Raw genomic sequence first — 57,542 nt, 5'->3', positions numbered from 1 at the left:
AATTATCGATTTGACTATTTCATTTGAACAATGACGAAGCAAAGAATACCATGCAATAATGGCACCTTTATCAATAAATGACTCAGGCTTAGATAAGCTATTCCAACTCAACCGTTCTGCTTGACTCCTAAGCATTTCATAGGGATCAAAAACATAATTCATTGTACTAAAATGCTTGTTTTTTTTGGTCTTTAATATTTTATTCACCATATCTCCTTGGTTTCAGTTTTACTTTATGCTGTTCGTGACTTCGGCATATATCTAATAGCGCCATCAATTCTGTGATTATGTTATCCTTAGTCATTAGTTTTTTAATAAGCATTGCATCTACCTCAAGTAAATAATCCGAAGTCACGGCTACTTTGTCAAAATAACCATTCAGTGCCTGAAAAACCTCTTTAGGATATAAATAAGAAGAGTGGTATACCGATTGAATAACAAAGAGATTGACATCATCCAGTGCTTCTGGCGCAGGCAATTGATTACAGTAGCCATGCCAATCGCTGATCGCTCGAAGAAATTGCCCATGGAGGTGTCTGGCAAAATTTTGTTGATTTCTACCTGCTGTTTGCACAGACCTAATTCTGAAAACCCTTGGCCGCTTTTGGTCTAGTCTCCCAGCAGATTTAATATCCCTAACTCGTCGTAACCGCGAGCTTTTTTCGCGTAACTTCTTTGCAGACTCAGCAGGTGAAACGCGTTGAACATTTCTTGGCTGTATGAAAGAAATTTGAGGTATAAGCATGTACTAATAATGCGAGCGACAAACGCTCGCACCTCCTCAATTAACGGTTAGTCACAAGTGAAGTTCCCTGAATGGCTTCTTTCATCTTGAGTAATTGCATTAACTCATTACCCAAACTATCAATGAACTGTGTCATATGCTCGTCATATTTCTGTTTGAGTTCTTTTGTTGATTGCGTCTCATCTTGGCGTCTGACTTTATCAGCATTTTGGATTTCGTTAATATCGCCAACCATTTTCCTGGACATATCAGCCATCTGGGAAACTGTATTATATTTAGCGGTACGTTGCTGCTGTAGCGATGCAGTGAAATTATTCAGCTCTTGTGGGGAAAGATTAGCCACTTTAGCCCCACTACCACCGCCTAGCTTCGACAAATGCTTATCTTCTAGTGGCTTACACTGACCTGTTCGAAATGCAGATACCGTCTGTATCCCCATAGAAACCACAGAAGAAGCCAAGTTAATACCAAACTTAAGCTGAGCAGAATCTTTTTTATCCACAGCCAGCATTTTTGCCAGATCCGCAGTAGCCATCGCCTCATCGATTCGATTAGATAATAGCTGCGAGCGCAATTTTTGCGATGATTCAATGATCATATTTAAAAGGCTCATTAACTGGCTCATGCTGACGGTTCCTAACTCAGCCTGTTTGTTTAAGGTCACCGTTTGCTGCTTAGTTACCGTTAGGCCCTCGATACTGGCCTGTAATGTCTTATTTTCTGATACAGAGTTCTGCGGCTCGTCAAACATAGATACAGTGACGGGTAAATTACTCATTTGTATTGTCGTCATAACATTCGCTTTCCTATTTACAAATGGATACTAAGCATGTTTTTATTAAATTGACGTTCATCATTTTTAATACTGAAAAGCGCTTCAAACGATTTAGTCACGGCCTGCATTGCAGTATTTAGCAAAACTTGCAATTGCTGAAAACGTGTTTCTAATTCTTCCTGATTAGCTTTGGAAATATCAAGATCCTTAGTTATTGATGCAGAATTGATAGCATAACCAGTACTAACTACGGAAGTGATATCAGATGAAACAGATGTCGCCTGGCCAATTCTTGCTGCCGTTAATTGGCCTCCTTTTGAAAATTCTTGAATTTTCGAAATTAAAGGCTCCAGCAACTTTAATGCTTTATTAATAATACTATGAGTTTTTTGTGAAATAGTGCTAAATGCCTTGAAAGATTTGAGGGCGGTTATGGTTTTCTCAACAACACTGGCAATTTTAGTCGCCGCACTAGCGGCAACTTTACTTGCAGCAGCCATTATATTCCCCGGATTAAAGCTCAGTACTGCGCCCACAACGGCAATGATGACTTGCAGTGAGATATCTATCCATTTGCGGATTTTCTCATCCACACCACAAGCTTCAAGGATCTTACTCACAACTTTGGGTATTACCATAGCTGCTACCATGGTTGCTATCATCACCGCTGCCATAACTGGATTAAATGGAGCCATAATGATAGCGGCAACAAACCCAAGAGCCATACCAAGTTTACTCCAAAAACTTTTCTTTTTTTCAGCTGCAGCCTGTTTTTCAAGTTGCTCCATTCGCTCATTTAATTGAGCTATTTGTGCATCTTTCAGCGTTGCAATCAGCATTTTTTTTGCTTCTGAATTTTCTTTCGCCGTGCCAGACATCCCATTGGCTAATATCTTTGCAGCCTCGGTTAGCATTCGCCATAAGTCATTTTCGGAGATAGCACTGCCAGGAAGAGGTTGTCCTGGAGAAGTAGTAGGTTGTAAACTTTTTTTCTCAGTGTTTTGCAACTCAGGCTGTTGCTCTTCATTTTCTGCTGTACGGATATAATCCGTATTAGAAATAATACCGATACTAATCATTTAATTTCCATTATCGCTAGATAAATAGAGTCCTAGCTCAGTTAAAAGATATAAAGATCTCTGATATTGAGAATGACTCTGAAGGTATAAATACAGGTCAAATATTACGTGCTATTGCTAGCCGCTCATCATTACATATCTGAACCCAATATTTTAGCGTTTGCTGAATCATTTTAATCTGATCGCCAATACGGTTAATTTCCTCTAGTTCTTCTTTGGTTAATTCTCTAGCCGGATAGAATTTATATAACGCTGTCAGGTCATCCATATCAATCCCTATACCCAACCAGTCGAGACGCCCATCAGGCAACATTCGCCATTGATTATTTGGATCAGAAACAAGCACTTCTAATGCAGGACTGAAATACTTACCTCCTTCTATTCCGAATTCGATTAAAATAAATTTATCCAGCTCAGCTAAATTTGCTGTTAGGACTAAGTTAATCTGTTCCTGAGTCATGCTTTGTTTATTAAGCAAAGAACTTAAGATAAACAATCTAGTCATAGGGCTAATTTCTTCCGCCCTAATTCCAACCCCAGGTTGAATCCACCATCCCGTATCGTCATTCCATCCATTGATGATTTGATCGGACAACGCCTTTTTGCCCCCCGCGGAATCAAGCGTTAACAGAATCTCGCCAAGAAATGAATCTTTAGGGATATTGCCTTGACTTTTCATTCCGTCATAAAGTGTAGCCGTAGCCTTAGCAAGTACCTCTGCAGTATAACCTTCATGGACACCATGACTGCCACTGCCCGTACTTTCAAGAATATGGCTAATACCTTCTTTACTTGATTTATACCAATCTTCAAGCCCATATTCCTGTGCATTGCAGACAGCTTCAAGAATTGCCAGCTGGAATAAATCTTCTAATCTCGTGGGCTTTACTCCGCCATCCTGAATACCTTTCAGCATGACCATTAAACTGGATCTAAACATATCTACACCACCATTAGTCCAGCCATAGATTTGTTCTAGTCTTTTACCATAAATACCGATACTATCTTCTAATATTTTCGCTATAGCTTGCTCGGAATTGACACCTAACATAGCTAATACAACCTGTTTTTGTTGCATGCTTATCATAGCCAAGGTTGATGCAGATAAATTGCTATCGTTTTCTTTCGTATTTAAAGCTTGGTCAATATTTTCAAGCCATTCTCTCGAATGGCTAATAATTAGAATTTCATTCTTTATCTGCTGTTTTTGTGGTAAATAAATAGCATCTTTTTTTAATTGCTCAGATTCAGTTGACACTCTGCTAAACGGTGACAAAGCATTTATCATAATACTAATTACCTCTTTTCATCTAAATATACGGACTGAGTTGTTGTTTTAAAAACTGGTAGCGTTGGTAATAAAAACCACTCAAGTTATTATTTTTTACAATCATTAACACTATGCTGGATTTCGTATATTCTTTTAATTTATAGTGACATAAAGAAATGTTAATAAATACTTCATCCAAATCACAGGTAGGATAAGTTTTCATTACATTAAGTATATCTAAACTTTTTTTGAAATCATTTTTTTCCAAATAAATCGCCGCCAGACATCCAGGACCTCTATGATCATAAGGGCAGAGAGCAGAGTAAGAGATAAATATTGCCTCAGCTTCTTTTAACTGCATTGAAGAATAAAATCTAACACCCAAACTGTATATTGATTTAAGTTGAGTTATTGTGATTTTTTTTGATTTAGACAATGCATCTAGCTCCTCTCTTATATGATCTCCATTAAGCTGGCTCAAGAAACATTCGAAATCGTCATTTTCATCTTTTATAATTGGTTTGTTATTCATATAAATTAGTTACTTTATCGTTTGTGCAATAGATTAATAAAAATGGGTTGTAAATATTCAGGATGTTCAACTTTAATTTGTTCGTTGGATAAATCGACCCTGAGTCGCAGGGCATAGACTATTGCCAACCTACGATCAATAGCACTCAATAAAAAAAGACCTAATTGTAATGATGTATACCCATTAGGAATTTCTTTAAAAAAAGCAGCATCAGACCATAAATAATGAATTTGCAGCAATTTATTCCTGTAAGTCAACAAATTTAGCTTATCTTCATTTAACTTTGCTCTCTGATATTTGGTTATCAGTGACATTATTTCAATCGCCTGAGTAACCCTTGCCTTAGAGTAAGAGAACCCTGTAGTTATTTCTTCATCAGTGAGAGTAGTCAATACGCTAAATATTTCCTCATCTATAAAACCATTTTTCAGATGATGATGCAGAAATTTATTATAATACCTTTTAGCTTTATTCATCTGCGATCGTCTGCACCAAATATTCAACAGTGAGTGTATCTTTCTCTGAAATAATTCCTTTCAAAAATTTCTCTATGCTATTTTTAGTAACAGAATCTATCTCATTCAAACTAATAAGGAGAACGGAAACCCTTTTGTTCTCAGCACCTGAAACCATCACATTTGATCGTAAAACATCTGGTATAACATTTAATTTATTATATATCTCACGGCCCTCGAGTAGATTACCTTTAATGGTTTCCAATTTGCTTAAGCTAGCGAACTTCGATTCAAGTAAATCATTAAGATCCTCCACTTCAAAGTAAAAATTATACTTTGACAGTAAGGTTCTTGCTTGCATAACTTGGGATGTCTCTACATGCACTGAATATCCATTTTTTGTAAAGACCAATTCAGCATTAATCTTAGTTCGACTTAATAGAACTAAAACTTTATTAGCAATATCAGCCGACTCAAAAGTAGCTACAGAAATACTTTTGCTATCTTGGCATCCCGTAAGTAGAAAAGCAGTAAGTGCGAAGATAATGCCTCGATAATTAATCATTATTGTGCTTTCATAACATCGTTGATCGCTGATACCGATTTAGAGGCAATTTTTGTTACTATTTCCTGATGCATCGTAAACTTAAACATCGCCTGTTGAAGTGAGAGTGTATCGATCACAGTAATATTACCTCCTTTAGAATTAACATCATTCAAAACCTCCATAATTTCTTTGAAACCTTCACCAATATTATTGACAGTATTTTCTAGTATTGAAACTTGGCTATTTTCAATACCAGTAACTGCGAAATCATTCATTTTACCTACGTCCTTAAATACATTTTTCCAAACATAAATTTAGCAGTATGCGGGAATTTGAAAAGTGAAATTTCCAGAATTAATATAGATATTTACACGATTAAGTCTAAATCACTTTAAGTATTATTCGATTATATAAAAAGGTAAGGAAAAACATAAGTTATTCAAAAATAGATTTTTGGTAGTCCCCCGAACAAGCACTTTATCCATAAGTGCAATTTTTATCGTAATCAAATTCGAGAATATTTTTATGAAAAAAACAGACGTATTGACACTCAAATCATGGTAATTATGAAACAGGCTGAATCCGGAACACCTACCTCTGAACTCTATCAGAAGTACGGTATTTAACAGAAAGGTGGTGTTGTGTCACTCAGGACCTCGGTTGACATTTGATCTTACATACCCAATTTAGTTTTTAGCACTTCGTAAGGTGTTTTTCCACCATGTGCTGAATGGGGGCGATGACAGTTATAAAATGCCTCCCATTCCGCTAGTTTTTCATGGAGGTCGATATCATCCGTATAATCGATAAGCTGATAAAATTCCTGTTTGTCGGTCAGATGAGAACGTTCTACTTTTCCATTTAATCTTGGTGTCGCTGGTTTGATATAAACATGCTCCATACCTAACTCATGCACATGCCAGTTAAATTTCGCCTGGAACTCATGACCATTGTCTGTCCTGATGGTTTTTATTCGGAAAGGAAATTTATTCACAACGTAATCAATAAAATTAATCGCATTGGCTTGATTATGCCGCTCATAAATTTTTAAGGCTCGTATCCGGGTCGCATCATCAATTGCGGTATATTGAAAACGCTTAATCCGTTGACCATTAGGATTATTAAAAAACAAGAACTTAACATCAACCTGCACATGATGCCCAGGAACCTGTTTCTCATAGCGTTTGAACAACGGCTTAGAGCGTTGTCGTTGATTTTGTGGGAGTTGATTTAGTCTGTTTCGAAGAAGCACGTAATAACAGCCAGAGCGCGATACCTTGATATTATGAAACCGTAACAAGTACCACGATATTCTCTGAGGTCCAAAATGATAAGTTGTGCGCAAGTAAATAATTTGCTCCTCAATGTGCTTTGCCACACGTCGAGTAGGATTTTCTGGGCAAGGTTTATGATTGATTAACCCTTGTTCTCCATAGCGCTCATAGGCTTTTTTCCATGTGTAATAAGTTTGCCTGCTAATACTAAAATGTCGGCAGGTTTTTGCGACATTTTTGGTGTTATTTGCATAGTTTAAGACTTTTGTTTTGTGCGTTATATCTCGCTTTGCTTTAGCATTCATCATATCCAGACCTCCTCCTATAGTTAGAAAACACTAACTGTCCACCGAGGTCCAGACTTTCATACTTCTCAATTGATGATGGCAGGTCACTGCCTATATAATTCTTTCAAAGTAAGTTCCTATTTTTAATAGCGAAAGTATACCTATCGTTATTACAGATGATAATAAAGAAGAAAAAATTGAGACATACACTAACGTTAAGTTCGTAGTACAATTTCTTCCCCAGAAAGAAAGTGTCAATTTATCATCTAAACCATCAGGAATGGTATCTAGTTTTCCACTCTGGTCACTAGCGGTTTCTCTATACACACCACCCAATAAATTTTCTTTGAAACTCCAATTATCCGGTCCCTCTGTAAAAATAAATAGGTATCCCTCTTTCGGTACAGTTTTTATCTCACAATTCAAGCTATCGAATGTTGACAGTAATTTTCGAAGATTTGAAACAGCTTTAGTTAGCGATGTTTCATTAACAATCAGCTTTCCCCACACAGCATCATGAATCTGCCCCTTAGTGATGACTTCATTGGGATTATTACAAAAAAGCTCCATGAGGCTCGCCTCACGGCTACCCAAGATTACTTCTTTATCTGCCGAGGAAATATTACATTTAAGATTATTAAAAATCACATTTTTGCCAATAATATAGTCTTTCAATTTAGAATTGCCTCTCAAATCTGCTTCAGATTTACACCCCATCATACTTATTTAAAACCTGATTATGTATTGCAGCTAACCAGGAATAAGTAAAATAGACAGAACATTTCTCAACTCGTAATTTAAGCTTTATTTTGATAAAAGTGCATCAAACACCACTTGATTCGTCTGCCACTATAGTCAACTATCGAGACAACAAAAGAAAGTTATGCCAAAAAAAATATAACATATAGTTTTTTATTTAAAAAAAATGTAAAAAACAGATTAAAATAACAAAAAGGTCCAGAAGCCGACTCTTTCATAGTAATTCTCTCTGCTGTAAACCAATCAGATCGCCATTTCTAATTATTTTCCTAAAAAAATTTAAACGCTAATAAATGCTAGTTTGAGGGTTGGAAAACTGTATTAATGATGAGATCAATATTTAGCGAGGGTTTAATCCATAGAATCAAATATGTGATAGTAGGTTTTTCATACAATAAATTGCTTGAGAGGATTTAATTATAAGCTATCACCGCAGCTCTTCACGCACAAATATAATACTAGCGATGGTACGTTTGACTAATAGTACCAAATCTTCGTTATCTAGTAAGATCGATATTAACACCCAGTTTACACAACTTTTTACACATGCGGCAACTGCTGTAAGTAACATCCATTTCAGGATGAGTATGTTTAGCCGCCGCAGCCAACGTTGAAAACCCAATATTCATGGCTACGGCAGCATATAGAATATAATAGTGGTACTGAGGAATATTTAGGTTTAATTCACTAGTACGTTTTTTACATCCTATATCGTTAATATTGCTAACAAGAGGTTTGATCTTACTGAGAAACCAGCCAAATTCTATTACTGACAGATAGCATTATTTAATATAAATTTATCTATACATTAGAATACATCAGTAACTAGAACCGTTAAATATCAACTATTAATAAGTTCAGAAAGTTTATTAAATGACACCATTGTGTCTAAAAGATTATCCTCCAAGTTTTTATCTTTGCGATCAAGGTAGACCAAGGAAATAAATTTATCTTTATTTACATTCATAATAAATTCATTATTTTTTATGAAAAACTCTATTATTTCAGATGACTTAATTTTTATGGTTCTGATATCTTTAATTGGTATTTCGACAAATATTAGCAATAAATCTTCATTCTCAGATGTTATATATATGTCTGCACCTCCCTCTAGCTCGATACACACAGGTTCATTCCCATTGAGTCGCGACAACATGATTGCATCTAAACCCAACTTATTAATTAATGTTTGTGAAATAATAGTTCGAAAGTTTTTCAACATTTTTTCCTCAACCACATTATATTATTGATAATATTTATAGAACATGAAACAACGATTGAAATTGTTCATAAATATCTTTCCCTACATTGGTCAGAAGAACAAAAAGAACAATCAACTTTGCAGTTAATGGTAATCCTGGATCTTGGACACTAAATATTGTTTGTAATAATCCGACAGCTACTCCAGTAATAACAAAGCAAATAGAAAATATGAAAATTCCATCTTTCAATATACTCAAGCACAGTGCGGTAACATCAAGAGCGCTCATCCTCTCACTCCTTATCGAACGATATAATATCGCCGTTCAACTTAAATATATAGTGAAAACCTTTGAAAAAAACACGATAATTGCGAGCCGTACGGTTATGGTAAAGTATACCTGCAAGTGAATTGCTCGTATTCATCGGAAAGTATTTTCTCGCTACTTTCATAAAAATAGTTGTTGAAGTAGAATGCTCATTAACGTCAAAAATAAAATTACTCAACTGAAGTGGGTTAAGTTTGAACATACTTCTCTCCACATTTACAGTAATTGAATTATATATATTGATTATTTTTTCACTATAACCCTGCCATTCCCTACCGCCTACTAATCGGTATTTATTGAATGGGAACAATAATATTGTATCCATATCGTCACCCAAGGAAATAAGGCGGGATAACAATAGAACTGAGTCTGATTTTCTTATGGTAAAATGCTCAGAATTGATTTCACTTAAATTGTAATTCACAGGTACTTCGGACTTAATTTCATCCTTTATTGAAAGATCTCTAATAATATTATTTAACTTGGATCTATCAATAATCTCTTGCATAGAAAATTCACTTCTAGCTTTCACTTTAACACTTTCATTACCAATTACTATGCCCGAGTCAAAACATAAAGATGAAGAGTGTAATGCAGAACAAAACATAACGTCATTCAAATCTACTCTTTTCATTCTTTTCTTTTTATATTTTTTTATCGATGAAATATCTCTGACTACTTTAACTATTTTTTTAACTTTCATTTCTTCATTTATTAGATCATTAAACTCATCATCGCCACTTTCTGAATTAGCAGATGTAGGTTCAATCATACTTGCTGGTTCTATTTTCATTACAAACCTCTCAACCCAATTGCTGTATTAATTCAGATAGTATATCTTTTCGTTTCTCTAACCTCCTTTTTTCCAATTCAGTATTATCTATATCTATTTCAACCTGATCTAACTCTTGCTTTATGATCGACACGTCAAAAACTAGCGACTCTATTAGTGATTTAATATTCTCTCTTCGTATAAAAAAAACTTTTATTGCATCTCTCTCATTTTCAACACCTAAGTTCTTTAATCTATTTTGTGCCTTCTCTACGTCATTCCAATACTCAGATATTTTTTTTTGCAGTGACTCAAGCTGTTTATTAAGTTTTTTTAGTTTACGTTGCTGCTTACCTATACCAATATCAATTATATTAATAATTTGACAAAATTCTTTCCATACTTTTGAGGGTTTCTTCATATTCAATCCCATCGTAACCCTGCTTTAAAAATTTCATTATTTCAGGATAAAGTTCTATTGCGTTATCGGTCAATAAATCGTTACCCTTTTCATACTCCCCTACGCGAATCAATAGCTCCACGTCGAAATAACGATATACCATATCTTTAATCTGTTCGGACATTTGAACATAACGTTTATCCTGAATCTTATTCTGTAATCGACTTTTACTTTTTAGCACATCTATTGCTGGATATCTTCCCGTGGATGCAATCATGGTAGAATAAACCAAATGCCCATCAATCAGAGATTTAACTTCATGTGCGATAGGGTCGCTATCGATATCAGCTTCAATTAAAACGGTAAAAATGCCGGTAACTGAGCCATAAATAGAGTTACCGCAACTTTCGACTAATCGTGACAGTGCAAGAGAAACTCCGATAGGAATACCTCCTTGGATAGGAGTACCATCCAACATTGCCTGTGCTCTGCCAAAGCGCGTTAAAGAATCAAAATAGAGCACAACCTTTTTCCCTTGCTCCATAAAATGCCGTGCAATAGAAACAGCAACCAAGCCAGAACGAACTTTCTCAAGCGGATTAGCTTCTGATGTCGAAACTATGGTTATCGCTTTTTTGATAACCTCAGGCCCAATCTCCCCTTCCAAAAACTCTACGACTTCACGCGCCCTCTCACCGATCATGGCAAAGATGACGACATCTGCATCCATATTATTGGCCATAATAGAAACTGTCGTCGTTTTACCTGCGCCTGCAGGTGCAAATAAGCCTATACGTTGCCCTTCTCCAATAGTAAAGAGGCCATCAATAATTTTAAGCTTAGTAGGAAATACGGTTTCAATTGGTGCTCTATTTTTCAATGGAATAGGCTCTATTACAATAGGCAGGTCAAAGTAATCTTTCCCAGTGTTTAGATAACTATCACCATACAGAGACTCACCGTAACAGTTAATAACCTTGCCTATTAATGCATCCTCATTCATTGGAAAACAAAATCGACGCGACGGCATTTCAACTTTACCATTACGCTTTACGGTACCAGGTTGTAAAAGTTTTATTTCTACTTGCCCCCCAGTAATTTTCATAATTTCGCCACGTATAAGCTCACCATCAACAGTATGAACGAGACATTCTTGACCTAAAAATGTATCAATATCGATATTACAGATAACCATATCCTGATAAGACTCTTTCACTTTAAAAAATCTTTTCAACATTACTCTATGACCTGGAATGAAACGGCAATATAACGTTTGAATTTACGTTTTGTCGATTTGGTGCTTTTGAAAACTTCACCTATCAATGGAATACTTGATAAAACGGGCACTCCCGATTCGGATGATTCGGTTTCTGTATTATCAAAACCACCTAAAACAATCGTCTCATTTGGCTTAATGTATGCTTCCGAAGATAGTGATTGGGAACTAACTCTCGGTGGAGTTGATACACCACTCTGTTTATTATTATTTCCATCACCCTCGAAGTGTTCCTCTACATATTCAAGTTTTGCCTGGACTCCGCCATTAGGCAGTACGCGTCCGGTCACATAAAGGCTATTATCAGCCTCAATTTTAAGACTTTCTACCTCTTTATTAGAAACCAGATTCACCGTTATTGTATCTTTCTTACCAAAATGTCCTTGGTGGTTTTCCAATATAAGCAGGTTGGTAGAATAGACACTCCGGGCCAAGCCATTACTATACATAGCTTGAAAATTATTTAAAAAATCTTTCGTTGCCGAATACGGCAACGTTAGAATGTCATAGAGTCCCTTGGAACCATTTAGTAATGTATTGTTTGCGCCAAAACTTTCTGTCCTATCCGCCGCGACGTCATACACTTTTAAAGAAAACATCAATTGCTTACCTTTTACATCAATCATAGTCCCAATGCGTTTTGCAAGCGTAATCTCGTCCGGTGTGCCACGTATCAATAAAGCATTAGTACCAGGAATAGCCTGTACTTTTGATGTTTTTTCTGCCTCGTCTAATTTTTGCTTATCTCCTCCATTTAACTTCACCTTATAGGCACGCTCCTGCATTTCACCATCAGCGACATTTTCAAACTGCCCCATATTTGATAGGGCACCAGAGATCAATGAAGCAGCACCAGGGAAGTTAACCTGACCATCAAATGTATTTATATTACGATCTATCACCGATAAATAATCAAACTCAATCCTGGCGATTTCCAGATCATTCCCATTCTCTAAAAATTCATTACTGTCTGCCATATTAGAATACGACAATACATCATTAATGAAATTACGTGGCCCGGAAAATATCAGTGAGTTCCCCCTCTCTATTAATTTCATCTTTAATGTACTATTGGTTTGAATGGCATACTCAAGCTCCATTAATAATATTTCGGGGGCGATATTTTTGGGTTTGTAAGTGTAATTAATATACTGCTGCCCTGTCTGAACATTTATTGTTCCTCCGTAAATATACCAGTCAAAATCATAGACATCAGAAAGTTTAGCCAATAAAACTTGCCCTTCGCCACTCAATACTTGTGTTAGTGGTTGTCGGCTCGTTTTCTCATCCAGTGAATCGACAAGTTTTAATTGCTCATCCTTAGCTATAGCTATTAAAGCCTCTTTGAGGCTCATTTCATTTTTCTTTAGCATAACTTGCGCATTAACTGTAACGCCAAATAGCAATAATATTAAAAAAAATATAACATTACTCTTCATCCATTATTTCCTTAAAAAAATCTTGATGTTTCTTCATAAGTTCAATTGTATTATTTACAACCATATATCCAATTATCACATCAAGCGCAGTGTTATCATTAGCACTTCCATCAAAATTTTCTTTTATTATTACACTGCTTAATTTCTCTTCCTGATCCATTTTTGATATTATTTCATTAAATTCTGATGATTCACTCAATGTAGTAAGATGAACTGTTGGCATTGATATTTTATTCACTGATAGCCCCTGTCATTTTTTGGAAAAGATAAAGCTGATCGTTAAAAAACCATGTATTTAACAGGATAATTACGAGCATTGCTTTTAAGTTCGCGGTTACAAATGTTGATAAAGAGGATTTTTTGAAAAACAAGTCAACCATAGCTACACTAATAGAAATAGATATAATTGCAATTATATACTTACTTGCCACTATTACTGTCATTTTTAGATAATTAACAATTAAAAAATAAATTTGCTTAAGTTCACTTTTAGGATTATCCCCTAAAACAATACTGACATCACCATTTAACAAGTTGATAATAGGTATAAATAATGAACCGTTATTTAAAGCATAAATTACGAATAATAAACCACTGATCCTTGCTAAGGCCTCAGTTTCCTCAGTAAAACGTTTATCCTGAACTGATTGCTCATTAAGTAATAAAAGTTGTTGAATAATACTACCAACCATACTACCCAGCCAAAATGGAACTGATGAAAATAATGCCAACATTGTTGCCCCTATAATCCAACGATAATCAGGCTCATCGACTTCATCAAGATAAGTGACATAAATTGCAAAAAAAATTGATATAGCTATAATTGTTATATTATCCAGAAACAATCTAGTTGGATTATATATCTTGAGAAAGATAAAAAATGCTGCATAGCTTAGCCAGCTTGGGAAAATAAATGCTTCCATCATCCGTCAAATGTATTGAACAATATTGTCCAACCGTCAGAAAAATAAAATACAGCCAATTTTATCGGCGTAGAAATTACTGTAGGCGATAGCATACTCATACCTACACCACTAAGTATGACAGCAATCAGAAAGTCAATACTGACAAAGATCATATAGAGTTTAACCCCCAACTCAAATCCTTTATATAAATCTAGTATTAATCCACCTAATAAAGGCTTTAATACATTACCATTACCATTACCATTACCATTACCATTACCATTACCGTCATTAAAATTGATAGGAAGAGAAAATAGGCTTTCTAATTCTACAGATTTACGTTCTGCTCTCGCAACCATTTCAGGGAAATACTCATCAATTCTCGAGACCAAATAATACATAGTAATATTACTATCCATATCTCTATTATCAATTCTAGGACCTCTTATAGGATCAATAATTGGAATTGATTTATCATACGTCTCAGTAAAATAAGGTTTTATCCTTTCCAATCCTGGCTCTACATCTCCCCAAATGCTATTTAATGCCAAAAGTGCAGCTAATAGATTAACAACTATAGATGGCGGTATTTGCTGTGTTCCCATCGCATTTTTCAAAATATTTAGCACGATATTGTATTTAACAAATCCTGAAAAACAAATAAAAAATACAGCAGATAACAGCACCAAGCAAAGTAACATAACCAAGTTAACGCCTGAATATGCATTCTCTGGGTTCAACAAACTAACCATTAAGGACTCTTTCTATAATTAAAATATATTTATTAACTGCATTTTTAAATACTTACTGTTAGATATTACGTGCTGCTGCTACGATATTATCCTTTACAGCTTTTAGTGTTGATGTTCCCGTTTGAGCTGCAATACTCTGGTCTGACATGAGTCGTTGTAATTTTAGTGAGTCGGAAGAAGAAAGATTTAATGTACCTTCTTCATTAGTCTTTTCGACTAGGAATTTCTCGATATCTGCATCAGCTTTCTGAATAAAGCCTTCAAATGCAGAACCAACATCATTTGTCGTCAAACGGCCAGCTTGAGTTTCAGTGATACTAATAGTCATAAATCATCTCATTCTAAATGGTTACAAAATTTCGCGTTTATGATCCATATAATGAACGTACTAAATAGCGAAATATAATATATTACAGAAACTGTACATCCCTGTATCTAATATATAATTTATACAAACTACTATTGAACTTCTAGTGAAAAAATAAGATTCGTTTTTTTTCTGATTTTATCTGAGCAATCAGGGGTAATCATGGACACCAGTCCCTAAATATAAACCTCAACTCACCTTTGTCTACTAACTAAGAATTAAAGTTCATCGGCTAGTATTGGATCAATATCCATATATAACAATAAGTTACAAACCACATATGTTATGACGACCGTTACCATTCACAAAAAATAAAATTAATTTATTTTTAGGTGTTTTTATCTACCGATCTGTACATCATCAGAAATAATGTGCTGCTATAGCTCTAAGCAAGGCTTGTCTAGCAATCTCAACTCCCGAACTTAATAGCCAAGTCAATACGCGAATTGTACATCTTCCCAGATCAAATAAATCGACTATTTTAGTCATTCATCGCTGATATGAGTTTATTGCTTAGCGACTCTCAAGCTATTGAAAATAGAGACACCTCGCTCAGCCAGATATCAATCGGCGGGTAAGATTTAATCACTTCGAATCTCTACCTGATTTAGAAGTAACAACGATGGAACAAATCCATATTCATGATAAAATAAAGAGCAATTATATACACTCGGCAACATATGCCGACACAAACTGGATAGTATTCCCTGATGATTTTAATGCATACCTTACGTCATCATCAACATGCCACCCTGGAAATCCATATAACATATTGATTTCTATTTTTTATTTAAAATAATCATTGGTGAGTGGATGAGATTGAGTTGGTTTAGTCTATTTTTGTTGGCCACAATCGCCACAGGATGTACGACGTCATTTCATACTGAAGAGAGTTTATTGGTTGATACTGATTTCGACAGAATCAGCCGCACGGCAAAAAGTTGTGTGACAGAACTTTCCAGAATGTCTGCCAGAAATGATGATAAACATATTCTTACTTTTGCCTTCTATGTCAGTTCCCAAACGATTCCTGTAGTTAAGAGTGACTATACTCAGTCTGTAAAAATAGCCATCCCCTATCTTATTACTGATTCTTTTGACAACGGAAAGCCAGGGAGCGCCTGGAGAAATTGTATGCAGAAACATCAGGCATTAGTCACCCAAATAAAATATCAATAAATTTAATACTACGCGCTCAATCTTGTTAGCATTTAGATGTCACATTTATCAAATCTTACAATTTTATACAAAAATCGTGTATTGGAGCTATTCCAGACCAGAGGCCTGTTTTTAGGCTGGGAAAGTCTACCTTAAGGAGAAAAATAAATAAGTCAGCGTAACTATATTTTCTTGGAAAAGAAATGTAGGACTACATCGTTATTGTAACCATCAACATCAATGAGCCTGTCTATAATTTTGTGTATCCTTTTTTTGCGTACAAGTCTGGTGCCTGGAACTCAAAAGTGTTCAATATCAATTTCTTACATCCACGAGCTTTGGCCTCATCTTCTGCCATAATAATCAATCGATCGCCGATCCCTCTGCCCCTCATACTTTTATCGACCCAAAAATAGTTGATCATCAGCACCCCCTGTAAGTATCCCCGTAATGTCACCTAAAATTTTACCTGTATCATTTTTATAAAATACGCAAAGTTCCTTCGTATCATCTGGCATAATTTTATTATTATATTCAACTATCTTACTCATAATGAGTTCTTTGTCTGTATCTGTAGGAAGTTCAGTGACAAAAAAATTCATAACCTAATCCTCATTTTTATACTGCTAATTCGTAAATTGATATTGGTAACATTAGCGGCATAAACTGACCTGCCCCCAGGATTAGATACAACCTTCAGTTAGTAATGTCGGTTGGTTTTTCTTCATATTTCCCGTTTCGCCAGCCAGCTGCAAATTCAGCTGGAGTCTGGTAATTCAGCGATGAATGAGGACGGCACTCGTTATAATCTTGTCGCCAGTTATTAATGATTTTCCTGGCGTGAACAATATCGCTGAACCAGTGCTCATTCAGGCATTCATCGCGAAAGCGTCCGTTAAAACTCTCAATAAATCCGTTCTGGGTCGGCTTGCCCGGCTGGATAAGCCGCAGCTCCACGTCATGCTCAAAGGCCCATTGATCCAATGCGCGGCAGGTAAATTCCGGCCCCTGATCGGTTCTTATCGTCGCCGGATAGCCGCGAAACAGCGCAATGCTGTCCAGAATACGCGTGACCTGCACGCCTGAAATCCCGAAAGCGGCGGTAATCGTCAGGCACTCTTTCGTGAAATCATCCACGCAGGTCAGACACTTGATCCTGCGACCGGTGGCCAGTGCGTCCATGACGAAATCCATCGACCAAGTCAGGTTCGGCGCATCTGGGCGCAGAAGGGGAAACCGCTCGGTCGCCAGCCCTTTACGACGTCGTCTGCGTTTTACGCTCAGGCCGTTAAGGTGGTAAATGCGGTATACCCGCTTGTGATTGACGTGAACGCCCTCCCGACGCAGTAACTGCCAGATGCGCCGGTAACCAAAACGCCTGCGTTCAAGCGCCAGTTCAGTGATGCGCCCTGATAAATGCGCATCCGACGCCGGACGCTGCGCTTCATAGCGGCAGGTCGACAGGGACAAACCTGTTAGCCTGCAGGCACGACGTTGCGACAGACCGGTCGCACCACACATCAACTCCACGGCTTCCCGCTTCTGGTCTGTCGTCAGTACTTTCGCCCAAGAGCCACCTGAAGCGCCTCCTTATCGAGCATGGCTTCGGCGAGCAGCTTCTTGAGTCTGGCGTTCTCTTCCTCAAGCGACTTCAGGCGCTTAACCTCAGGCACTTCCATACCGCCATACTTCTTACGCCATGTGTAAAACGTGGCATCGGAAATGGCGTGCTTGCGGCAGAGTTCACGGGCAGATACCCCGGCTTCAGCCTCGCGGAGAATACTGATGATCTGTTGGTCGGAAAAACGCTTCTTCATGGGGATGTCCTCACGTTGCAGATGAAGACATTAATAACATCGGGGTGTACTAATCAACGGGGAGCAGGTCAAAACCATCATAGGACTCAGGGATATTCTGGGTAAAATCTCCTAATAACTTTAAGCTAAAGATGGCAGTGCTATTAATGTTATTTCTGTTTCGTTCCACGTTCTGCAAGACCTGACAGCAGAACCTGATTTATTTCAGAACAAAACAACGTTACCCGATAGTGGTAGAGTGAATCTAAGGTATCCTGACTATCCACATTGACGTTGGTGCGCACAGCAGAATACTCGGCAGCATTGTGCATTAAGTCATCAAAATGCTGTTGGTAAATTCCATATTGCTCGGCATCAATCTTTTGTAACGCTTCCAGTTGCCGTTGGCAAAGTCCAATTTTTTTAGCTTCATCTGCAGCAGATAATTTCACAGCATCGCTATGACCACTATTGGGTTTAACCGGCTGAGATCCTGCTTTGGTTTGATAGGTACCCATCTGGCATCCGCTCAACAGCAGGCAGATCGTTAATATAAAGGGTGTCAATTTCATCATTTCTCTCGTTTTATTTCTAATTTTTCGTGTTGTGCTAGTGCCAGCTCTTTACCTAGAACCTACGATTTCATCGTTATTCAAATACAACTCACAAATGATAAGGGTGAAATATTCAAAATGATAATTACATCTCAATTTGCTATTTTTATAGTTTATAAAACTAAAAAATACACATAATCTACATCATACCACTTAGAGTGTAGGTTGAATGACAATTTTTCAGCGTAATACTCCACTAACAGAAAGTGCCTCGCAGTGACATGCTGTTAACGTTGGGGCATTGCAAATCAACATGATACACAACACTGTCCTCAGGTAAACACTCTGACTGCCATGCATTTAGTATTGTCCACTCCCGTTATCTGAGACAAACCTGATTAGAGTTTTCTAGCTGTTTTCGGTATGTCTCCGGGTGTAGTGGATCAATCATTCAGGCCCCCTCGAAATCCTGTTAATGTTAAAACAGTGAACGTGAGGTAATTCATGATCAAAACTCGTCGGACTAAACGCACATTTTCCCCAGAGTTCAAACTCGAAGCTATTGAGCAGGTTGTTAAATACCAGCGCGATGCCCGGGAAGTCGCTCAGGCACTCGAACTCAATCCTGACCATCTGCGTAAATGGATACGGTTGTATAAGCAGGAACTTCAGGGTATGGAGCCCGTTGGCCATGCTATTACACCTGAACAACCCGAAACTCAGCAGCTTAAAGCGCAGATAAAGCGTCTGAGATGGAAAAAGAAATACTAAAGCAGGCTGCCGTGCTGATGAGCGAAGCCCCGGAAAGTTATCGCGCTAATCACATGGCTGAAAGCAAAGTGACCAATACTGGTTCTTTGTCATTTATTCGGTGTTCACCGTAGCGCTTATTACGCGCAGGTGAAGAGCCCCATTGATATGCAAAGAATTGAATCACGTAGTCGAGCAATCAGCCAGATGCTGCGCCAGAGTGGCGTTGATACCGGCCCGGCTGATGCAGGAATGTGGACTGACAAGCCGTCAACCCGTTAAACATCGCTATCGGGTAAACGAAGACAATAATCCGGCATTGCCAAATTGATTGAATCGGCAATTTAACCCCGTTGCGCCAAACCGTGTCTGGTGCGGCGACATCAGCTTTATTCGCCTGCAGAAAAAATGGTGCTATCTCGCGCTTGTCGTTGATTTATATTCACGCCGGATTATCGGTTCAGCCCTCTCATTAACAGCCGATGCTGATTTGGTGTGCAGGGCTTTACGTCATGCTTTGGAAACACGGCCGCGTGATGGTCGTTTGTTGTTTCATTCAGATCAAGGAGTTCAATATAAAAGTAATAAATACAGAAAGTTACTGTGGCCTTATGGGGTAATGCAAAGTATAAGTCGCAGGGGAAATTGTCTGGATAATTCGCCGATGGAAAGAGTCTTTCGTAGCCTTAAAAGTGAATGGCTTCCCAAAGGCGGTTATGGTGATTTTAGCCATGCAGTCCGCGACATAAACCAATGGATAAATGGTTATTACAATGTGCACCGCCCTCATACGAACAATGCTGGTTTATCGCCTTGCTTGCATGAAGAAAAGTGGAAACAGGTTATTCCGGTGTCCTGATTTTGTGATCCACAACACACCGACAGAAAGGGACTGAATCTGCCGCACATAAAGATGGTGGAAGGCGGTATACCATATCAAAAGTAAGTTTAGAGTAGCCTGTGCCTCATGAAAAATCACGAAAAAAAATTCATCAGCCTGCGCTTATTTATTCACCCCAACCTGAGCTCGTGGTTTCATAAAAAACCATAAAAATAATTACCGATTTGCGTTAATTTATACAGGCTGAACTTGGGATTAACCTAATTTAAATTAAAAGGATGAACTTATGATTGGAGTACCTACTAGTTCCCCCCTCTCCAGGGTGACAAATATTAACATGGGGAGTAATGTTGATGATGATAATAAAACTGAGCATTTGCGGGGTTCTGTGAGTGCTGTACGTCAAGCTGACACGGAACCACTAATGAGAGGGGATGAGTTATATAAGTTGGCCAAGCTTACTGAACAGCAAAGATGTGATAAAGGAGTCTTTTATTTTTATCCGAAAAGCAACTTTACGAAAAACATCTGTATTCTACTGGGTGGGATCACAATAGGATCCATAGTAACTGGCGTTATCAATCACTTTCGACTACGTTCTCAGGAGAACAGTCAAAGCGGGCCTGACACAAACTATAACAATTCATTGGTGCCTTACAGTCAAGCCCTACGCGATTCAAATGGAACTGCGCCGATACAAGACCTTGGGAAGTCTGATTGCCCTCCTACTTATTGCCCTCCTAATAATTGTGATCCGTTATTCGGAGAAAAAATCAGTTTTGATATCAACAAAAAGGTTATGCATATATCCATCCGTAATCCGGGAGATGAACTAAAAGTATTAGATGATTTATGTTATGAGATTAGTCATGCACGCAAAAAATTAAATGATTTCCTCCCAAATACTTCATTAATAAAGAGTGATGAAAAATTTTACGAACTTTCAAGTAAGCAATGGGAGGGTATTCGTAATAGTCTGGGGGATGAAGATGGAACTGTTGAACGTCACCGCGACACTATATTTAAACGTGATGCTCCTATAGCCAGAGATTATTTTAATACCTGTAATGAACGAGTAGGTGAATATGTGGGCAAAGACCAAATGGACAAGCTCCTTCAAATACCAATGGATCTGCCTAGAATAATTGAAATGGTAGGTGACCTTAAGAAGGTAGACCTTCGTGCATGTAGAAATAAGTTTGACCTAGATGAATTAACAAACGAAGTCAATAAAATAACTCTTAGAATGCCAACCTCTGCTACAAGTGAAGAGTTATATGTCACGCCCCATGAAATAGAATATTTGTCTAACATTTTTAAATTAATTGCAGAGAACAAAGACACTTACGTGCACGATCCATCTATAGAGTCTAAAGTTTCTGACTCACGCAAAGAATACCAAGCTCAGCTTGAAGCACTCGATAATTTATTTGTCGCATATGAACCGATTAAAAACGGAGACAGTGCATATCTTAAACTAGATGATTGGAGACTCGTAGTTCGCACTTTAACTGATATGCTTCGCTTGGAAAGCTTAACTCTTGGTGCGGAAGTTAATAAATTAACTCTGAACCTTGTAGATAAAATGGGAGGAATAGCGAAAAGCTTTGGTGAAAATAATACTGTTAAAAACTTTAGATTTAGTGACTCAAAAGGCTTAATTACTCTTAACAAAATCATTAATGACTCACGCCTGAATACTTCAATTAATAACATAATGGAAAGAACCAATGATCCTTTTATTTCTCCACCTCTAATTTCAGGAAAAGAAGCGAACGAAATATGCAAGAGATTGATGGAACTTCCCCCGTACTGCGTTACTAATGAGTATATTAATATCTGTCCTGAGAGTTAAGGTTGCGATATTTTTCCAGGTTATGCCATTTCGTGGTAATGACCTGGATCTTTCGATATTGGAATGATATTGTGTAATTTTCTGTTAATGAGATGGTCATCTCACATCCAGTGAGTAATAGATTGTCCACTCACCCCTAAAATGAGACAGCTATAATTAGATTTTCTGCCTCAACATTTGCTGAGGTCAAAATGAAAAAAGCACTGTTTAATGAAACTGACTTGTCCTAATATAGGTTGACACTATTCATCATTATAACGCCCGATGAACTTCATCGGGCGTTTTGTATTTTAACGACAGATGCGGTCGCCGGGAATTGTAGGTTTCCACCGACTCCCTGACCATCTTTCTTGCCAGCACGATATCTTCTGGCTTAATCAGCAGATATTCCATTTTTAATATCCCATTGACCGGCTCCGCCAGCGCATTCTGATAACTGTTCAGGTGTGAGGGGTATTTTGGGCATATTAACTCCGCATTTTCTTGCAGGAGAGGGGGAGCGCCAGTCGAGTTGACCGTATTTGCGTAGCCACGCCATGGCGGTGTGGCTACCTTAGTGGTCTAGCGCCTGACGGTAGGTCATTTCACCTTTTTCGACCTGTTCGACAACAGCCAATTTAAAGGATAGAGGATAATCGCGTTGCGTGCGTTTAACATATTGGTTCATCACATTTTCCTCAGTGTGCGAGTTAAATGTGTCAACGCTATTTAGGACGTATCACTATTTTAAATCTGTAATTTTTCTTAGCTCTATTTTATTTTGCATTAATTCATTATTATTAGTAATGATTTCTTCATTCAGATCATGTCCCTTTTGTGATGATTTTTCTATGATTTCCATATAGTGGTCTTTAGACATGATATTTTTATCAGCAAAAACATTCTCCATCTTTGAATTAATCTCATTTTTTTGTTCAGAAGCGAGCTGAGCTATTTCCTTAAGTGCAGAGATGAATTTTACGCCATCCTCGCTGGGTACAATTTCATTTACCTTTACATATTGACGACGTCCAAAGTCTTGAACTTTATTGGCCATGCCATATTGTTGCAACATTTCAGATGATGTGTGTTTACGCAGTGCTGATACATTTATTGAATGACTGCCTATGCCTTTTTCAGTGTAAATATCCCCCTCTTTGACAGCTTTTATAATATTATCTATCTGAAGCTGGGATAGCTTCCCCTGAGACAAAACAGATATTTTTTTCTCTAACTTTGTAAACTTTGGTTGATTTGCCTGTTTTACTTGCGAAGAAATAGAAGGTCCGTACTTAGCACGTATCCCTGCTTCTACTTGAGATACCTCTTCCCTTTTCGCCCAGAGCGTGGTTATTCTACCGTCAACTTTATCTTTTTTTTCATTCAAGCTTTCCAACTTATTTTCTATTCCTTCTATTTTCGATTCTAAGTTAGCAGCTTTACTTTTATTTATATTATCTTTTTCTACAATTTTATTTTCCCCAATTATAAAAGCATTAATAGACTCGGTTTTCTTACCTTTCATCTTTGAGTTATGTGTTTCCAACCTATTGACTAGTTTTTTTTACACTCGCCAAACCACCTAACTTATTAATTGTTTTAACTAATGCATCTTGGTTGATATTTTCTACATTCATCACTGCTTTGGCAAATTCAGTAATATCTTTCTTTGTCAATTTTTTCTACTTGTTTTCTATGAAATCATTCAAAGATGTGGCTATATTAAAATTTACATTCATATTTACTTCCTCTGGTTTACGTTATTTATTTCAAAAAACCATTTTAATGGTACAGCAGCAATACACTAGTTTCACGTGAAAAATTATGAATAAAATTTCCGTATAAAAATAGTGTGCCAATTGAAATTAGCATCCAAAAATCTCATGTATTAATAATGTATTATCGACACATAAATTAGCAAAAAGTCAATAACTTCATATAATATGGGGTACACAACCTATATTGGGTGGACTACCGACATTTGGTGGACTACCGATAATGCCTAACATACTTAATATCCTTGGCTAATACGCACGAAAGCCGACGAACACGGAATAATTATAATTGACAGTACTCTGTAACGGTATTCAGTCTATTAGTTTTATTTTTCCCACGCACACGAGAGAGAAGTGCTTGCTTCGTTTATCATGGACCCATAGCATTGGGCGATATTACCGAGCGATAATACGAAGATTCCTTTTATTCATGATTTTCAAGTGGAGGGTAGGTATCAGCAAAACGTACCCGCGATGCGAGCGGCGGTGACAAATCTCATGATTGGGTTCCCCATTTATCGAGCTGGAAAGGTAATCCCCCCGAAAAATCGGTGTGTTTATAAGTAGAATTTTCTCGTAATCTGAACAGGGGAGATTTCTATGAAAAAATCACGTTTTACCGACAGCCAAATCATGTCCATTCTTAAGCAAGCTGAGGCCGGAACACCGGTCGCTGAATTGTGCCATGAGCATGGCATAAGCAATGCCAGTTTTTACAAGTGGCGTTCACGCTTTGACGGGATGGACGCCTCTATGATGACCCGACTTAAAGAACTGGAAGATGAAAATCGGCGTCTGAAAAAAATGTATGCCAAAGAAAGAATTAAAGTAAAAATTATTCAGGATGCTATGTCAAAAAAGTGGTGAGGCCATCTCAGCGCCGACAGATGGCCAAACATGCCGTTAGCACCCAACAGATCAGAACCCGCCTGGCCTGTCAGATTTTTCCGTTAGCGAAAGAAGAGACTGAAGAGCGATAAGCCAAGAGCGCTTGCTGTGCCAGAATGTAGCAACGAATGCTGGTCAATGGACTTCATGCATGCTCAGCTTTCAGATGGCCATTCAGTACGACTTTTGAACATTATTGATGACTTCAACCGCGAACCCCTGGTAATAGAAGTGGACTCCTCGCTACCAGCCTGCTGGGTAAAACGCACACTCGAGCAGCTCATTGAATGGCGAGGGACACCGGCCACAATCAGATTGTGACTGTAGTCCCTCCGGTTTCACACGCTAATTTTATTTAATTCTCTCTATTCCGCAAAGACCTCTTCCAGCGCTTGTCTGATACTGTTTATATCTCCCTCAACATATTCCAGAGTAACCGCAACACTTGAATGTCCTAATAAGGCTTGAACAGATTTCAGATTACGATCCGGTGATTTCATCATCTCAGTGGCAATGGTATGCCTAAATCGGTGCGGGCTTATCGTGCAATGGCATTTGACAGAAAGCCGGCGAAAAAATGCACGTAGCGGTGGGTAATCCATATTATCAGTCACAACGTCTTTTCTGCCATTGAATCGGCTGACATTAAATAGCTGATCTTCCTGATTGGCCCTCCTGGCCACTGCAGCAACCAACAATTGTTCTAACCTTGGCCGTAGGACTCCTGCAATGGGTACCCGATGTTCTTTATGATTTTTTGATCCCTCGACCCGCAGACTGATCCAGTGTTCTTCGAGATTGACGTCTCCAAGCCGTATATGCAAAAGCTGGTTTTGCCGCATTCCGGTATAACGCAAGGTATCAACCACTGTCAGCCAAAACCATGCTGGCCTCAATGCACATCGAGATTTTTCTATTATTCCGATAGTTTCCTCCCTTTCTCTGGCTTCCATTAGCAGATATATCCTTTTAATTTCAGATTGAGTTAGCGTTTTTTTACGTTTTACATCGGGTCTGGCGATAACGCCATTAAATGGATTTTCTTTTAGTGACACAAAATCATGTAAAAGCGCATGATTAAAAATAGCTCTCATATGCGCAACTTTATTGTTCCAGGTGATTGATGAGAGTCCCTGCTCATTCAAAACATACTGTCGCCAGTTCAGAACAGTTAGCCTGTTCACTTCACTGGGTAACAGATTATCTCCGGTATAACGTCTAAAGGAATTGATTACCTTGCGATAACTCCACTCCGTGGCAGGCCTCAATGACTTACTAAAAAAATAGTCTTGAAGAATATCGTCATAATTAGCCTGATCCATTTCTATCTCCATATAGATTTTTAAATACCTTATTAGATATCTATTTATTAGGTAACAGCCACAGACTGTCCGAGGGCGCCGTCCCTTTGGTAAAAATAAGCGTGAGTGGGATCTTATAACCATACATTTTAATAAATTGGCCATCCCTCTTTTCATTTTCATATTTACGGTAAATATAAATACCGTTACCGTTGTGAGAATAATGGCAGTTTAGTGCTTCAAAGTTCTTCTGAATATCATCCTTACCACTTTCAGCATTTGGCTCTGCGGCTAAATAACGATAAAAACAGTCCGGTGTCTGAACAAAAACATATTGTTTTATGATATGTACCAGACTGTCCTGGGCGTTAACGGTGAGCCGACCATCGGTCAGAGAAGAAACTAGCCAATGCCAGAATGACTCATCCGGTATTTCAGCGTTAGCCAGCTCTTCACTTTGAGGCTTGGCTGGTCGGCTGTTAGTAGGGCTGCCCGATGTCAGAATGGCTGATGCTGATACCACAGTAAACGTGGGAGATTGGAGGCCGCATTTTTGCCGGGCCTCGTTGACAGCAGCATGGAGTGTGCCACCCGCCGACTTATTTCCGGACAAATAGACTAACAATTTTTTTGTTACCTCCGGCCAGCGAGATAGCCAGCACAAGCCCTGCTCAGGAAGCAGTCGGTAAGCAACCATTGCCGCCTTAAGTGCAGCCTCAGGAGTCGCTGGTGTGAACCTGACGCGCCAGCATGTTGAAGGCGCGGTCAGCCCAAAATACCAACGCGAGCCATTCTGATGGAAAACCGTCATTTCATCCAACACACTCAGGTTATGCAGCAATGCCGTCCAAAATATTGCCGTACACCAAGCTGAACTTTGTTCTGCCTGATCTTCTGGTGCCGCTCCCTGGGGTAACATCCAACCTCGGGATAACCGCACTGCGCAAACAGCCACGTCCAGCGCCTCATCAAGCATTCCGCCTTCCCGCGCATAAGGGCCACTTTGTGCTGCTGGCAACTGTTGTATCCTGACGGCCAACTCCCTGATCGGCGCCAACCAGAACACCTCCCAAACCTGTCGCGAAAACGGGCTATTTTCCCAGAGTTGTTGTAGTGCTCGCTTGCAGTTTTCTGTTGAAAGAAGCACCTCCGCACTCTGTGGGTCAAACCAGCCATCAGTGTCAGAGCTACACGTGACTTCAGCCAGTAATACCTTGTTCCTTATCAGATTTAATTTATCTATAGCCCATTTCAGCATTAGCGCTCCCTTGTTAATCATCAGGTAAACGCCCATCACATTATGATTTACCCGCCAGCAGACAAGGCAAAACTCACTACCCATTTCAAAGATAAAACTCTTGATCTATTATTCAGTTGCGGTTGAAGAATTTCCTCAAGATTTTGACGCATCATTATGTATCAATGCAGTTTTTGTCCGACAGAGAGCGTGGAGATGAAAACAAATTCGGCAGTCATGGTATTAATCGTTACTGGATGGCTGGCGCTTTGTGCTGTTATCACTACTGTCATCACATCATCTCTTATCGCACCAGAAAATCTGTTTATTCAGCTCGCCCTATTTCTTTCCCCGTTACTGCTGAAACCCCTATCCTGTTTAATATTTCGATTCAGAAAATCGCTATTTGTACTCAAGAAAAAATCGGATCAAATTTGGCTACACCTCAATCCCTGGGCCTGCACTGGCCAGCCAGGTATCAGGGAGATCACCCAGTTTTGGCTCGCACTGATCACCACACTAAAATCCTCTGTTGCGCACTCATCCCAGTCCATCATCATGTCCTCACACCTTCTGAGTTCAAAACGTATTGCCAGACTACGGCGACAATTCCCTGCCGAATATTATCGCTTTCATTCCATCAAAAGACCCATCGGGCGAATGGAAAGCATCGGTTTACAGTTAGAGATTTTAATCAAAGAATGGCGATGGTTTACGCCTGTCACGCAAGGGGCTGTCGTGGTGATACGCAGACGAAAAAGCGATGTATTTGGCGAGGGAAAAACACCCTGAATGAGGCGTTTCCCCCATTCAGGATGATGAGTTAAAGATGGGATGCTATCCCATTGATGTGATATGCAAATGTTATTTCAAGTATGGCATTAACTTAATACCGCACTGACTCAGTGCAACACTTGCTGTCCATTAATCGCGATTTCTTCGACTTTCAGATGAGGCATAAATGGCCCTGATCCATATTCTCCGCTGTCTACATGGTCACCGCGATCATAACAATCGTAGCCACGGATACCATTGACCGGTTCCTGATACCAATGGCGGATCTCACAGCCAAATACAGCTGAAAGTTCCCCCATCAATTCACCCGACGGCGGATAGGACGGAGAGTCAAAATCCAATCGCAGGCTGTTTATTCGGCTACGTTGCCAGATAACGTTATGACCTGATGGCCATATCATTCCATACAAGTGACTATAGAGACTATGGGTTGTCGATATCCCAGCCAGTAATGGGCTGTTACCGTTGAGCTCCGTAGCCAAATACGTCGGGATAATCATCTGCATGTCGCAATGACAGGCATGTTCCTGCATTATCCCCAGCTTTTCCCAACAATCAGCACCATTGATATGAGATGACCAACAGGCCACACCAAACCAATCTGGATACTGCCGAGCCATCAGTTGCGTCATTATCTGGCGCGCGCCCTCGGGAATTGTCTCCCATTTAACGGACGCGATACCTGATTGCAAGTAGATCCGGTCAACCTGGCGGATGGTGTCTCCATCCAACACTGCATCTTTCAATAACAAATCCAGCCAGTGCTGAAATGCTAGGTTACTCGCCACTGCAGAACCTAAACCATGAGAGACAAGGCGCGGGAAGGGTGAATATTCCATGCTTTTTGTCGGTTTCAATAACCCCGCACAACCTGCCAGAAACAACCTGATACTCTGCTGGATTGCATGGCGGTACAGCGGGGCTTCCTCACCGGTTGCCCACTGCTGCATGATGTCAACGAACACGGAACGGCCGGTGACTTCCAGTCGGTTTTTACACCATTCAAACATAGTTGCTACTCCTCTTTTGGTCATAAAAAAGAGGGCACCTCCCCAAAGGGGATGAGGCCCCCGATGGGTTTAGTTACTGATGAAGGATAGTTAGCCAAAGCTAAGGCTGACGGATAATGTCTAAGGTCGCACCTGCCTCAACGGCGGTAATCAGTTCATCAGCGGCATTCAAATAAGGTGAATTCTGCTGAAAAGAATTGCCATTAAGACGTGCTAAGTGATATTTATCCACCAGACTGTTAATCGCCTCAAACGGACGTATACCCGCTGTAGATAGTGCTACTACGCAAGCTTCCTCACAAAAATCAGTATCATTCAGAGTTAAACCGAAGTACCTATTAAGCAGTGCGGATACCGTTAACTGCCAGAATTGTTGTTCCTGATTCATATCGAAATCTCCATTATGGTATTTTCTCGGCCGTCGGTTCCTGTCTGTAGGGTTAACAAAAACTCAGCCGCCTGACGTGCTTGTCGGCAAGCACGGAACAGCGCCTTTTTGTCTTTTTTGAGTCTTTTCAGCCAACCGTCGATATAACTCTCGTGTTGCACCTCGCCATAAATACCCAGTTCCGCGCAGAGAAAAGCACTCCCCAGTTCGGCAATCAGTTCCTCAAAAGCATAAATGGGATCGCCAAAGGTGCGGGTTGATGAGGTTATTCCCTCACGGTTTAGGCGCTTCTGATGACCACTGGCATGGATAAGTTCATGTAGCAGCGTGGACCAGTAATCTGCTTCGCTAAAAAACTGCCCTGCCAGCGGCATGATAATTTCGTCAGTTAATGGTCGGTAAAATGCCCGACTCTGTCTTCTTGGGGTGGTTTTTACGCCACTGCTATTGAGTATTTCCAATACCCGAATCATCAACGGTGCACTTAGGATCTCATTGTCATGCTGATGTCGAGCCGGTTGAGGCGCCATACATTCAGGCAGGCCTTCACACTGTTCGATGTTAAACAACTGCAAGGATTTCATCATCGTGAGATGCTCAATCTGCGGTTTTCCTTGATCGTCAAACAGCTTGTTACCGTCCATATCTTCAACCTGCTTTTCAAACGGCTTGAAAATAACGGCAAGATGACTGGATTCACCTTTTTTCACCCGACCGCCAGCTTGCTGAGCTTGCTTAAACGTCAGCCACCGGTCAGAGCTAAAACCAGACTCTTCACTGGCCATCCATAACAATGGGATATTCACCCCGCTATATGGGCGGCCTGTTGCAGCATTGGTCGGCAGCGAACTACCAACAGGTCTCCCCACCAAGCGCCAGGGTTTACGCCAGGGAACAGTGCCCTTTTCCAGCGCAGCGATAATTTTGTCGGTGACTTGCTGATAGAGATCAACTCGTTTTTGAGCCTTACGGCGCGGGGTAGATTTCTTCATGGGATGAACCTCAAAAAAAGGCGCAGCCCAGCCAGTGGCGGAGTGCGCCACGGGTGGATAAATGGGATCAAGATCCCTGATGGGTAACTCATTAAATGACGATGATTGTCATAAGGTAGAATCGAACGTGGGTGTAACCGTGCAGTAAAGTGAGCCTTAACCCGAAGGTCTCTGTTTGCAAAGGTTGACAGATTTGGCTTAACCGCCCGAAAGCGCCATCTCTCAGGTTATGATGGCATTGGCAGGTAATTACCCGAAGGCGTTCCTCTCGAATCACCGGAACATTGGCAGTTGTCAAAGACAACGTATAGCCCATAAATCGTACATAAATGCAGCAATTCAGGCAAGTGCATCTGCTACAGAATTTTTGTCATAGTCACAACACTGTTACCAGGCAACCTTGGAATACGTTCTTCTTACCAGAAACAGTAAAACAGTCAGACCGTATTTTTATTCAGTAGCCACTCTATTATAAATACGCGCAACATACTGGCCGCGCCCATCACCGTGTCCTAAATCCATTGAAACTAAAGCCTCGGCCTCTTTCTGACTAAACCCCTTATTTCTATGGTGTGCCACAGCATCTCTGGAATAAGCATAACGTAAACTATGAGGGGCATACTGACCAACAAGCCCCGCAGCTCTGACGATATTACGATAATGTTCAATCGCCAGATGAATACCCGCCTTATTAAGCAGTTTCCCATTATTCTCATCAGAGATTTTAATAGCACTATCGATAGCTCGCCTCAATTCATCGTTGTTAATTATTGTCGTATCTCTCGGCCTGCCACCTTTAGTACCAAAAACTACACGTATTTTTTCTTGTTGATTAATAATCGCTTTTTTCCATGTCTTTAATGATTTAACCGACTGAATAGCTTCCTCAGTACGCAAGCCAAGTTGTCGGGATAATTCCATTGCAGCAGCGGCTCCCTTATCAATCTCACGAACTTTATCCAGAATACGTTCATAAATGTCTGCCGGGAGCGCGACTTTGGTGCCGTCTCGACTTGCGCCTGAAATACCCAGCGCCTCATTACTCAGTTTTTCGTGGGTCGGGTTTGCCATAAAGGTTTTTCCAGTCAGCCGCAGAATCGCCCGTATTGCCGCCATCTCATTCTGCAAAGTTCTCTTGGAGATATCCTCAGCTAGACGACTATTAATATACATCGCAATATGATTGGTTTTTAAATGATTGGCATCACGGATCTGGATATTCATTTTTAACAGTCTTTCGGCTAAACGATCCGCTATTTTCATGCGGTCTGAGACTGTTTTAAAACTCCCTCCCGCCTGTCGAGCGAGTGTGACCAGGTTTTTATTCAGTTTTGCCATAACCTCTCCTGATTAGCATAGGGTGGGTTAGGTATTTCGTCCGGTGTGAACGGAATACCTAACCCACCGGCTTCCCCATAACATTTACCTTAAACATTTCACCCCGACGGCACGGTTAATTTTGGACATATTGCATCTCAACAGACATCTGAGCATCGGGGCGGCGAAATGTTGAGTTCTTGCGAGGTTCCCCAGATCTCAGACCTGTTTGCGGCTTACGCCGGGCTGATTTTCATCAGTCTACCTCCACACGCCAGTGCTACTGGCGTCGCCATCGATATCGTGTCGATTTACCTCTTTTAATTGAAAATTGTCGTCATGCCGGGTTTCCCTGCGAATCAAACGATGTGGTTAAATAATGACCAATCAAGCGTTTTAAAACCGCCGCTACCTGTTAGTCAGAGGGTAGAAATGTCGTTGAAGTGGCAGTGCGTCAGTACTGCTGGTTGTGCGCTACGCGCGTCACTTGGTACTCGTTTCACTCACTCGCAAGTGACGCCGCGATCCTTTGCCATCAAGGCGTATCTGGAATATGCAAAATTGGCATATCCGTCGTGCGCAATGTTCTCAACCATATGCTAACGTCAAAGTATCAAATCGAAGTTAAGTGACATTAAATAACAGTGAAAACTGCAAAAGGTATTTGCGATAAAAAGTGGGAATTGAAGTAGAAGAGACCTTACCGCAACCAAGTTGCGATCCCCATTTTCAAAGGTTAACGGGGGTACCGCCCGAAGGCGTCACCTCTCAGGCTCAGGTGACATTGGCATGCAATTACCCGAAGGCGTCCCTCTCAAATCGCCAGGACATTGGCATGTTGCTTATGGCAACAGAACAACGATGCTATGTTAAAACAAGTATTCTCATCCCCGCAAGCACTGAATAAAAAACAATCAATTGAGCGTTCCCCCCCCTCATGATAGATTTAAAAACCTGTACTTAATGGAGTCATGCCGATGAACTCACAAGGTTTTGATACTAAGGATTTGGAAGAAATTCACTCAAGAAAACCGACAAAATTCAAGCTAAAAGCAGCTGATGTTAAAGAATTAGGTCGTAATATCTTACTCGGTTCTATTGACATCGCTGTGGGAAGTGTCAAAGCTGCTGGTGTTGTGGCATCTACGACTGAAGATCAAGCTAATGAATCCAACGACCACTTGCGATATACATGGGAAGATCGCCCTTTTCAATCGGAAAACCGTGATATTTAATAGCTCGGATGTTTTACTTCACCCCTTACTAATAACTGTTCTAGCTGCACCTGCTGCTGTTTTCTCTCCCGCGGCCTGAGGCATTTTACCACCATCACTTATCGCTCTGGCGATATCACCTATTCTTACACCAACCCAACTCAACAAAGTGAGCCAGAACATCGGGAAGATAACGTACATCATCCCCAGCACCAGATTCATCATCCAGCCATCCGCCGTGGAGCTGAAGAAACCAGCAAATGGCACACTGCTATTAATAATCCCCTGATCCGCCATATTGTCATAAAGAATAGTGATCAACCTGTCATCCAGCCAACCGGTAAGTTCCCACCAAAATGTGATAAATATCAGGGCAAATAACGCGAAAGAGAGAGTCACTACTGTTTTCGGCTCATAGGCACTAAACATCAGCAACAGCGGTATGACAATAATGATCATCATTTCAAGTAATGCCTGAATCATCGGCAGCGCCTGCTTCAACGCGTCGAATCCTGAAAGAGCTTCGGTTTGCTTCAGTCCTAGCCCTACGGAAGAAATCAGCCGTGTTATGTTCCCCATCAACCCCGAGGTAACATCATTCCCACTCACTGCATAGGTCTCACCGCGACCGGACAAACCAACGTTACGCGGACTCACCAGCCAGCGCAGCGCCATTTCTTCCCACTGGTCTTGATGGTACATAAACCGTAGCGCCTTTTGGGTGTAGCCATTGAGGTTTGCCAACACGCGAGTTTTTAGGCCGTAAGTACCATCAGCCCACCACTGTTTACAGGTTGGATAGCCACCTCGTTCGACCTCGGGATAACCACTGTCTCTGTTGCGGTTATAAGACCACTGACTGCGCGGCTCAGTCGAGGTGTAGTGATCATAGTAGCCTGCAGTGTTAAGAAAATAGCGGCTACCAACCCAGCCCACACTATTAATGGTGGCGTCACTCAATTGGTGATGACTATTCTTCAGCTTAAAGTAAGCACGCGAGTAACACTGATCAGCAAAATCCTGTACCTCCTGCCGCACTATCGGGTCACGGATTTTGGTATTCTGCACCTCAAATCGTAGCTGTCGCAGCTGATTGCCGCAGGGGATAGAGGCTATCATTGCCTGAGTAGTGCCTTTCGATACCATATGCAGTAAATACCACCACACCGGCACCACAGCTGTTTTACCGTCAAAGTCATTGATCAACCCCTTATAACCAGAGTTTTGTGGCGAAGGCATATCGACACCACATTGTTTGGCGCGGGCGCTATCAAACTTGATGGTACTGATATCCACCGGCAGCAAAGGCACGCAGCAAAACAGCATGACGCAAAAAGAGACATATATGGCATGTTCTACTCGCGGTAATGCCAGCAGGCCCTTGTTACCTTCATCCGCCCCCTCTTCACGGACTTTCAGCCAGATAGCCAACACTTTAAACACCAATGGTAAAGCAAACAGGCCGGTGCTCAGCAAGATATTCCACAGCGCGTTGTTCAGCATCCAACCAAATAGCACCAGACAGTATTCAAGGAAACTGTTTGCCGTCATGACACCTCCTTATGCCAACACTGGACGCCATACAGCAAATTCGATGACCAGAATTAAGGTGACGCTCATCCACTCCAACCTAAGCAATGAATCGTCCGGCGTTTTTTCTAACGTCTTTGAGCGCACCATGCTGAACCATAACCACGCCAGCACGCTGTATAGCATCAGTCGCCAGATAAAAAGCCCGTATCTGCTGGCCATTAACCAGTTACGGACTTGATGGCCAGCCGGATCGCGCTCAAACAGGATGGCCGCGCCCAGAAATAGCGCCATGATTAGAACCACTGCCACGGATAATGCAAATCGGCCAGCCATTATCGATCTGCCTTTCTCTGGCCCATATTACTAAAACCTTTATCCTGCCCCCCGTTGTACTGCTGCAATCGATTGTTCTGATTACGAATAGCTTGGCGCTCAAGTGTAGTGAGCAAACTGTTACTGCTGATGGCTTTACGCAGTTCCATTTCATTACGCATTGCGGCAAGCTCACGGTCCAGCGCATCAATACGGCGGTTCCCTTCAGTCAGTGCCTCTGGTTGATCGGCGGCATTTGGTTCTGACTGACCGGTGGTGAGCATGCGGCGCATAATCAGTGCATTCTCCAGGGTATCGGCCATAGCCAGTTCGCCAGCAAGACGCTGTATTAACGCTACATTATCTGGATCATCTTGCAACGACTGGATAATTCCTCGGGTAACAATAAGGCTTCCCGTTTTTAGCTTCGCCAGATTTATTGCCGTGGGCTTCTCCGAGCCGCCAATCAATTTCACCAGTTGTTCAAGATTCCCTTTGGTGGTGTCCTCCAGCATCGGGGAAAATCCGGTACCGGCTACAGAGCTACCGGCAGCGTTCTCATTGCCACCACTGCTGCATAAACTGGCTTTGCGGCAAGTGCGGATGGAGCGATCGCCGAGCACTTTCACCACGGCTACAGCCGCTTGTTCTGCGTTTTTGTAACGCAGGCACACCGTCCCGTTGCAATTTGTTACCCCCACAGAGTCATTGCTACTCACTGACAGGTTGTTCATCATGTTGTAACCAGCTTTGGTCAGATCATATGTCGGTCTAATCGCTGGCTGACCTTTACCGCCACGTTTCTGTCCACCAATCCAGTTTGCGCCCTCTTCCCCTGTCGCCTGCTGCAATTTTAGGTCACTGCGCACCGCGTCACCGTCACTTGACGCAACAATATTCTTATATTCTTCAGTCACCGCAGCCTGTATCCACTTGTACCCGAGGGTATAATCAGCCATTTTGTTGGCTATGTTCTGGCAATTAAGCTTAGATTTGTCAAAACTCAATCCCGCCTGCAAAGCCCCATTGGTCAGTATTTCATACAACCCCGGATTCGCCCGTTGGATAACCATTGCTGGCATACTGGCCACTGCACCAGTCGCGCCCTGAATAACCGACCCCATCAGGTCTTTAAAACCGCTGGTGATACCATTGAGTTGGTTACTGACGGTGGTTTTCAAGTCAAAATTGCCGCACATCAAATCGCTACTCCAGCTCCCAGTCATCCCCAGGCGGCTCATGTTGTTGCGTGAAGAAGCCGGCGAGATGACGGAACCACCGCCAATCGAATAGAACAAACCGTCGCTGATAGCACCACTAGATGTAGGAATGGTGGCATCCGCTGAAGAGGCAACTATTGACAATAAAGCCGCAGCAGTCAGCGGCAAGAAGAAATGTTTATGCTGTATCATGGGAGCCAACCTTATGAAAAATCAGTGCTGGAGAGAAATGTTTGTCCGCGGCGCTGACAGCAGCGATAAGGTCGCCAAAGCGACCAGGCATAATTGCCATCTTCGGCTATGGGGTAGTTGGTATCAGGGAAAATGGCGCAACTCGTTGAGATTTTAGGTGCCAGACGTTGCCATTTATGGTTGTGAGTGCCAGTATTTTCCCGCACCGACTCAGGCGGCCAATAACCCAGTGAAGATTGACCAACCAATGGTCGATAAACATGCAACTGACCACGACGAGTGATGATATCAGCCACTCGTTGGGCAACAACCGCAGCAGATTTATAGCTGTCCTGCTGGGTGACAAAACCACTACGAGGATAGATATTTCCCCACATATTGCCGTTTCGCTGACGACCCAATTCACGTTGTCCGGGGATAAGTGCTTCCGGATACAGAGATTCAGGTAAACCACTGCGCCATGCCAGAGAATCAAAGGCACTGACAAAGTAGGGCATAAAAGGCGTGGCAGTTGATTGACAGGAATAACCTGTGATCTGACCGCCAATCAGTGCGGTAGCGGGATGACCATAGGCATCAGCGTAATGAAAATGCAGATTTTGTTTACGCAGACTGGGGGCTTTTATTGCTTGTTGACCACCGCCAGCACTGACACCCGCGAGCGTGCTGATAATACCCTTTTCAGTTGCACCAGCAGCCCCGCTGACGACAGACATCTCCGACCAGGGATTATCTCCTGAGCCTGAATAGGCTGAGACCACTACTTCGGGCATAAAATGCTCAACTTTGACGGAGGTTTTTACCGAACAGCCGAAAGGCGTACACAGCAACCAGTAACAGATACCTTTAACTTTCCAACTTATGCAAGAAGTGCTGGCAGCACTGCCTATTAAACTGGCCGTATTGACACTGGCCATACACAGATTGCTGCCAATCAGGAGAGTAACCAGCAATAACCGGCGAGTGTGCAAATAGGCACGGGTCATCGATTTGCCTCCCGCCAGTGAGTGAACTTCTGCCTTGCCACTTCGACATCGGTAGTGCCGTATACGACCCACTTGTCATCAAATACCACCGCAGGGTATTTGGTCAAGCCCAAAGACCACGCCTTTATTACTCCCTGATAAGCTGCAACTAATTGTTGTTCTAAAGTTTTAAATGCCGACGATATCTGAAGCTTGCGAACTTGTTTTTCTGCCTGAGCGGGATCGACGGATAAATCACCAAATATTGCTCTTTGCACATGATCTGGCGCATCGAGGTAAATAATCGGGATATCGGGGGATATAGCAGATATGGAATGAGAGCCGCCGGTATAAATAACCGTATTAGCAAAAGCGCCAGCTGAAAGATACAGTGCTGCCAAATAGCTAATAGGTTTTATCATAGTGAACACTCCTGAAGCTGATTATCGGCTTAAGGTGCGTTCATCTGGTTTTTAGGTCAGTAAAGAACTCTATATGTGGTTGCGAAAGATTTCCACGAGCCTATGCACTAAATCATATAATTACCTGACTTTGACATGCTCACTCCAACATCAAAAGCAGGTTGTTTTATAGTCAATAAATAGTTGTAGGCTCTGGCTAACTAACTGGTCAAAAATCTTAAAGCTCCTGAAGCTATCAACCAATTTTTTTCAGTCACTGGTTTCCATATCAGCAAACTCCTTTTTCCAACTATAAAATGTGACCTCAGAAATGTCCTTTCTTATTCTGGCCGCCCCTAAATGGAGGCCGATTTCTTCCTGTTTCACAGCAAAAGCTATCTGACCTTCGGTATAACAGGTCTTTTTTATAGAAATTGGGATTCTTTGTTAGCAAACAAAATATCTCCATTTTAACGTAGAACTGTTTTTCGAAAGAAAATCATGTAGATTTATACATTAAATTATGCTCATTTCCCCGAATAAACAGTTACATTTAGTTTATAGTTAGGACATTAATTTGCTATGGGTGGTTTTTTATAAACGTCCCTCTGAGGGTATAGGGATTTTAATCGATTATCGAAAGGAAAATTTATGTCAACAAAACAACTATTAGATTCCGAAGGCCAAAGATTCTGGGTCGATGATTATGGTGCAACTGGTGATGGTCAGTCCTATGATGATGAAGCAGTCGTAAAAGCAGTAGATGCAGCCAAGAAAATAGGTGGAAGAGTAGTATTTGGGGCAAAACTAAATGTGGTTCGTCACTATCGTTTGCAACGTGAAATTAATTTAAAAAGTGATGGCTCCAGTCCTTTAGAGGGGAGTTCAGTGACTGTTGAGTTTACTGGTTCAATATTTAGTACAGTGATCCTTTTTGAACCGAAACTAAAATTAGATGTCTTATTTAGGTATGCTAGCTATGCACGGTTTATAGGTGATATTTGTGTTAAACGATTCTAGGATGATGCTGAAGTTGATTATAAAGGTATAGTTTTTGCCACCAGTCCGAATAAGCAGGTAAAATTAGTCGCAAATAGAATATGGATCTCTGGTAAATTTATGTTTGGTAAATTTCACAGATTCACACTTTGGGAAAGTATTGAACGTTTCGAATCTTTTCATGCCAAGTGCCATATAGCGTATTCTAATAGGGAACTGAATGAACTAATTAATTCTTATGAGACTGGTGAAACAAACTTCAACTCTCTGTTAAAAACACCTCCAGCACCCAATGATAGTTGGAATAGTCAACCCCCAGCAGGGTGGTTCCATAATGCAATAAATTATGGCATGGTATATTGCGAAGGTGGTGAAGTTGGTTTGTATGGCTCACCTGTATGCATATCAATCGCGCAAATAACCACGCAAGGCCAGTTAATAAAAGACAGAGCTATGAATGAAATTTTGCCTATAACTGATGGAGGTACCGGCTGCTACTTTTTCGGCTATGCCTCTCCTATGTTGAGGGCAGGTATTACAATAGCAAATTTGTATGCAGAGGTAACCGAGAGGCCGATTTATATAGAGCAGAGCAATGGCCTTGATATTGGTACTATATTTGCCCAAGGATTCTATATTAACGGAAATATAGTCAATAAAAACAATGCCTATTCTTGTATATTTTCGGAGAGAGGAGGTGAGATTAATATAAAGATCCTACGAACAGATGCATATTTTGATAGTATTGTATCTGGCAGTGATAAAACTAATATTAGTATTTCCTCTTTGGTCAGTGGCGGGACATGGATTCCTAACAAGACAGTTAATCTGTCATACAAAAAAATGCATGAAGAACTAGCAATATGTAGTATTGGTAAATGGTATTGTCCAAGAATAAATTATATCAGTGTTCAACAACAAGGGGAGACTGGTGATATCTTTTTGGTTAATATTGACCAAACAGAAAACTATCTTATCAATATTTCTGGCTCAGTTAACGGCGAATGGATTGTCGGCTCAACAATTGTTCAAATAAAAAATGGGATAATTCATACTGTTGTCGGTGCCTATGACAGCCTCATTGTGAAAAGGGGCTACTCATTGGCAGTACGAGTGCCCAGTTCAGCATCAACAACACGTTATTCCGCTCTGGTTCTGGTTCGCAATAGCGATCGCAATAAAGCAAATATGTCCATTGCCATTACTCAGACCAGCCAGGGATTGGTGAGACTGGGCTAATGTGTCACTCGGGACCAGGGTTGGCATTTGATCTTAAATACCCATTTAGTTTTTAATCTTTCATAAGGTATTTTTCCACTATGTGCTAAATGGGGCCAATGACAGTTATAAAATGCCTCCCATTTCTCTAATGTTTGAACAACGGCTTAGAACGTTGCCGTTGATTTTGTGGGAACTTATTTTGTTTGTAAGCGTACAGCGAGAACCGTATTGACGAGGACGTGTTATTCGGCAGACAGTGTGACGCGCCAAGGCAGCAGTTCACTGACCAGTCGAAGATATAGCGGTATAAGGAAAGCTATTTATTAGGCTAAATTCAGTTTCGCAACACGCCAATATTTCGTAAGATTTCACAGAAGTGGTATTTTGCTCACACTTCATTTATCTGATATCCATTTTCGAAAGTCTGAGCTCAGTACAGCGCAAGACCCCAACGTCCATCTTCGAAATGAGCTTGTGCGTGACGTAGAGAACCAATGCGCTATGCTATGCTCTTCAGATGTGATTATCATTTCTGGTAATTTATGCGTTTGCTGGCGACCCTGATGAATTTAATTTTGCTACTCAATGGCTAGCTACACATCAGCGATGTTTGTGATTGTTCAATGGCTTCAGTTTTTGTTGTTCTGGGAAATCATGACGTAGTTCGATCACTTGCAGATCGTTATTATTGTGTCTCACATCGGATGAAGCCTCTTCTTTTCCCTAAACATCCAACTGTCACACTGACAGAGAGGGACTGAATCTGCCGCACATAAAGATGGTGGAAAGCGATATGCCATATAAAAAGTAAGTTGAGTGCCGTTTACGCCTCATGAAAAATCACGAAAAAAAATCATCAACCCACGCTAATTTATTCAGCTTAGTTAGAACTCATTATTTCATAAAAAATCATGAAGATAATTACAGATTTGCGTTAGTTTATTCAGGCCGAACTTGGAATTGACGAATTAACCTGATTTAAATTAATTGGTCATGCTTGCTGAGCCGCAAAGACGCGGTACGGAGGTTTTCATTTTGATCCGAAAAGCAACGTTACGAAAAATTTCTGTATTCTAGCTGATGGGATGGTAATAGGAGCTATAGCAACTAGCGTCATCAATCGCTATCTAAGAGGCTTTCAGGAAAATACTCAAAGCGGCCTGACACGAACTATAACAATCCATTGGGGCCTTGCCGTTAAGCCCTGCACGATTGAAATGAAGATCCGCTTATACAAGACGTTGGGAAGCCTTATAGCCCTCCGACTAATTGTGTTCCGTTATTCGGGGAGTAAATTAGCTTTGATGTCAACAAAAAGGTTATGCATACATCCATCAGTGATCCGGGAGATCAACTAAAAATATTAGATAATTTTAGTGTTGAGATTAGCAATGCATATAAAAAAGTAAATAACATTTGCCAAAAGACCTCATCACTAAAGGTGTAATGAAAAAGTTTCCTGACTTTCAAGTGATCAATGGAATAATATTTGTGATAGTCTGGATAAATTACATGAAACTGTTGAACGTCACCGCGACACCATATTTAAACGTGAGGCCCCTATAGCTACATATTATTTTAACACCAACAATTAAATAGTGGGTAAGTATATGGGTGAAGACCAGCTCGATAATTTAAAGATTGTATATGAACCGATTAAAAACGGAGACAGAGCAAACCTTGACTTAAACGATTAAAAATTAGTGACTAACAATTTAAGTGAAATACTTAAGAGTGAGAGCTTAATTCTTGGTGCGGAAGTTGATAAATCAGCTCTGAACGTTGGAGATAATATGAGACGCTTAGTGGACTCCTTTGATAAGGGTAATGCTAGTCCTAATTTTATTTTAAGAGACACAAGCAACATTAAAAACCTTGCCAATATTTCTAATGGCCCACGGATGAACACTATAATAAATAATGTAATGAAACGTAGAAATAACCCTACGTCTAGTCTATTCCAACTATCAGGAAAAGATATGAACGGAATAAACGACAATGCTGTTACGAAAAGGTTTTTCCTCAGCCTGGAAGCTGAAAGAGTTAATCATTTTTTATAAGAGGAGTTAAATCATGCCGCAATCTGTGACAAGGTACCGCAATACCATCGGAGCTCACGTAAACTGGGAAGACAAACAACAGAATGATCAAAAAAAACAGAATGAACGCATTCAGCAACTAGCAGCACAGCCAGGGAGACATGTAGGAAATATAAACAGACAAAAAGTGGCATGTGCAGTCGTACAGCTACTTTCTGTAATCACTTCAGTACGGAACACTAATACCAGACCCTCTATAACGTCCAAAAGAGCAGATGAGCTGTCAGTTAATGAGAGAATACAATACGCCGATGTATCATATCGGAGAAAAGCTATTGAACAGGCATTTAACCGTGAAGTAAAGAGGGGCTCCGAGCAGAATTCCCACCATGAAAACTATCCAAAAATACAGGCTGGGGTATTTGAACAGCGTAGAGTTTATTCACAGAGAGCTGATTCCACAACTCATCAGCCAAGGTCTGACCTGATTCGACCGGCTGATAGCCCGCTTTCGAAAACACTCTCGGTATCCTTACCAGAAAATGAAATAACGCCTTCTGCTTCCGGAAAGATAGGTTACTTTAGTACCATGTTGGCTTCCCTTGCGGATGGGCTGCATGAAATAGACCAATTTATATCCCGACATGACCCACTGACACTGCCGACAGCAGATGCATCACCTATAAGACATAATAAAAATGACAACATGCTTAAGGACATCAGAAAGATCAGACATAGTCCGCGGAATCCACTCAACCATTCTACGAAAAGGGCAAATATAAAAATTACTGAGATGCTCCAAAAAGAAGAGTTACTTAACAAGGGGAAAATACATAATGAGGAGCTACTCTCTGCCATTGCAGTCTATTTGCTTAATGGAAGTGATGGCATTTCACCACATATAAATAAAGTCGAAGAATTAGCCAGAAACATTTTGGATTCAAATGGACTGTGGGGCGGAAATAAAGATGATAAAATATCCACAATTCAGTCTGAGTCAATTGTTCGCGAGTGGGTATTCAGAAATGTTCTTGGTGTACCTCCCGTGGAATATATTGTAAACAATATGAACTCAGACGCTTTTCCAAACTATTACACCGTAAGCAGCATTCATCACTTATTATCATTTGATCGGTTGCTTAAAAATAATTATTTACATTATGACCGAATACCCTCCTTAAGATGGGGGGATTTAAATGCGATGTGGCACTCTTTCCTGACAGCAGAAATGCCTTTCCTTAAATTCAGTGACCAATCAGTAACGATGCTGGGTTTAAGAGATTACAACTTTGCGAACATGTATTCCGGCTCGCGTTTTCTGGAAATGAACTCTTTTAAGGCTTATTCGCCAGATGAAGCGATAAGCGTTGGCGAGAAAATGTGGGATATAGCTGCCGAGGAGGGGGTTACGATAGATAATCTGGCCTTTTACAAGGCACCTGCACTATTTTTAACTCATGATTCCTTTACCGGAAACAAAACACATAGAAATGATAACTATATTGATGCCATTAATAATTACATTCAATACAGGAAAGAGATAAAAGAAGTACAGAAAGATATAACCGAAAAATATAATAATTATCTTGCAGCAACAGAGGCCTGGCTCAGTAAAGGAAAACTTGCAGATAATATTATATCGCAATGCCCTTCTCTCAGCCCAGGACTTCCCGATCTGGCCGACGCTCTACGTACTCCGAAGCAGAAAAGAGAAAGGGAAGAGAGTGATGCAAAGCAATACTATCTGAATGGCATGGGTAAACCTTGCGAAAAAGCACCAGAGAGCTTAAGCAGCGAATACCATCGGTTGACAGCAGATACCTCAGACAGTTTTCGTGAGGTTGATAAGTACCTTATTCTTTCGGCAATCAGTTCATTGCCCGGGGATGAAATACAATTCATTCAGTCAGCTGGTAAACGAATCTATCCTGGGAACGCTTATATACAGATGATCGAGCCGGGTTCATTCTATGTAACACGTGAGCATTATCTGGAGCGAACGGATCTTTTTGCCGTAAAACAACACGGGGAGGAGAGGATTTATGCACTTAAGGCTGGAAAAAAAAATGATAATGGCTACAAGCTTATCAGGGTGGACCGGGATATAAAACGATATATTTCCAGCGGGATTCTTGGTGAACTCTTTGATGACTACAAAATTACATGGGATAGTGCTGAGGATAGCCGGGATATAGCCAACTTTGGCGTGAAAATCAATGAGACTGCATGGTCAGGGAGCGAGGACCATATCAGTATAATAACAGACTCAATAAGTAAAAAGCATCGTGATGATTTATATAATGCATTATACGAAGCAGGAAACGATAAGTCTGATATTCAGAAAGCATGGAATGTGATTAAGCATTTCATTCCTTTTTATGACTGTGTTGAAGGGATTGTAAATAACGACCTGGAGCATGCCGTACCTGCATGTCTTCTGGATGCAGTTGCATTTGTTCCAGTTTTCGGCAATGCCGCAAGTTTGAGCGGAAAGTTTGGTATGGGAGTCGCCCGGGGACTTCGCAGCGGTGCGCATATGGTGGGAAGGGAAGGCATTCAGGCCGCGGGTAAAGCTCTCCTCCGGGAAGTCAGTCTGCCAACGACCACTGAACTAGCCTCTCTCGGGAAAAACGCTCTACGGGCTATTGACCCTGGCTTCGAACTGATAATAGCTACCAGCAGTAAGTTTGGTAAGCAAATTGTTAACTTGTTGTCCACCGATAAAAAAACAACAGCGTTGGCACGTCATATTACCGCTTCGAGAGCCCTTGACAAACTCCCTCGTGCATCATCAGATAAATATGTAATGGGCATCTTACCAGGTACTGAACTGCAGGTACCTTTAAGAAACATTGGTAAGCAGGGCGTCAGAAATATTTACGTACTCGCGAATAAGGAAACCGGGGAGCTTTTCGGTCGACGATATTTTAAGGAAGCGTCAGGTGAGCTTTTCCCTCAGATAACCTTTGGACATTTTTATAACAGAGTCAACGGAATTCAACAATGGGATTCATTCAATTTTAACAAATTAGAAGATAAAAACATTCCTCACGAGTCTGGATTATATACAACTCTGGATTTACATGGCAAGGCGACAGGTAAACTATTCCTGAAACTTAAAAAAGGGAGCCTTTCTATTACTGAAACTAGTAAAGGTAAATACTATATGATGGAAGGGAAAGACAACAGAGTAATCATCGGGAAAACTTCCATCTCAAATGAATTTAAAGTTATTGATAATAATAAAAAACTAGAAGAGCTCAAATATTTGGACAGCACTTGGTGCCCCCCACGACGGTTCGGTAGAAGTCTGTTGGTTAATCCTGAAGTTACATGTATTGAACTGCCACAATTGGGGAGTGAAAAGATAACTTACAGAACTAACGTTGTATTAAATGGCTACGATAAGGCCCATGACTTTGATGTCCAGTATTACGGATTATATGGTATGGATACACCTACTCGTTTAAATATAAAAAATAAAATTGATGATACTTTGTTTTATGAAAATGGTAACACTCACTTAAAACAAGAAGATATAGATGCATCCGTTTATGAAAAAGTATTTGCGGATACAGACATTCATGTTTCTAAAAATGAATTAAAATTTTCAGATAGTTCTGACACTTATATCTTTCCTTCACAAGCACTCACAAAAAATGAAAAGCTTGCTGTACGACGCTGGACTGCCGTTGATGATGACTTAGATGATATTTTCAGTGATGGTATGAAGGACACCACCAAAATGGGGATGGATTCAATGAATTATGATTTAAATAAAAAGCTGGCCACTGCTGAAAAGCTAGATGAAGATGAGAGGAATATGGTAAGGATTTTTGACTCAGCATTAAATAAAATACCTTCACAGCGAGGGGATTTTATCAGAGTCTCTGAATATACTGATTCGGTCATCCCCTGGGGAAGTGAATTAAAACCAGGGGATATCGTTACTAACTACCCTTGCTATATGAGTGTATCCTCCGACATGACATATATTAATCAGGCAACTGAGGCTAACTCTGAAGTTCAGACTAATGTATATTTGAGATTTGAAAACACATATTCATCAAAGCCTCTACTAAAAGGAAGTGCATCTTTGGCTGATGAACTTGAATCCGTTTTCAAAAGAGACTCAGCTTTTGAGGTAAAACAAATTGCCATTGCTGATGACGTAACCAGTGGAAACCATGCATTGGAGATAAAAAAGAGGATCGTGATCACACTTAATGAAGTCGAGCTCCCTCCATCTAAGAACGCTAAAAACATACACACAGGAAAAACTGTAAATGTCCAAATTTAATTCTGAGGGACTGTAATTAAAATTGTGTAATTGCCTGTTTTTGATAGGTTTGCTCCAATAATCAAGACAGGAAAATTATGAGCGAAAAGAAACTTAGGGCACTTGAGAGAGTGTCCATAATTCTGTGTCACGTTAAATGATCGCCGTCACCATGTATTCCCCCCAATATTTAAGCATGCCAGACATTAGAATTCTCTAGTTAAAATATAATCAACGGAGGCTCATCATGAAGAAAGCATGCTTTACTGAAGTTTAGATCCTGAGGGTCTTGAAAGAAGTTGCAGGTGGCTGGCATGTGAAAGATGTCTGTAGCGAGAATGGTGTATCAGAAGCCAGCTACTACAACTGGAAATCGAAATGCGGCGTAATTAAATCCCTATAATATCAATCGCATGAAAGAACTTGAAGACGAAACCGGCGACTAAAACAAATGTATGCCTCTTTGAGCTTATACCACGAAATACTTAAAGATATTGTGGCAAAAAAGCTCTTAAGACACCTGAAAAACGCGAGCTGATCATCAACCACCTGTCATTTATGCACGACAAAAACTTGATCTCCTCCCTGAAAACAGTGCCAGTCTAAACTGAAGTATCCGGTCTTTCTTTCATCTCACTGAGAGGCATATCAACCATGAAAAAGAGCCGTTATACCGAAGAACAGATAGCATCTGCCCTTAAACAGGCCGAAACCGGCACCCGGGTGGAGGAAGTGTACAGAAAGATGGGTATTTCTGAAGCCACTTTTTATAACTGGAAGAAAAAATTTGGCGGGATGGGCGTAACGGAACTGCGCCGTTTGCGGCAGCTTGAGGACGAAAACCAACGGCTCAAACGTCTGGTGGCGGACCTCAGTCTGGATAAGGAAATGCTTCAGGATGTCATTCGAAAAAAGTTCTGAGGCCCATCCAGAAGCGTGAAGCGGTGACTTACCTGCTGGATGCATATCGTATCGGCCTGCGTCGTAGTTGCCGTTTAATGATGCAGAGTCGCACGGTATACCAGTATCGCAGTTGTCGTGATGACAGGGCCCTGACTCACCGGATAAGAGAAATTGCACAGACGCGGATCCGCTATGGTTGCCCGCGTATTCATATTCTTTTGCGCCGCGAGGGTTGGTTAGTCAACCACAAGAAAACCCACCGAATTTACTGTCAGGAAGGGCTGAATCTGCGGGCAAAACGCCCACGCCGGCATGTCACAGCCAGGCACAGACACACACGTCCGCAAGTGACCGCACTAGATCAGTGCTGGAGCATGGATTTTGTTGCTGATAATCTGTTCAACGGACGTCGGATACGCGCCCTAACTGTAGTGGATAATTTTAGTCGTGAATGCCTGGCGATCGAGGTGGGTAACGTGTTGCGCGGGGATGATGTGGTGGCTGTTATGGAGCGCCTGAAGCAACGGCACCGGCGTATCCCCCACCGGCTGCAAACGGATAATGGCAGCGAATTTATCTCTAAAGCGGTTGACCGATGGGCATACGAAAATAAGGTGACAATGGACTTCTCACGCCCCGGCAAACCGACAGATAATGCTCTGGTCGAGTCATTCAACGGTAGCCTGCGTGATGATTGCCTGAATGTACACTGGTTCCTGTCATTGGAAGATGCTCAGGAGAAGATCGAGAACTGGCGGCAGGAATATAACCAGCAACGACCACATTCATCATTAAATAACCAGACGCCGGAGGAATTTATCCGAAGTCTGCAAAAAGGGCGGAATCTCTGATTTAACCTGGCATCGATATTGGGAAGGGATCAAACTGGCCGGAAATTATCAATGGCAATGGTACTAAAAACCGGAGGGACTACAATATCATCGCCTCATCGTCAAAACTGGAGACACAATATTTAACATCTCTGGAAAACAGCAAGCAAAAACTTTCTATCAAGTACGATTAACAATAAATTGCCAACTCAAACTGTACAGAATTTATTCTGTTTTGATAATTAACAGGAGATAAGCTATGTCGATTTTATTTAGTATTTACATTAAATATCTTTAACTATTTGTTATAGTAATCTCAACATTACTTTCACGCTTGCCGACGATGCGATATCTCAAGTAAAAACAACATTTAGATATCGCCCTGTCTTATTTAATATCATTATATTGATGATAAACTGGTGATGCTTTTTATCGAGCAATAGGGATGACATTTAAAGAGGAATATAAATGGCTCAGAATATTTATGATAATCAAAAATTTTTTTCAGGCTACGCTAAACTTAGCCGTTCAGTAGATGGTTTGGATGGCGCTCCGGAGTGGTCCGCTATTTGCAAAATCCTGCCGCCACTGTCTGGACATAAAATTGTAGACTTAGGTTGTGGCTATGGTTGGTTTTGCCGATATGCGCGTTTACAAGGCGCAGTTGAAGTATTAGGACTTGATGTTTCCGAGAGAATGTTAAATCGTGCTAAAGAAATGACGGCTGACGAAGGGATTATTTATCGCCAAGAAGATTTGGAAAATACCAAACTACCACAACAGATGTACCATTTGGCGTACAGTTCTCTGGCATTACATTACATCAAAGCCCTTCCGGAGTTGCTGACTACGATTTATAACGCCTTGCTTCCGGGGGGAAGTTTCATTTTTTCCGCGGAACACCCTATCTACACTGCACCTGAGCAACCCGGTTGGTTGATTGCAGATGATGGGCAAAAATCGTGGCCAGTAAATAGTTATCAGGTTGAAGGTGAGCGGGTAACAAACTGGTTAGCTGAAGGTGTTATTAAGCAACATAGGACATTAGGAACTTATATTAACCTTTTAATTGAACATGGTTTCGTTATTACACATTTAGAGGAATGGGGCCCAACAGCACAGCAAATTACAGATTGTCCAGCGTTGGATGATGAAAAAGAACGTCCAATGATATTCATACTCTCAGCTCAAAAACCTGCCTAACTTAACAGTAAATTTAATCAATTAGTAAACCATGTAATTTAGTTATCCGCTATCGGGGGAGATTAACTTGTAGTGAACACTCCTGAAGCGGATTACCGGATTAAGGTGCGTTCATCTGGTTTTTAGGTCAGTAAAGAACTCTATATGTGGTGGCGAAAATTTATGGCAGATCTTCTTCAATAACTCTAACGCGCTATCGCTTGTTCAACTGGCGGCAGCTGCACAAAGGATTTGAGCATCAGTCGCCAGTTGCTGATGACATCTCTTATGCCATAATCCCCCGCACTTCATCCAGCTTTCGCGCCACATGGAATGCCGCTGCCAGCTCACTACAATTGTGCTGGTTCATCAACTGACGGCGCTGCACTTTTTCTTCTTTTTCCGTCATACCCAACGCCAGATAGAGGCTGGGTGGTACCACCCGGAACAACGCATCTAACCGTTTGGCTAACACCACGCCCTCGGTATAACATCCAGGGAGCTTTGTGGCCGACAGCAGCATGGCCTTTTGCTCCTCAGTGAGTTTTTTGAACCGAGAAATCTGTTCGACCTCATCCGCTGGCACCGTCAAACATAACCACCACTCCGCCATATTCAGCATTTTCTCAGCCGTATCCGGGTAGTCAGCCAGATTCTGCGTCGCCAGCCACAACCAGGCCCCGAGCTTACGCCACATTTTTACCACCTTGGTCATATAGGGCGATAGCAACGGGTTGGTAGTCACAATATGAGCCTCATCAATCACCATCGTGATTTCACGCTCAAGATACTGATCGCGCTCCGCGATGTTATTGACAGTATTTACCAGAGCAATCACGGCAACCGCCATCTGTGCTTCATAGCCCTCGCGGGCAAGTGTGCCGAGATCGATAACGGTGACATCGGCCTCTGGCCAAGGCGTTCCGGGGCGATTAAATAACTCGCCTTCAAATCCTTCGGTAAACATCCGCAGTGCTTGCGACATTTCTTCCGCCCGCGCACGTCGGCTGGCCGTTCTATGTTCACGGCCAGCCGCATCTTGACTGTTGTCGCGTGCAATGTATTCCAATGCATGCATCAGGTCTTCCGGCAACATCTGCCGACTTGCATCAAAGGAAGTGCGAGCGGCAGCCAGAATAGCTTCGCGCAACATGCCGCGATCAGCTCGCGTCATACGCGCTTCTTCGGCCGCTTCACCGCCGGTAACCATCAGGCGAGCAGCAATCTCCATTTCACCGAGAATATCGCGTTTTTCATCATTATCATCGGCTGTATCTATATCGGGTAATACTGTTTCATCTGTGACCAATTCATCGCGAGAGACCTGCAATAGCAGATGTGCATCAGCAAACGGAGCCAAAGACACTCCTTTACCGGGTTTGACACTGATTTTATTGACGGTCAGCCCCAACGAGCGGCAATAGTCAGCCAGTAAGCCAAAGGAGTTACCGGCTTCCAGTAGAAACAGACGCGGCTGGTGAACTGCCATCAATTGGGACAGTGAACTGCACAATGTGGCAGATTTCCCCGAGCCAGTTGGCCCGAACAACAGCAAGTGTGCATTCTGCGTGCGATCATCTTTGTTAAGTGGATCAAAGGTCAGCGGCGCACCGCCACGGTTGAAAAACGAGAACCCCGGATGACCGGTGCCAGTGTCGCGGCCAAACACCGGCAGCAAACAGGCAAAATGCTGCACAAAGGTTAATCTGCTGTACCAGTGATTTTTGTCGGCACCGGGGTTAAAACACATAGGCAACGCCCGCAAGTAGCCATTAAGCGGTGCTACTTCATGCTCTGGGTTGACTGGTTGTAAACCGGCGTTCAACAGTTTGGCGCTGATATTAAGGCAATATTTATCCAGAATATCCTGATTCGATGCCTTAATCAGAAAGGTTAATGCGGCGCGGTACAATTTATGCCGTTTACCCAGATATTCCCGTGCTGTATGCGTATCTTCACGAGCACGGATAGAGTCAATATTGTCCCCCATCGCGTTACGTTCAAGGCGGCTAAACTCCTCTTCCAGCACATCTTGTGGCTGCACAATCAGCGTCATGGCAATAATTGTGCCTTCTGGCATCAGGTCCATCAAAGTATTAATATTTTCACCACGCCGAACTTCACCGGTCAGATGGCCAGTTTGGGGCGCGCGGCGTAAACGTTCAACCGGTACCGCCTTATGTGCCACGTTATCAAACCACCAAACGCCACGCTCTGCATCACTGCGCGGACGGGTAAACCACAGCGTTTCACTAAAGTCATTTAAGAGCGGCAGAGTATCGGGCGCATCATCGTCGTGTCGGGCTGTGTCGTAGAGGACATCCGGCGCTATCCATTCTGGTTTTGGATTAAACCAGCGCAGTAACCAGCTATGAATTTGCTCGCCATTTTGTCGCTCACACCGGATACCAGCCGCGGCCAACGCAGCGGTAAGGCGGCCACAAACTTGATTTAATATCGCTGTCGGTGGTGGCTGATCGCGCCCATGCTTTTCGACATAACGGTAAATCACCATGCGGGTACGGCGTGTCTGACCACGCCATACTGCTCCGGTGACAATCCTGTCTTCAAACAAGCCATTTTCTGCCGAAATACTTTTCATATGGCGTTCTGTTTCAGCCAGCCATGCCTGTGTAAACGGCGTTCCTTGCGCCCAGGGCTTTATGTAACCACGTAACTTATCCATATACGCCGTTATATCAGTTTCATCCTGACAGTAGAACTGTACCACCCACTGGTGATCATTCAGCTCCGGCAGACTGTCCTGTAGTGCATCCTCGACAGCGTCACGGATCTCTTCAAGGCGTTCAGCCGGCCGACCTTCAGTACCCACCGGAATGACGTCAAACACCGCACCAACCGATAAACCATCATCAAGTAGCAGACAGCGCTCTTCCTCGAGATATTCAGCCCACGGCATATAATCAATGATAGATGGGGCGGTGCTGTATGTTTTCGCCTCATCACTATCGGTAAACTTTCCCTCTCTGTTAAAGGGTTCATGCCCCTTAATAGCAAAAGGGCCGTTACCTGTTAGATGAACATGGGATGAAGCCACTTTGGCGCGAAATAATGAAAACATCACAAATCCTCAATGCGTTCACCCGGCAGGGCATACTGAATCTGGCTGTAGAACGGAAACACCGTGCTATAGCCCGGTACCGGCGTATTGCCATCAGCAAGATGAGGGTAAACGTACATCACCATGTCAGGATTCGGCAGGCGCGGGAAAGTTTGCTGTATCTCATTTTCCTGAGTACGACTGTAGCTTTCCGCCGCCTGCTTCGACGTGGTTTGTTCGCTATCGTTAAGATTACGCCGTAAGGTCGTTCGCCCTTCACGAGTTGCATAATTTGTTGATGCACCCTGGTGCCAAATATCCAGCATACTGCTGTTGCCTGCTGGCAACATTTTATCTTTACGGGTAAAACAGCCGGTGAGTACGCAGCTAGTCAACAGCAACAGGATAGAAACCAACTTCATGTGTTTTTTCGTCATCATATCTTCCTGTTAATCCATACCGGTTCCTGGCTGGCTTAGGCTGAAGTCATATTTCACCTTGCGACCTTGTTCTTCATAATCGATCGTCAACTGGCGGGTGATGTGGACAGCCACCTTAATGCCCGGTGGAACATAAATTGCATCAAAGGTTTGTCCATAACGCGCCTTTACCCACTGCGCTATTTCCTGCATGCCGCCTGAGATTGCTTTCCCCATCAGCACCTTTCCGGCATCACCGGTCAGTGTTGATGTCAGGCCACCATTGGCATTGGTCTGAGCGGCATTCTGATTTTGTGCGGGGGCTTCACCGGCCGCACTACTGGCAGATAAGGCAAAGAGTGTTGGCAGGTAGCTGGAAGCGTTCGATTTACGCTCTCCTGATAGACACGGAATACCATTTTCATCAGATAACCAACCTATACTGTTGTTCTGATTGCTATTACTCTCAGATTTACTCGCTGGACGTGGCAAAGTACGCACCGTGCCGTCGGTGAATACAAAGGTGATACTGGTCACCGAACCACGAACACAAGACAGTGTCCAGTCGCCAGTTGCGCTACCTGCGATAATCGCGCCCTGAACATCGGGTAGATCGATGCCATTTGCCGTTAGGTTGTCTTTTCCGATTAATACTTTGAAGGGATAGGGGTCTGTCACTTTGCCATCAATTGGTACACGGCCCAGCAGCGCGGTCATGGCTCGGCTGCCGATCAGGGTGGTGTTCTCCGGTAGGGTATACACAGGCTCAACTGGCTCCTCTGCCACATTATTACCATTCAGGTTCTGCCCATTATGGGTTTTATTCGCCAACTCAGATTTCTGGCGAGTGATCGGGTTGTCATCGAGAAAAGAGGTGGCAAAGGTGAAACCGTTGGCTGCACTGTTATTACTCTTACTATTAGCATCAACAGCAACGCCGTCATTTGGCTCGATCCACTGTAAGCCATCATTATTCAACACGGGCGGAGCATTCTCGAATCCCCCATCACTCAAACCCAGCCCCACGGGAATATCACTGTGATTGCCTTTATCTTTCAATGCTTGCATCAACACACTGATTTGTGGAGTTATTTCCTGAACCTGCCCTGTTAATTGCCTCTGAGCTTTATCGGCATGAGCCTGAGAATTAGCAATGGCCTGATTGATGCGTTCATCGGCATTCTGGGTAAGCTGCTTCAGGTTTTTATTCTCATCCGCCAAGGCCTTATTGTTGGCATCCAGTTGATTTTGGCGGTTAGTGACCATTCTCAAACTTCCAACCAAGGTACGCAGCGTATCCTGTGGCGTATCCCCTTCAATACCCATGGCTTTGAGATCTTCTGGCGTAAGTTCAGCCAACACACCACCTGCTTTATCAAAAATTACCGCTTGTTCATTTCTGGTCGAGCAGGATTTTACGCCTATCAACACAGCCGCCAAAATGGTCAGCGGCACCATGAGTTTGACCAATAGGTTGGATTTCACTTTCATCGTCGAGTACTCCGTAGCTTCTGATCCTTGTCCGTAACTATTATGGCTTCAGATATAAATGCTGCGTCGGGACGCCCATGCACCACCAGATACAGCACGGTTGTATCTTCTGGCGTTCCTGCATTACCCAGCCAGCGGTGCTGAAAGGTTGCAGCGATAAATGTCCCCTGCAACGCGCGCGGATCGAGCATGACTTTGGTCGCCGCCGTGTTGCACACCTGTAGGGCAATAACGCTGTAACCATTAAGGTTCCAGCCCGCCAGAGGGCTGACTACAACCGGTACTGAGGGATATAATGTGGTGATACGTAAAGGGAGATTGAGCCGCTCGTTGCTAATACCCGGCACCGCTTCAACCGTGCGCAGCGGCCCATATAGACTCTGAGCGGCATAACGCGTGAGTACCACAGGTATGGGAGCATTTAATTTTGTCGGTTTGTGCCGTTTGGATCTTGCTTTGCTCTGCGCAGAAGATGATTTGCCACTGGCAGAAGCAGAGGACACTTCCCCCTCATAGACCAGTTGCACTGGTTCCCGAGTTGATTTACCCGGTTCTGCACTCACATCGAGAAGAATAATTTCGCCATTGACCTTGTTCTGTAACTGCAATCTAGTGACTGGAAAGGCTTTGCGGGCATCAAGATAAACAGCACCGCCGCTGCTTTGTACTCGCAGCTTCCCGTTCAAGGACGGAGGAACCCCCACACGCACATTTTTATCCACGAAAATAATACGTTCTTGACCGATATTCAGAGGGATTTGCAGCGGGATCCGCTCCCACTTCATCAGCTCAACCGCACTGGCTACAGCAGAAAGCGTCATCAATACCAGAGTTATCAAGGTGTTCAGTCTCATTAGAACATCCCCGCTTTCTTTTTCTGTATCTGTAACGGTATTGCCTCAAGTCGTTGTGGCACACTGTCATAGCAATCCAGCGCCAGTCCGAATGGGTTACGTTCCGGGTCACCTTCCCAGCGGATCACCTTGATGGGATAGCGCACCAAGGCTCTTTTGACCGGTTCAGTGTGGTAATACTCATCGGCCACCAAATCCAATCTGGCTACCCATTCATCACCAGATTTGATATCCACACTCTTGCTGCTATAACCCCGTTTGGAGATTTCATAGACCACACGTACCCGATCTTTGAGTTCACCGTTATCGGTGCGAAAGCGGGCATCTTTGTTCAAGAAGTCCTGACAGGCGGGTGTTAGATAAGGGCTTAGTTGGGTTATTTTGGCTGGGTAATCTACCTCGCCATTTTTGGGCCAGGCATTCAATTGCTGGAAGATGTAGAACGCAAAGCTGTAAACCGTAGACGGCGGCACTTCCCACCATTTTTTGCTACTGCCTGAGCGTAGATCTGGCGGATTGTGGATGGTGAGGTCGCGCGGTGCCTGCATCCAGCCAATACTGGCAACGAGCATGCCAATAAAGAACATGGCGCAAAATAGTCGAAGCGAAAAAATATGATGGTCCCGAGCGCTAACGGCATTGCGAAAACGGCTCATTTTGTTACTCCCCGTTTAAACTGACGTGAACGCCGTAGCTCCCACGCCCGGCTGACAATCACCAGATTATGAGCAAATCCTAGCCGCGCTCGTATTTGTTCTAAACGTCGCCGGAGGTAGTTATCAGGCTTGCCACGTTTGTATTGGCTGACCCATCGGCCACCGATAAAAACCACCACAATAGGCATAATTAGCATGCTGATTGGGATAGCAACCCAGCCAAGTGCGGGGATGAGGATAAATGGAATAGAAACAGGGATACCGAGCAAGGAACCACAGCCAACCGCCAGAAGAAACTCACCAGAAGTGAATCCGCGCCAGACAACAGGTGGCGTATTCAGGCGGTCGGGCAGAAACTCAATCACAGCCATACCACCTCCTTAGAGGATGCCGCTGGCTTGGGTGACGAGCCAGATGATAACCACCAGCAAGATCACGCCGATAATGATAAAAGTGCCAAACTCAGTCCAGGTCGCTTTTCCCTGACGCACATGGTGGAAGCAGCTGATTGCGGCATTGGCTACGACAATAAAAGCAACGGCGCAGATAACCAGTGCACCGAGCGTCAGTCCATCCCGCAGGTACCCTCTAAAGGTATTATAAGTACCAGTTCCCCCACCCGATGAAGGCTGTTCGATGGCTGGCAATTCAGCAAATGCACTCCCGATATAGAACCAGCCACTTCCCACTATCAAGGTTAACTTTTGACGTATAAAAACAATTAACTTCATTGACTTACCCTTAAATCAGTGGAAAAAGAAGAACAGAGTCAGGAGCAGTAACAGAATCAGACGGATGGCGGCCTCTGGTAGTTTGTCCATCGGCACTGACTTGTTGGACACACCGCGAAAAGCCGTGACCAGTACCCAGGCGGCGAATAGGAATAACGAGCCGCCAAAAAGCCCGAGAATCAGAAAATTAAGCGCCGAGGGTTCCATCCCACCGCCGGTACCAGCATGCCAGGCTGACTGCTGGACGCGGGTCATCGGCATCAGCGCTTCTCCTCGCGGTATTGGCCGGTGACAGACAGAGGCAATGATGGTTGCGCCCGAGAGGGTGCCAGATAACGTTCAATACCTTGTTTCATGGTGGTGATATCACGTTTTGCACTGAGATAATCGAAATAAAAGCGGGCATCCTGAGCATGCTGATTAGCTACCACACGGGCGCGGTCAAAACCGGCTTGAACCTGATCAAGCTGACGCATAACCAGAACCAGCTCGCCCTTTTCGGCGGCTTGAGTCTGGAAAGTTCCAACTACAATCAGCGACAAAACGCAGAATTTTGGGGAAAGGCGCATTACGCTCTCCTGTAGTTTCAACAGTGCACACAGATTGGCGCAATCCGTAACGGAGAGCAGTGAAAAATTGTATATGACGGGATGATAATTAATGAGAAATGTAAATTTTAGGACTTCAAAATAGCGAATATATATTACAACTGAACTATTTTATCTGTTGATAAGGTGACAGGTACACATGGCAAGTCTTGGGCGTATGTCGGGAAGTCTGAACGGGAGGAACTACAGGTGATGATACCGCAATCACCACCTGCCAAACTGACCTGCTTCGACTGATTTCAGGACGGCGATGATCTGGTGCTCAGTGAATCGGATCTTACGCATAGCGATCTCCTCAGGTGACATAATCAGTATGTCGGAAGATCTCTAAAAGTGAATGGGCCGTTTGGGTGGGATACTGACAATAACGCTATGATGGTTTTAACGTGACACAGAATTTTGAACGCTCTCGGGTTTCAGGTTAAAAATAGGCTATATAAGGTATATTAACATATAAACTCACGCATAGACCCATCATCCGTGGTATAGGGCTTGCTGCCGTTCATGGTCTGGCGTTCTTAAAAGAAGCGATTCAATCTCCTAACCATCAACTAAATAGCATTATGTTTTCCTACTATGTTATTAATGAATAAGGTATCAATGTAGTGGCATAGTTAATTTGGCCACCTGAAG

58 protein-coding genes and 5 pseudogenes (1 of these 63 running past the window's edge) are annotated in these 57,542 nt (G+C 42.0%); 13 read left to right on the top strand and 50 right to left on the bottom strand.

From position 1 onward, the window contains the following. The 21 genes from Q2T71_RS23180 to Q2T71_RS23080 all read right to left on the bottom strand — a co-directional run. Positions 1–210, bottom strand: partial view of a hypothetical protein gene (locus Q2T71_RS23180; protein ID WP_246585521.1) — the start only. Its footprint begins 222 nt before the window's first position; 210 of the gene's 432 nt are visible here — the first part of the coding sequence; its start codon is at positions 208–210; its stop codon lies beyond the left edge, outside the window. Further along, complete coding sequence (locus Q2T71_RS23175; RefSeq protein ID WP_246108379.1) at positions 200–574, bottom strand: hypothetical protein; 375 nt, start codon at positions 572–574, stop codon at positions 200–202. Before Q2T71_RS23175 ends, Q2T71_RS23180 begins: the two co-directional genes overlap by 11 nt. Before the next feature lie 211 nt (positions 575–785). Beyond that, entirely contained in the window at positions 786–1,538 is a 753-nt protein-coding gene (locus Q2T71_RS23170; protein WP_145511311.1) for a type III secretion system protein, read from the bottom strand. Between the two features lie 17 nt (positions 1,539–1,555). Then, positions 1,556–2,599: a VspD gene (locus tag Q2T71_RS23165; RefSeq protein WP_145511312.1), complete on the bottom strand. Its 1,044-nt coding sequence runs from the start codon at positions 2,597–2,599 to the stop codon at positions 1,556–1,558. Positions 2,600–2,696: 97 nt separating this feature from the next. Further along, on the bottom strand, positions 2,697–3,887 hold the full coding sequence (locus Q2T71_RS23160; RefSeq protein WP_145511313.1) for a hypothetical protein: 1,191 nt from the start codon (positions 3,885–3,887) through the stop codon (positions 2,697–2,699). 22 nt (positions 3,888–3,909) lie between these two features. Then, positions 3,910–4,401: a regulator gene (locus Q2T71_RS23155; RefSeq protein ID WP_372560726.1), complete on the bottom strand. Its 492-nt coding sequence runs from the start codon at positions 4,399–4,401 to the stop codon at positions 3,910–3,912. A gap of 14 nt (positions 4,402–4,415) precedes the next feature. After that, the gene (locus tag Q2T71_RS23150) at positions 4,416–4,877 is read right to left on the bottom strand and encodes a hypothetical protein (protein ID WP_145511315.1); all 462 of its coding nucleotides are present in this window, start codon (positions 4,875–4,877) and stop codon (positions 4,416–4,418) included. Further along, positions 4,870–5,421 carry a type III secretion protein gene (locus Q2T71_RS23145; RefSeq protein WP_219646619.1) on the bottom strand — a complete coding sequence of 184 codons (552 nt, stop codon included), beginning with the start codon at positions 5,419–5,421 and terminating at the stop codon, positions 4,870–4,872. Before Q2T71_RS23145 ends, Q2T71_RS23150 begins: the two co-directional genes overlap by 8 nt. Next, on the bottom strand, positions 5,421–5,678 hold the full coding sequence (locus tag Q2T71_RS23140) for an EscI/YscI/HrpB family type III secretion system inner rod protein (protein ID WP_145510740.1): 258 nt from the start codon (positions 5,676–5,678) through the stop codon (positions 5,421–5,423). The genes Q2T71_RS23145 and Q2T71_RS23140 overlap by 1 nt, the downstream gene beginning before the upstream one ends. Before the next feature lie 398 nt (positions 5,679–6,076). Continuing rightward, positions 6,077–6,985: an IS481 family transposase gene (locus Q2T71_RS23135; protein ID WP_372560725.1), complete on the bottom strand. Its 909-nt coding sequence runs from the start codon at positions 6,983–6,985 to the stop codon at positions 6,077–6,079. A gap of 90 nt (positions 6,986–7,075) precedes the next feature. After that, a complete protein-coding gene (locus Q2T71_RS23130; protein WP_246584607.1) occupies positions 7,076–7,684 on the bottom strand; it encodes a winged helix-turn-helix domain-containing protein in 609 nt (202 codons plus the stop codon). Between the two features lie 880 nt (positions 7,685–8,564). Beyond that, a complete protein-coding gene (locus Q2T71_RS23125) occupies positions 8,565–8,945 on the bottom strand; it encodes a hypothetical protein (RefSeq protein ID WP_246584608.1) in 381 nt (126 codons plus the stop codon). A gap of 34 nt (positions 8,946–8,979) precedes the next feature. Then, positions 8,980–9,213 carry a flagellar biosynthetic protein FliQ gene (locus Q2T71_RS23120; protein ID WP_075339308.1) on the bottom strand — a complete coding sequence of 78 codons (234 nt, stop codon included), beginning with the start codon at positions 9,211–9,213 and terminating at the stop codon, positions 8,980–8,982. A gap of 4 nt (positions 9,214–9,217) precedes the next feature. Next, positions 9,218–10,045 carry a hypothetical protein gene (locus Q2T71_RS23115; RefSeq protein ID WP_219646621.1) on the bottom strand — a complete coding sequence of 276 codons (828 nt, stop codon included), beginning with the start codon at positions 10,043–10,045 and terminating at the stop codon, positions 9,218–9,220. A gap of 10 nt (positions 10,046–10,055) precedes the next feature. Then, a complete protein-coding gene (locus Q2T71_RS23110; protein ID WP_075339310.1) occupies positions 10,056–10,445 on the bottom strand; it encodes a hypothetical protein in 390 nt (129 codons plus the stop codon). Beyond that, entirely contained in the window at positions 10,399–11,661 is a 1,263-nt protein-coding gene (gene vscN2 / locus Q2T71_RS23105; protein ID WP_145511017.1) for a type III secretion system ATPase VscN2, read from the bottom strand. Before vscN2 ends, Q2T71_RS23110 begins: the two co-directional genes overlap by 47 nt. Next, complete coding sequence (locus tag Q2T71_RS23100) at positions 11,661–13,139, bottom strand: secretin N-terminal domain-containing protein (RefSeq protein ID WP_075339312.1); 1,479 nt, start codon at positions 13,137–13,139, stop codon at positions 11,661–11,663. The genes vscN2 and Q2T71_RS23100 overlap by 1 nt, the downstream gene beginning before the upstream one ends. Continuing rightward, the gene (locus tag Q2T71_RS23095) at positions 13,129–13,377 is read right to left on the bottom strand and encodes a hypothetical protein (RefSeq protein WP_219646622.1); all 249 of its coding nucleotides are present in this window, start codon (positions 13,375–13,377) and stop codon (positions 13,129–13,131) included. The genes Q2T71_RS23100 and Q2T71_RS23095 overlap by 11 nt, the downstream gene beginning before the upstream one ends. Beyond that, the gene (locus tag Q2T71_RS23090) at positions 13,370–14,065 is read right to left on the bottom strand and encodes a type III secretion system apparatus protein VscT2 (RefSeq protein WP_219646623.1); all 696 of its coding nucleotides are present in this window, start codon (positions 14,063–14,065) and stop codon (positions 13,370–13,372) included. The genes Q2T71_RS23095 and Q2T71_RS23090 overlap by 8 nt, the downstream gene beginning before the upstream one ends. Next, a complete protein-coding gene (locus Q2T71_RS23085) occupies positions 14,062–14,796 on the bottom strand; it encodes an EscR/YscR/HrcR family type III secretion system export apparatus protein (RefSeq protein ID WP_372560724.1) in 735 nt (244 codons plus the stop codon). The genes Q2T71_RS23090 and Q2T71_RS23085 overlap by 4 nt, the downstream gene beginning before the upstream one ends. 58 nt (positions 14,797–14,854) lie before the next feature. Further along, on the bottom strand, positions 14,855–15,124 hold the full coding sequence (locus Q2T71_RS23080; RefSeq protein WP_145511419.1) for a hypothetical protein: 270 nt from the start codon (positions 15,122–15,124) through the stop codon (positions 14,855–14,857). An 852-nt stretch (positions 15,125–15,976) separates the two neighbouring features. Here Q2T71_RS23080 and Q2T71_RS23075 point away from each other — a divergent pair. Next, complete coding sequence (locus Q2T71_RS23075; protein ID WP_075339317.1) at positions 15,977–16,342, top strand: hypothetical protein; 366 nt, start codon at positions 15,977–15,979, stop codon at positions 16,340–16,342. A gap of 229 nt (positions 16,343–16,571) precedes the next feature. On the opposite strand, the gene Q2T71_RS23070 is transcribed toward Q2T71_RS23075, so the two are convergent. The 4 genes from Q2T71_RS23070 to Q2T71_RS23055 form a co-directional block, all read right to left on the bottom strand. Further along, positions 16,572–16,715, bottom strand: coding sequence for a GNAT family N-acetyltransferase (locus tag Q2T71_RS23070; protein ID WP_372560729.1), 144 nt, complete (start codon positions 16,713–16,715; stop codon positions 16,572–16,574). A 4-nt stretch (positions 16,716–16,719) separates the two neighbouring features. Then, positions 16,720–16,923, bottom strand: coding sequence for a hypothetical protein (locus tag Q2T71_RS23065; protein WP_075339318.1), 204 nt, complete (start codon positions 16,921–16,923; stop codon positions 16,720–16,722). Between the two features lie 94 nt (positions 16,924–17,017). Beyond that, a protein-coding gene (locus Q2T71_RS23060; RefSeq protein ID WP_145511422.1) for an IS3 family transposase occupies positions 17,018–18,138 on the bottom strand; the annotation gives its coding sequence in 2 pieces (ribosomal slippage) (positions 17,018–17,880 and positions 17,880–18,138; 1,122 coding nt in all). 149 nt (positions 18,139–18,287) lie between these two features. Beyond that, complete coding sequence (locus Q2T71_RS23055) at positions 18,288–18,635, bottom strand: hypothetical protein (RefSeq protein ID WP_145511423.1); 348 nt, start codon at positions 18,633–18,635, stop codon at positions 18,288–18,290. A gap of 540 nt (positions 18,636–19,175) precedes the next feature. Between Q2T71_RS23055 and Q2T71_RS23050 the strand changes: the two are divergent. Together Q2T71_RS23050 and Q2T71_RS23045 are read left to right on the top strand one after the other, a co-directional pair. After that, positions 19,176–20,280: pseudogene (locus Q2T71_RS23050) on the top strand (IS3 family transposase). A 268-nt stretch (positions 20,281–20,548) separates the two neighbouring features. Beyond that, entirely contained in the window at positions 20,549–22,117 is a 1,569-nt protein-coding gene (locus Q2T71_RS23045) for a hypothetical protein (protein ID WP_372560723.1), read from the top strand. A gap of 252 nt (positions 22,118–22,369) precedes the next feature. On the opposite strand, the pseudogene Q2T71_RS23040 reads toward Q2T71_RS23045, so the two are convergent. The 4 genes and pseudogenes from Q2T71_RS23040 to Q2T71_RS23025 form a co-directional block, all read right to left on the bottom strand. Beyond that, a pseudogene (locus tag Q2T71_RS23040) lies at positions 22,370–22,552 on the bottom strand (integrase core domain-containing protein); the annotation flags it as partial. 1 nt (position 22,553) lies between these two features. Further along, a pseudogene (locus tag Q2T71_RS23035) lies at positions 22,554–22,784 on the bottom strand (IS3 family transposase); the annotation flags it as partial. 54 nt (positions 22,785–22,838) lie between these two features. Continuing rightward, on the bottom strand, positions 22,839–23,621 hold the full coding sequence (locus tag Q2T71_RS23030) for a hypothetical protein (RefSeq protein WP_372560722.1): 783 nt from the start codon (positions 23,619–23,621) through the stop codon (positions 22,839–22,841). A gap of 22 nt (positions 23,622–23,643) precedes the next feature. Further along, positions 23,644–23,772, bottom strand: coding sequence for a hypothetical protein (locus Q2T71_RS23025; protein ID WP_372560721.1), 129 nt, complete (start codon positions 23,770–23,772; stop codon positions 23,644–23,646). Between the two features lie 699 nt (positions 23,773–24,471). Here Q2T71_RS23025 and Q2T71_RS23020 point away from each other — a divergent pair. Then, positions 24,472–25,074: pseudogene (locus tag Q2T71_RS23020) on the top strand (transposase); the annotation flags it as partial. 50 nt (positions 25,075–25,124) lie between these two features. Here the strand turns inward: Q2T71_RS23020 and Q2T71_RS23015 are convergent. Both Q2T71_RS23015 and Q2T71_RS23010 read right to left on the bottom strand, forming a co-directional pair. Next, complete coding sequence (locus Q2T71_RS23015; RefSeq protein WP_271304002.1) at positions 25,125–26,081, bottom strand: site-specific integrase; 957 nt, start codon at positions 26,079–26,081, stop codon at positions 25,125–25,127. Between the two features lie 40 nt (positions 26,082–26,121). Next, complete coding sequence (locus Q2T71_RS23010) at positions 26,122–27,318, bottom strand: TraI domain-containing protein (RefSeq protein WP_372560720.1); 1,197 nt, start codon at positions 27,316–27,318, stop codon at positions 26,122–26,124. A 195-nt stretch (positions 27,319–27,513) separates the two neighbouring features. Here Q2T71_RS23010 and Q2T71_RS23005 point away from each other — a divergent pair, with 195 nt between their 5' ends. Beyond that, positions 27,514–28,089 carry a hypothetical protein gene (locus Q2T71_RS23005; protein WP_246585522.1) on the top strand — a complete coding sequence of 192 codons (576 nt, stop codon included), beginning with the start codon at positions 27,514–27,516 and terminating at the stop codon, positions 28,087–28,089. Between the two features lie 110 nt (positions 28,090–28,199). Here Q2T71_RS23005 and Q2T71_RS23000 read toward each other — a convergent pair whose 3' ends face one another. The 4 genes from Q2T71_RS23000 to Q2T71_RS22985 all read right to left on the bottom strand — a co-directional run bounded on the left by Q2T71_RS23000 (position 28,200) and on the right by Q2T71_RS22985 (position 31,820). Beyond that, on the bottom strand, positions 28,200–29,102 hold the full coding sequence (locus Q2T71_RS23000) for a DUF1281 domain-containing protein (RefSeq protein WP_372560719.1): 903 nt from the start codon (positions 29,100–29,102) through the stop codon (positions 28,200–28,202). Between the two features lie 100 nt (positions 29,103–29,202). After that, a complete protein-coding gene (locus tag Q2T71_RS22995; protein ID WP_145511971.1) occupies positions 29,203–29,490 on the bottom strand; it encodes a TA system toxin CbtA family protein in 288 nt (95 codons plus the stop codon). Then, positions 29,487–30,482 (bottom strand): ArdC family protein, encoded by a 996-nt coding sequence (locus tag Q2T71_RS22990; protein ID WP_145511970.1) that lies wholly within the window; start codon positions 30,480–30,482, stop codon positions 29,487–29,489. The genes Q2T71_RS22995 and Q2T71_RS22990 overlap by 4 nt, the downstream gene beginning before the upstream one ends. A 450-nt stretch (positions 30,483–30,932) precedes the next feature. Further along, entirely contained in the window at positions 30,933–31,820 is an 888-nt protein-coding gene (locus Q2T71_RS22985; RefSeq protein ID WP_145511969.1) for an integrase domain-containing protein, read from the bottom strand. A 956-nt stretch (positions 31,821–32,776) separates the two neighbouring features. Between Q2T71_RS22985 and Q2T71_RS22980 the strand changes: the two genes are divergently transcribed. Continuing rightward, positions 32,777–33,034 carry a hypothetical protein gene (locus tag Q2T71_RS22980; RefSeq protein ID WP_145511968.1) on the top strand — a complete coding sequence of 86 codons (258 nt, stop codon included), beginning with the start codon at positions 32,777–32,779 and terminating at the stop codon, positions 33,032–33,034. An 18-nt stretch (positions 33,035–33,052) separates the two neighbouring features. On the opposite strand, the gene Q2T71_RS22975 is transcribed toward Q2T71_RS22980, so the two are convergent. From Q2T71_RS22975 to Q2T71_RS22950, 6 genes are all read right to left on the bottom strand, one after another. Beyond that, positions 33,053–34,564, bottom strand: a complete 1,512-nt coding sequence (locus Q2T71_RS22975; protein ID WP_271303997.1) for a conjugal transfer protein TraG N-terminal domain-containing protein — start codon at positions 34,562–34,564, stop codon at positions 33,053–33,055. A gap of 9 nt (positions 34,565–34,573) precedes the next feature. Beyond that, a complete protein-coding gene (locus Q2T71_RS22970; protein ID WP_075339272.1) occupies positions 34,574–34,879 on the bottom strand; it encodes a hypothetical protein in 306 nt (101 codons plus the stop codon). Then, positions 34,879–36,270: an integrating conjugative element protein gene (locus tag Q2T71_RS22965; protein WP_271303996.1), complete on the bottom strand. Its 1,392-nt coding sequence runs from the start codon at positions 36,268–36,270 to the stop codon at positions 34,879–34,881. The genes Q2T71_RS22970 and Q2T71_RS22965 overlap by 1 nt, the downstream gene beginning before the upstream one ends. Positions 36,271–36,281: 11 nt before the next feature. Then, entirely contained in the window at positions 36,282–37,256 is a 975-nt protein-coding gene (locus Q2T71_RS22960; protein ID WP_271303995.1) for a TIGR03756 family integrating conjugative element protein, read from the bottom strand. Next, positions 37,253–37,657: a TIGR03757 family integrating conjugative element protein gene (locus tag Q2T71_RS22955; protein ID WP_271303994.1), complete on the bottom strand. Its 405-nt coding sequence runs from the start codon at positions 37,655–37,657 to the stop codon at positions 37,253–37,255. Before Q2T71_RS22955 ends, Q2T71_RS22960 begins: the two co-directional genes overlap by 4 nt. 249 nt (positions 37,658–37,906) lie before the next feature. Next, the gene (locus Q2T71_RS22950) at positions 37,907–38,065 is read right to left on the bottom strand and encodes a transposase (protein WP_367946516.1); all 159 of its coding nucleotides are present in this window, start codon (positions 38,063–38,065) and stop codon (positions 37,907–37,909) included. Positions 38,066–38,287: 222 nt separating this feature from the next. Here Q2T71_RS22950 and Q2T71_RS22945 point away from each other — a divergent pair, with 222 nt between their 5' ends. The 7 genes and pseudogenes from Q2T71_RS22945 to Q2T71_RS22915 all read left to right on the top strand — a co-directional run bounded on the left by Q2T71_RS22945 (position 38,288) and on the right by Q2T71_RS22915 (position 49,110). Then, complete coding sequence (locus Q2T71_RS22945) at positions 38,288–38,656, top strand: hypothetical protein (RefSeq protein WP_372560718.1); 369 nt, start codon at positions 38,288–38,290, stop codon at positions 38,654–38,656. A 99-nt stretch (positions 38,657–38,755) separates the two neighbouring features. Further along, on the top strand, positions 38,756–39,874 hold the full coding sequence (locus Q2T71_RS22940) for a hypothetical protein (RefSeq protein WP_372560717.1): 1,119 nt from the start codon (positions 38,756–38,758) through the stop codon (positions 39,872–39,874). Between the two features lie 1,685 nt (positions 39,875–41,559). Further along, complete coding sequence (locus tag Q2T71_RS22935) at positions 41,560–41,916, top strand: hypothetical protein (protein WP_145512648.1); 357 nt, start codon at positions 41,560–41,562, stop codon at positions 41,914–41,916. Between the two features lie 13 nt (positions 41,917–41,929). Next, positions 41,930–46,195, top strand: a complete 4,266-nt coding sequence (locus Q2T71_RS22930; protein ID WP_372560716.1) for a hypothetical protein — start codon at positions 41,930–41,932, stop codon at positions 46,193–46,195. A gap of 256 nt (positions 46,196–46,451) precedes the next feature. Beyond that, positions 46,452–46,714 (top strand): annotated as a pseudogene (locus Q2T71_RS22925) (transposase); the annotation flags it as partial. Positions 46,715–46,828: 114 nt separating this feature from the next. After that, a protein-coding gene (locus tag Q2T71_RS22920) for an IS3 family transposase (RefSeq protein WP_372560715.1) occupies positions 46,829–47,928 on the top strand; the annotation gives its coding sequence in 2 pieces (ribosomal slippage) (positions 46,829–47,090 and positions 47,090–47,928; 1,101 coding nt in all). A gap of 447 nt (positions 47,929–48,375) precedes the next feature. Next, positions 48,376–49,110, top strand: a complete 735-nt coding sequence (locus tag Q2T71_RS22915; RefSeq protein WP_372560714.1) for a class I SAM-dependent methyltransferase — start codon at positions 48,376–48,378, stop codon at positions 49,108–49,110. 265 nt (positions 49,111–49,375) lie between these two features. On the opposite strand, the gene Q2T71_RS22910 is transcribed toward Q2T71_RS22915, so the two are convergent. Genes Q2T71_RS22910 through Q2T71_RS22870 form a run of 9 tightly spaced genes read right to left on the bottom strand, consistent with a single transcriptional unit; the run spans position 49,376 to position 56,870 of the window. Next, positions 49,376–52,174 carry a conjugative transfer ATPase gene (locus Q2T71_RS22910; RefSeq protein WP_372560713.1) on the bottom strand — a complete coding sequence of 933 codons (2,799 nt, stop codon included), beginning with the start codon at positions 52,172–52,174 and terminating at the stop codon, positions 49,376–49,378. Continuing rightward, positions 52,171–52,587 (bottom strand): TIGR03751 family conjugal transfer lipoprotein, encoded by a 417-nt coding sequence (locus Q2T71_RS22905; protein WP_372560712.1) that lies wholly within the window; start codon positions 52,585–52,587, stop codon positions 52,171–52,173. The genes Q2T71_RS22910 and Q2T71_RS22905 overlap by 4 nt, the downstream gene beginning before the upstream one ends. A 12-nt stretch (positions 52,588–52,599) precedes the next feature. Beyond that, a complete protein-coding gene (locus Q2T71_RS22900) occupies positions 52,600–54,060 on the bottom strand; it encodes a TIGR03752 family integrating conjugative element protein (protein ID WP_372560711.1) in 1,461 nt (486 codons plus the stop codon). Next, complete coding sequence (locus Q2T71_RS22895; RefSeq protein ID WP_372560710.1) at positions 54,057–54,914, bottom strand: TIGR03749 family integrating conjugative element protein; 858 nt, start codon at positions 54,912–54,914, stop codon at positions 54,057–54,059. Before Q2T71_RS22895 ends, Q2T71_RS22900 begins: the two co-directional genes overlap by 4 nt. Continuing rightward, positions 54,914–55,570: a PFL_4703 family integrating conjugative element protein gene (locus Q2T71_RS22890; RefSeq protein ID WP_372560709.1), complete on the bottom strand. Its 657-nt coding sequence runs from the start codon at positions 55,568–55,570 to the stop codon at positions 54,914–54,916. Before Q2T71_RS22890 ends, Q2T71_RS22895 begins: the two co-directional genes overlap by 1 nt. Further along, complete coding sequence (locus Q2T71_RS22885; RefSeq protein ID WP_372560708.1) at positions 55,567–55,941, bottom strand: TIGR03750 family conjugal transfer protein; 375 nt, start codon at positions 55,939–55,941, stop codon at positions 55,567–55,569. The genes Q2T71_RS22890 and Q2T71_RS22885 overlap by 4 nt, the downstream gene beginning before the upstream one ends. A 9-nt stretch (positions 55,942–55,950) precedes the next feature. Further along, entirely contained in the window at positions 55,951–56,301 is a 351-nt protein-coding gene (locus Q2T71_RS22880; RefSeq protein ID WP_151432203.1) for a TIGR03745 family integrating conjugative element membrane protein, read from the bottom strand. Between the two features lie 15 nt (positions 56,302–56,316). Beyond that, positions 56,317–56,562, bottom strand: coding sequence for a TIGR03758 family integrating conjugative element protein (locus Q2T71_RS22875; RefSeq protein ID WP_372560707.1), 246 nt, complete (start codon positions 56,560–56,562; stop codon positions 56,317–56,319). Next, positions 56,562–56,870, bottom strand: a complete 309-nt coding sequence (locus Q2T71_RS22870) for an RAQPRD family integrative conjugative element protein (RefSeq protein ID WP_372560706.1) — start codon at positions 56,868–56,870, stop codon at positions 56,562–56,564. The genes Q2T71_RS22875 and Q2T71_RS22870 overlap by 1 nt, the downstream gene beginning before the upstream one ends. Between the last annotated feature and the right edge of the window lie 672 nt (positions 56,871–57,542).

Source organism: Yersinia sp. 1652 StPb PI, from assembly GCF_041538345.1.
GTDB classification, from domain to species: Bacteria; Pseudomonadota; Gammaproteobacteria; order Enterobacterales; family Enterobacteriaceae; genus Yersinia; species Yersinia enterocolitica_E.
The sequence above is the reverse complement of the archived record's forward strand: the minus strand, read 5'-3'. Positions and strand labels throughout refer to the sequence as shown.

What these genes read in the sequence shown, in the direction of transcription:
- Q2T71_RS23170 (WP_145511311.1), bottom strand. Translation starts at nt 1,538, where the DNA reads ATGACGACAATACAAATGAGTAATTTACCCGTCACTGTATCTATGTTT.
- Q2T71_RS23165 (WP_145511312.1), bottom strand. Translation starts at nt 2,599, where the DNA reads ATGATTAGTATCGGTATTATTTCTAATACGGATTATATCCGTACAGCA.
- Q2T71_RS23160 (WP_145511313.1), bottom strand. Translation starts at nt 3,887, where the DNA reads ATGATAAATGCTTTGTCACCGTTTAGCAGAGTGTCAACTGAATCTGAG.
- Q2T71_RS23155 (WP_372560726.1), bottom strand. Translation starts at nt 4,401, where the DNA reads ATGAATAACAAACCAATTATAAAAGATGAAAATGACGATTTCGAATGT.
- Q2T71_RS23150 (WP_145511315.1), bottom strand. Translation starts at nt 4,877, where the DNA reads ATGAATAAAGCTAAAAGGTATTATAATAAATTTCTGCATCATCATCTG.
- Q2T71_RS23145 (WP_219646619.1), bottom strand. Translation starts at nt 5,421, where the DNA reads ATGATTAATTATCGAGGCATTATCTTCGCACTTACTGCTTTTCTACTT.
- Q2T71_RS23140 (WP_145510740.1), bottom strand. Translation starts at nt 5,678, where the DNA reads ATGAATGATTTCGCAGTTACTGGTATTGAAAATAGCCAAGTTTCAATA.
- Q2T71_RS23135 (WP_372560725.1), bottom strand. Translation starts at nt 6,985, where the DNA reads ATGATGAATGCTAAAGCAAAGCGAGATATAACGCACAAAACAAAAGTC.
- Q2T71_RS23130 (WP_246584607.1), bottom strand. Translation starts at nt 7,684, where the DNA reads ATGATGGGGTGTAAATCTGAAGCAGATTTGAGAGGCAATTCTAAATTG.
- Q2T71_RS23125 (WP_246584608.1), bottom strand. Translation starts at nt 8,945, where the DNA reads ATGTTGAAAAACTTTCGAACTATTATTTCACAAACATTAATTAATAAG.
- Q2T71_RS23120 (WP_075339308.1), bottom strand. Translation starts at nt 9,213, where the DNA reads ATGAGCGCTCTTGATGTTACCGCACTGTGCTTGAGTATATTGAAAGAT.
- Q2T71_RS23115 (WP_219646621.1), bottom strand. Translation starts at nt 10,045, where the DNA reads ATGAAAATAGAACCAGCAAGTATGATTGAACCTACATCTGCTAATTCA.
- Q2T71_RS23110 (WP_075339310.1), bottom strand. Translation starts at nt 10,445, where the DNA reads ATGAAGAAACCCTCAAAAGTATGGAAAGAATTTTGTCAAATTATTAAT.
- vscN2 (WP_145511017.1), bottom strand. Translation starts at nt 11,661, where the DNA reads ATGTTGAAAAGATTTTTTAAAGTGAAAGAGTCTTATCAGGATATGGTT.
- Q2T71_RS23100 (WP_075339312.1), bottom strand. Translation starts at nt 13,139, where the DNA reads ATGAAGAGTAATGTTATATTTTTTTTAATATTATTGCTATTTGGCGTT.
- Q2T71_RS23090 (WP_219646623.1), bottom strand. Translation starts at nt 14,065, where the DNA reads ATGATGGAAGCATTTATTTTCCCAAGCTGGCTAAGCTATGCAGCATTT.
- Q2T71_RS23085 (WP_372560724.1), bottom strand. Translation starts at nt 14,796, where the DNA reads ATGGTTAGTTTGTTGAACCCAGAGAATGCATATTCAGGCGTTAACTTG.
- Q2T71_RS23080 (WP_145511419.1), bottom strand. Translation starts at nt 15,124, where the DNA reads ATGACTATTAGTATCACTGAAACTCAAGCTGGCCGTTTGACGACAAAT.
- Q2T71_RS23075 (WP_075339317.1), top strand. Translation starts at nt 15,977, where the DNA reads ATGAGATTGAGTTGGTTTAGTCTATTTTTGTTGGCCACAATCGCCACA.
- Q2T71_RS23070 (WP_372560729.1), bottom strand. Translation starts at nt 16,715, where the DNA reads ATGAGGGGCAGAGGGATCGGCGATCGATTGATTATTATGGCAGAAGAT.
- Q2T71_RS23065 (WP_075339318.1), bottom strand. Translation starts at nt 16,923, where the DNA reads ATGAATTTTTTTGTCACTGAACTTCCTACAGATACAGACAAAGAACTC.
- Q2T71_RS23055 (WP_145511423.1), bottom strand. Translation starts at nt 18,635, where the DNA reads ATGGGTACCTATCAAACCAAAGCAGGATCTCAGCCGGTTAAACCCAAT.
- Q2T71_RS23045 (WP_372560723.1), top strand. Translation starts at nt 20,549, where the DNA reads ATGATTGGAGTACCTACTAGTTCCCCCCTCTCCAGGGTGACAAATATT.
- Q2T71_RS23030 (WP_372560722.1), bottom strand. Translation starts at nt 23,621, where the DNA reads ATGAAAGGTAAGAAAACCGAGTCTATTAATGCTTTTATAATTGGGGAA.
- Q2T71_RS23015 (WP_271304002.1), bottom strand. Translation starts at nt 26,081, where the DNA reads ATGGATCAGGCTAATTATGACGATATTCTTCAAGACTATTTTTTTAGT.
- Q2T71_RS23010 (WP_372560720.1), bottom strand. Translation starts at nt 27,318, where the DNA reads ATGCTGAAATGGGCTATAGATAAATTAAATCTGATAAGGAACAAGGTA.
- Q2T71_RS23005 (WP_246585522.1), top strand. Translation starts at nt 27,514, where the DNA reads ATGAAAACAAATTCGGCAGTCATGGTATTAATCGTTACTGGATGGCTG.
- Q2T71_RS23000 (WP_372560719.1), bottom strand. Translation starts at nt 29,102, where the DNA reads ATGTTTGAATGGTGTAAAAACCGACTGGAAGTCACCGGCCGTTCCGTG.
- Q2T71_RS22995 (WP_145511971.1), bottom strand. Translation starts at nt 29,490, where the DNA reads ATGAATCAGGAACAACAATTCTGGCAGTTAACGGTATCCGCACTGCTT.
- Q2T71_RS22990 (WP_145511970.1), bottom strand. Translation starts at nt 30,482, where the DNA reads ATGAAGAAATCTACCCCGCGCCGTAAGGCTCAAAAACGAGTTGATCTC.
- Q2T71_RS22985 (WP_145511969.1), bottom strand. Translation starts at nt 31,820, where the DNA reads ATGGCAAAACTGAATAAAAACCTGGTCACACTCGCTCGACAGGCGGGA.
- Q2T71_RS22980 (WP_145511968.1), top strand. Translation starts at nt 32,777, where the DNA reads ATGAACTCACAAGGTTTTGATACTAAGGATTTGGAAGAAATTCACTCA.
- Q2T71_RS22975 (WP_271303997.1), bottom strand. Translation starts at nt 34,564, where the DNA reads ATGACGGCAAACAGTTTCCTTGAATACTGTCTGGTGCTATTTGGTTGG.
- Q2T71_RS22970 (WP_075339272.1), bottom strand. Translation starts at nt 34,879, where the DNA reads ATGGCTGGCCGATTTGCATTATCCGTGGCAGTGGTTCTAATCATGGCG.
- Q2T71_RS22965 (WP_271303996.1), bottom strand. Translation starts at nt 36,270, where the DNA reads ATGATACAGCATAAACATTTCTTCTTGCCGCTGACTGCTGCGGCTTTA.
- Q2T71_RS22960 (WP_271303995.1), bottom strand. Translation starts at nt 37,256, where the DNA reads ATGACCCGTGCCTATTTGCACACTCGCCGGTTATTGCTGGTTACTCTC.
- Q2T71_RS22955 (WP_271303994.1), bottom strand. Translation starts at nt 37,657, where the DNA reads ATGATAAAACCTATTAGCTATTTGGCAGCACTGTATCTTTCAGCTGGC.
- Q2T71_RS22945 (WP_372560718.1), top strand. Translation starts at nt 38,288, where the DNA reads ATGTCAACAAAACAACTATTAGATTCCGAAGGCCAAAGATTCTGGGTC.
- Q2T71_RS22940 (WP_372560717.1), top strand. Translation starts at nt 38,756, where the DNA reads ATGTTTGGTAAATTTCACAGATTCACACTTTGGGAAAGTATTGAACGT.
- Q2T71_RS22930 (WP_372560716.1), top strand. Translation starts at nt 41,930, where the DNA reads ATGCCGCAATCTGTGACAAGGTACCGCAATACCATCGGAGCTCACGTA.
- Q2T71_RS22915 (WP_372560714.1), top strand. Translation starts at nt 48,376, where the DNA reads ATGGCTCAGAATATTTATGATAATCAAAAATTTTTTTCAGGCTACGCT.
- Q2T71_RS22905 (WP_372560712.1), bottom strand. Translation starts at nt 52,587, where the DNA reads ATGACGAAAAAACACATGAAGTTGGTTTCTATCCTGTTGCTGTTGACT.
- Q2T71_RS22900 (WP_372560711.1), bottom strand. Translation starts at nt 54,060, where the DNA reads ATGAAAGTGAAATCCAACCTATTGGTCAAACTCATGGTGCCGCTGACC.
- Q2T71_RS22895 (WP_372560710.1), bottom strand. Translation starts at nt 54,914, where the DNA reads ATGAGACTGAACACCTTGATAACTCTGGTATTGATGACGCTTTCTGCT.
- Q2T71_RS22890 (WP_372560709.1), bottom strand. Translation starts at nt 55,570, where the DNA reads ATGAGCCGTTTTCGCAATGCCGTTAGCGCTCGGGACCATCATATTTTT.
- Q2T71_RS22885 (WP_372560708.1), bottom strand. Translation starts at nt 55,941, where the DNA reads ATGGCTGTGATTGAGTTTCTGCCCGACCGCCTGAATACGCCACCTGTT.
- Q2T71_RS22880 (WP_151432203.1), bottom strand. Translation starts at nt 56,301, where the DNA reads ATGAAGTTAATTGTTTTTATACGTCAAAAGTTAACCTTGATAGTGGGA.
- Q2T71_RS22875 (WP_372560707.1), bottom strand. Translation starts at nt 56,562, where the DNA reads ATGCCGATGACCCGCGTCCAGCAGTCAGCCTGGCATGCTGGTACCGGC.
- Q2T71_RS22870 (WP_372560706.1), bottom strand. Translation starts at nt 56,870, where the DNA reads ATGCGCCTTTCCCCAAAATTCTGCGTTTTGTCGCTGATTGTAGTTGGA.